The organism is Spirochaetota bacterium (genome assembly GCA_026415295.1).
In the GTDB taxonomy this organism is placed as follows: domain Bacteria; phylum Spirochaetota; class JAAYUW01; order JAAYUW01; family JAOAHJ01; genus JAOAHJ01.
The window spans coordinates 173,015-216,860 of the sequence record JAOAHJ010000023.1; the positions used below are offsets into that span (position 1 = coordinate 173,015).

38 protein-coding genes (1 of these 38 only partly in view) are annotated in these 43,846 nt (G+C 23.1%); 8 read left to right on the top strand and 30 right to left on the bottom strand.

Annotated elements, in window-relative coordinates; translation table 11 throughout:
- The 16 genes from N3A58_05640 to N3A58_05715 form a co-directional block, all read right to left on the bottom strand.
- Positions 1–1,431, bottom strand: the 5' portion of a protein-coding gene (locus N3A58_05640) for a methyl-accepting chemotaxis protein (GenBank protein ID MCX8058877.1). It extends 663 nt beyond the left edge of the window; 1,431 of the gene's 2,094 nt are visible here — the first part of the coding sequence; its start codon is at positions 1,429–1,431; its stop codon lies beyond the left edge, outside the window.
- Positions 1,432–1,562: 131 nt separating this feature from the next.
- Positions 1,563–2,297 carry a glycerophosphodiester phosphodiesterase family protein gene (locus N3A58_05645; GenBank protein ID MCX8058878.1) on the bottom strand — a complete coding sequence of 245 codons (735 nt, stop codon included), beginning with the start codon at positions 2,295–2,297 and terminating at the stop codon, positions 1,563–1,565.
- 29 nt (positions 2,298–2,326) lie between these two features.
- Positions 2,327–3,613, bottom strand: a complete 1,287-nt coding sequence (locus N3A58_05650) for an ABC transporter permease (GenBank protein ID MCX8058879.1) — start codon at positions 3,611–3,613, stop codon at positions 2,327–2,329.
- Positions 3,594–5,135 carry an ABC transporter ATP-binding protein gene (locus N3A58_05655; GenBank protein MCX8058880.1) on the bottom strand — a complete coding sequence of 514 codons (1,542 nt, stop codon included), beginning with the start codon at positions 5,133–5,135 and terminating at the stop codon, positions 3,594–3,596. The genes N3A58_05650 and N3A58_05655 overlap by 20 nt, the downstream gene beginning before the upstream one ends.
- 148 nt (positions 5,136–5,283) lie before the next feature.
- Entirely contained in the window at positions 5,284–6,342 is a 1,059-nt protein-coding gene (locus N3A58_05660) for a BMP family ABC transporter substrate-binding protein (GenBank protein ID MCX8058881.1), read from the bottom strand.
- A gap of 34 nt (positions 6,343–6,376) precedes the next feature.
- Entirely contained in the window at positions 6,377–7,333 is a 957-nt protein-coding gene (locus N3A58_05665; GenBank protein MCX8058882.1) for an ABC transporter permease, read from the bottom strand.
- A 134-nt stretch (positions 7,334–7,467) separates the two neighbouring features.
- On the bottom strand, positions 7,468–8,232 hold the full coding sequence (locus N3A58_05670) for a pyridoxine 5'-phosphate synthase (protein MCX8058883.1): 765 nt from the start codon (positions 8,230–8,232) through the stop codon (positions 7,468–7,470).
- A 17-nt stretch (positions 8,233–8,249) separates the two neighbouring features.
- The gene (locus tag N3A58_05675) at positions 8,250–9,206 is read right to left on the bottom strand and encodes a CdaR family protein (protein ID MCX8058884.1); all 957 of its coding nucleotides are present in this window, start codon (positions 9,204–9,206) and stop codon (positions 8,250–8,252) included.
- A gap of 2 nt (positions 9,207–9,208) precedes the next feature.
- On the bottom strand, positions 9,209–10,081 hold the full coding sequence (gene cdaA, locus N3A58_05680) for a diadenylate cyclase CdaA (protein MCX8058885.1): 873 nt from the start codon (positions 10,079–10,081) through the stop codon (positions 9,209–9,211).
- Positions 10,082–10,202: 121 nt separating this feature from the next.
- The gene (gene folP, locus N3A58_05685; protein MCX8058886.1) at positions 10,203–11,435 is read right to left on the bottom strand and encodes a dihydropteroate synthase; all 1,233 of its coding nucleotides are present in this window, start codon (positions 11,433–11,435) and stop codon (positions 10,203–10,205) included.
- 3 nt (positions 11,436–11,438) lie between these two features.
- On the bottom strand, positions 11,439–13,784 hold the full coding sequence (locus tag N3A58_05690; GenBank protein MCX8058887.1) for a 1-deoxy-D-xylulose-5-phosphate synthase: 2,346 nt from the start codon (positions 13,782–13,784) through the stop codon (positions 11,439–11,441).
- A 71-nt stretch (positions 13,785–13,855) separates the two neighbouring features.
- Positions 13,856–15,190 (bottom strand): tRNA (adenosine(37)-N6)-dimethylallyltransferase MiaA, encoded by a 1,335-nt coding sequence (miaA, locus tag N3A58_05695; protein ID MCX8058888.1) that lies wholly within the window; start codon positions 15,188–15,190, stop codon positions 13,856–13,858.
- A 155-nt stretch (positions 15,191–15,345) separates the two neighbouring features.
- Entirely contained in the window at positions 15,346–15,624 is a 279-nt protein-coding gene (locus N3A58_05700) for a hypothetical protein (protein ID MCX8058889.1), read from the bottom strand.
- 204 nt (positions 15,625–15,828) lie between these two features.
- Entirely contained in the window at positions 15,829–16,677 is an 849-nt protein-coding gene (locus N3A58_05705) for a polyprenyl synthetase family protein (GenBank protein MCX8058890.1), read from the bottom strand.
- Positions 16,678–16,746: 69 nt separating this feature from the next.
- Positions 16,747–17,184, bottom strand: a complete 438-nt coding sequence (locus N3A58_05710) for a hypothetical protein (protein MCX8058891.1) — start codon at positions 17,182–17,184, stop codon at positions 16,747–16,749.
- 237 nt (positions 17,185–17,421) lie between these two features.
- Positions 17,422–17,604, bottom strand: coding sequence for a ribbon-helix-helix domain-containing protein (locus N3A58_05715; protein ID MCX8058892.1), 183 nt, complete (start codon positions 17,602–17,604; stop codon positions 17,422–17,424).
- A 163-nt stretch (positions 17,605–17,767) separates the two neighbouring features.
- On the opposite strand from N3A58_05715, the gene N3A58_05720 reads away from it, so the two are divergent.
- Both N3A58_05720 and N3A58_05725 read left to right on the top strand, forming a co-directional pair.
- Complete coding sequence (locus tag N3A58_05720; GenBank protein ID MCX8058893.1) at positions 17,768–18,151, top strand: hypothetical protein; 384 nt, start codon at positions 17,768–17,770, stop codon at positions 18,149–18,151.
- A gap of 105 nt (positions 18,152–18,256) precedes the next feature.
- Positions 18,257–20,785 carry a U32 family peptidase gene (locus N3A58_05725; GenBank protein ID MCX8058894.1) on the top strand — a complete coding sequence of 843 codons (2,529 nt, stop codon included), beginning with the start codon at positions 18,257–18,259 and terminating at the stop codon, positions 20,783–20,785.
- A gap of 86 nt (positions 20,786–20,871) precedes the next feature.
- Here N3A58_05725 and N3A58_05730 read toward each other — a convergent pair whose 3' ends face one another.
- Complete coding sequence (locus N3A58_05730; protein MCX8058895.1) at positions 20,872–21,306, bottom strand: peptidylprolyl isomerase; 435 nt, start codon at positions 21,304–21,306, stop codon at positions 20,872–20,874.
- 215 nt (positions 21,307–21,521) lie between these two features.
- Between N3A58_05730 and N3A58_05735 the strand changes: the two genes are divergently transcribed.
- The 5 genes from N3A58_05735 to N3A58_05755 all read left to right on the top strand — a co-directional run bounded on the left by N3A58_05735 (position 21,522) and on the right by N3A58_05755 (position 26,399).
- Complete coding sequence (locus N3A58_05735; GenBank protein ID MCX8058896.1) at positions 21,522–22,898, top strand: CapA family protein; 1,377 nt, start codon at positions 21,522–21,524, stop codon at positions 22,896–22,898.
- Positions 22,899–22,984: 86 nt separating this feature from the next.
- Positions 22,985–23,743 carry a segregation/condensation protein A gene (locus N3A58_05740; GenBank protein MCX8058897.1) on the top strand — a complete coding sequence of 253 codons (759 nt, stop codon included), beginning with the start codon at positions 22,985–22,987 and terminating at the stop codon, positions 23,741–23,743.
- 28 nt (positions 23,744–23,771) lie between these two features.
- Positions 23,772–24,335 (top strand): SMC-Scp complex subunit ScpB, encoded by a 564-nt coding sequence (gene scpB / locus N3A58_05745; GenBank protein MCX8058898.1) that lies wholly within the window; start codon positions 23,772–23,774, stop codon positions 24,333–24,335.
- 20 nt (positions 24,336–24,355) lie between these two features.
- The gene (locus tag N3A58_05750; protein ID MCX8058899.1) at positions 24,356–24,925 is read left to right on the top strand and encodes an SIS domain-containing protein; all 570 of its coding nucleotides are present in this window, start codon (positions 24,356–24,358) and stop codon (positions 24,923–24,925) included.
- A 112-nt stretch (positions 24,926–25,037) separates the two neighbouring features.
- Positions 25,038–26,399 carry a CBS domain-containing protein gene (locus N3A58_05755; GenBank protein MCX8058900.1) on the top strand — a complete coding sequence of 454 codons (1,362 nt, stop codon included), beginning with the start codon at positions 25,038–25,040 and terminating at the stop codon, positions 26,397–26,399.
- On the opposite strand, the gene N3A58_05760 is transcribed toward N3A58_05755, so the two are convergent.
- The 5 genes from N3A58_05760 to N3A58_05780 all read right to left on the bottom strand — a co-directional run bounded on the left by N3A58_05760 (position 26,396) and on the right by N3A58_05780 (position 33,278).
- Positions 26,396–27,295 (bottom strand): sugar phosphate isomerase/epimerase, encoded by a 900-nt coding sequence (locus N3A58_05760; protein MCX8058901.1) that lies wholly within the window; start codon positions 27,293–27,295, stop codon positions 26,396–26,398. The genes N3A58_05755 and N3A58_05760 overlap by 4 nt on opposite strands.
- A 31-nt stretch (positions 27,296–27,326) precedes the next feature.
- Positions 27,327–27,893 (bottom strand): bifunctional adenosylcobinamide kinase/adenosylcobinamide-phosphate guanylyltransferase, encoded by a 567-nt coding sequence (locus N3A58_05765; GenBank protein MCX8058902.1) that lies wholly within the window; start codon positions 27,891–27,893, stop codon positions 27,327–27,329.
- 154 nt (positions 27,894–28,047) lie between these two features.
- Positions 28,048–29,709 (bottom strand): glutamate formimidoyltransferase, encoded by a 1,662-nt coding sequence (gene ftcD / locus N3A58_05770; protein ID MCX8058903.1) that lies wholly within the window; start codon positions 29,707–29,709, stop codon positions 28,048–28,050.
- A 39-nt stretch (positions 29,710–29,748) separates the two neighbouring features.
- Positions 29,749–30,801, bottom strand: coding sequence for a patatin-like phospholipase family protein (locus N3A58_05775; protein MCX8058904.1), 1,053 nt, complete (start codon positions 30,799–30,801; stop codon positions 29,749–29,751).
- Positions 30,802–30,830: 29 nt separating this feature from the next.
- Positions 30,831–33,278 carry an RNA-binding transcriptional accessory protein gene (locus tag N3A58_05780; protein MCX8058905.1) on the bottom strand — a complete coding sequence of 816 codons (2,448 nt, stop codon included), beginning with the start codon at positions 33,276–33,278 and terminating at the stop codon, positions 30,831–30,833.
- Between the two features lie 137 nt (positions 33,279–33,415).
- Between N3A58_05780 and N3A58_05785 the strand changes: the two genes are divergently transcribed.
- Positions 33,416–35,278, top strand: coding sequence for a tetratricopeptide repeat protein (locus N3A58_05785; GenBank protein ID MCX8058906.1), 1,863 nt, complete (start codon positions 33,416–33,418; stop codon positions 35,276–35,278).
- A gap of 7 nt (positions 35,279–35,285) precedes the next feature.
- Here N3A58_05785 and N3A58_05790 read toward each other — a convergent pair whose 3' ends face one another.
- The 8 genes from N3A58_05790 to hflX all read right to left on the bottom strand — a co-directional run bounded on the left by N3A58_05790 (position 35,286) and on the right by hflX (position 43,787).
- Complete coding sequence (locus N3A58_05790) at positions 35,286–37,298, bottom strand: hypothetical protein (protein ID MCX8058907.1); 2,013 nt, start codon at positions 37,296–37,298, stop codon at positions 35,286–35,288.
- 147 nt (positions 37,299–37,445) lie between these two features.
- Complete coding sequence (cmk, locus tag N3A58_05795) at positions 37,446–38,108, bottom strand: (d)CMP kinase (protein MCX8058908.1); 663 nt, start codon at positions 38,106–38,108, stop codon at positions 37,446–37,448.
- Between the two features lie 45 nt (positions 38,109–38,153).
- Entirely contained in the window at positions 38,154–38,891 is a 738-nt protein-coding gene (locus N3A58_05800; protein MCX8058909.1) for a pseudouridine synthase, read from the bottom strand.
- 174 nt (positions 38,892–39,065) lie between these two features.
- Positions 39,066–39,662 carry a manganese efflux pump MntP family protein gene (locus N3A58_05805; GenBank protein ID MCX8058910.1) on the bottom strand — a complete coding sequence of 199 codons (597 nt, stop codon included), beginning with the start codon at positions 39,660–39,662 and terminating at the stop codon, positions 39,066–39,068.
- A gap of 332 nt (positions 39,663–39,994) precedes the next feature.
- Complete coding sequence (locus N3A58_05810) at positions 39,995–41,350, bottom strand: phosphomannomutase/phosphoglucomutase (protein ID MCX8058911.1); 1,356 nt, start codon at positions 41,348–41,350, stop codon at positions 39,995–39,997.
- 47 nt (positions 41,351–41,397) lie between these two features.
- Complete coding sequence (locus N3A58_05815; protein MCX8058912.1) at positions 41,398–42,150, bottom strand: alpha/beta hydrolase; 753 nt, start codon at positions 42,148–42,150, stop codon at positions 41,398–41,400.
- A 36-nt stretch (positions 42,151–42,186) separates the two neighbouring features.
- Entirely contained in the window at positions 42,187–42,636 is a 450-nt protein-coding gene (locus N3A58_05820) for a GNAT family N-acetyltransferase (protein ID MCX8058913.1), read from the bottom strand.
- Positions 42,637–42,641: 5 nt separating this feature from the next.
- Positions 42,642–43,787, bottom strand: a complete 1,146-nt coding sequence (gene hflX, locus N3A58_05825; GenBank protein ID MCX8058914.1) for a GTPase HflX — start codon at positions 43,785–43,787, stop codon at positions 42,642–42,644.
- Positions 43,788–43,846 lie beyond the last annotated feature (59 nt).

Here is a 43,846-nt window from a genome sequence, read left to right on the forward strand (position 1 = left end):
TTTGTAATCCTTTTTAGCAATATTTGAAAGATTTTTAATATTAATAAAAAGTTCATTTCTCTTTTTAATCAAATCTCTCCTAAGATTATCAAGCTCCACTGAAAGAAGCTTTGAAGTATAAAAAGAATTTATGAGTAGAAAAATCATTTTTCTACCTAAAAGCAAAATAAATCCAATAAAACCATACACCATTAAATATTTTAAAGAAACAAATTCAGGATAAAATTTTTTAAGTACATCAGCAAATTGAAATGCTATCATATCATTTAAAAGACACAATACCAATATAGTCATAGCAAAAATGATATCTTTCAATTTAGAACTTTTATCTTTAATATATTCAAAAATATAATTAAAGTAAATATAAAGAAGAGCAGCAAATAAAATAAAGTTAAATATTTTATAAATATTTAATCTAATAAATCTATCATAGATAATTAAATCAATAAAAAACCCTATAGTGGCAAGAGTTATAAAAAATACAATTATTTTGTTATATTTTCTTTCCGTATAATCCTGGCAAAAAATTATTAGCATTATAAACAACAAATATAATGATTTATATTCAACAAGATAGTTAAAAAAAACTCTTTTTATAGGTAAAAAATCAAAAATATAAGTTATTGAAAATATTACCATTTCTAAGCTGAGTATAGAAAAGTAATAATAATATGTTAGATTTTGTTTCATTCCAAGATATAGAAAAATAAAACTAAAAATTAAAATAATAATTAATAATATAATTTTTAAGTCAATGTCAATAAAGTTATTAAGTTTAGCTACTCTTTCTATAAAATAATAATCCCCAATTAAAAATTTATCTTGAACCGACCCAGTTGGATTATAATAAACTATAATTTTAATTTCTATATTATTTATATTATTTAATCCATTTTTTAATAAATTGGGCAACTTTATATCTAAATTTTTATTCCAACAACTAAAATAGTACTTTCCTTTTTTGCCATATTCTGCAATTTTACTATTATTAATCCATATTTCAGCTGAATCAATAAGTTTACCTATAAATATACCAATAAATTGACTATCATTAAACTTTGTTAAAATATCTTTTTCTATAGTTTTTGTTATTACAGCTTTACCATTTATAACTTCTTTACCTACTTTCATTTTTGCAAAAGACTCAAAATAAACAGGAAGATTTGTATTAGACTCTACTATTAAATTAAAATCTGAATAATTATCATCTTTTGATTCAAAAATTTGTATCTTCCAATCTTGAGATATATCATAAACTTGTTTATTATAATTTTTATTTATAGAAATATACCCCTCTAACAAAAATAATATAGACAAAAATATTAATGCATAATAAATGATTAAAAATATTAAAAGCAAATTGTGAAAAAGATTTTTTGAATCAAAAAAAATATAAATTTGATTTTTAATATTATCTATAATTTTGTTCATTTATTAAAATATTTAATAAATATTATTAAAATCTTAAATTAAAATAGAACTTTTATAAAATATTTTAAATTAAAAACTTTACTATATTACAATAAATTAGTCTTTTATAATAAATTTATTATATAAAAAATTTATTTATAAAAATAGTTTTTAATATTATGTGGAATATTTGATATTATAAATATTGGATTATATTTCATCGCTAAACATAACTCATTCAAATTATCAACACACCAAAAAACAAATTTATAATTTTTATTAAATAATTTATCAAGAACAGGATCATGTAACATTCTTATATCAAAATGAATATAATCAGGTGAAGCATATTTTAGAAAATACATTTTTTTAATATAAAAAGGAGTTCCTATTTTTGAAACCAACAATCCTCTTTTTAACCAAGGAGCTTTATTTTTTAACCTATAAATAACAAAAGGATTAAATGAAGATACAACAACTCTATCTTCAATTTTATATTTTTTAATTACCTCTATTACCTTGTTTTCTGTTCTTTCATCATTTCTTCTCTCTTCTTTTATTTCAATGTTTATTAAATTACAATCTTTTAATATTTCAATTACCTCATAAATTGTTGGGATATAAGTAATTTTTTTATCAAAATCAATTAATTCAATTTTTTTTAAGTCTTCATAATCAATTTCTTCTATTTTTATACTTTTTCCTGTAAACCTTTTTAATGAAAAGTCATGATAAACAACCGGAATACCATCATGAGTCAGTAAAACATCAAATTCTGTTCCATCAATTTTATTTTCTTTTATTTTCAAAAAAGATGGAACGGTGTTTTCAAATGATAAACCCGGTATTCCTCTATGACCTAATATAAATGGAATATTTCTGTTCATATTTTTATCTTATTTTATTTCCCTAATACTTAAATATTAGATTTTCTAATCAATCTATTTGTTACATAATTGTATAAATATCTTGCAACAACTAAAAACAAAATTATCCCTTTAATTATTTCCACAATTGAATTTGGAATCTGAGTAGTTCTTGACATATATTGTCCGCCAGCATTTAAAGCTCCCCATAATAAAGCAGTAAAAATCACTCCAATAGGATTATTCGAAGCAAGTAATGCAACAGAAATCCCATTCCATCCATACCCTGCTTCAAGATTCTCAAATAATTTATAATCAAGTCCTGTAACTTGAACAACACCAGACAAACCTGCTAAAAATCCAGCAAACATTAAAGATATTATTGTGATTCTCCCTGATGAAATACCTGCAACTTTAGAAGCATTTTTATTCAATCCAACAGATCTTATTTCAAAACCTAATTTTGTATAATATAAAATGATATACACTAAAATAGCACAAATAATAGCAATTAAGATTCCTATATGAACCCTATAATTAGTATTTTCAAAAATCTTATTACCCATAATAGTTAAATCAGCAAATCTTGGTAATCTATTATTTATAAGAATATCATCAGTTTTTGGAGTATAAATATTTATATTCCTTTGACCACCAAGAAGCCTAATAAACATTGGAGAACTTAACCTTGCAATATGAGCAAGCATCATAGTTGTTATAACTTCGTGAGCTCCTGTTTTAACTTTTAAAAAAGCTGGTATAAAATTATATAGAGCTGCTGATAAACCTCCTAAAATAAATATTAATAAAATAGAAAAAAATGGTGGTAAATTTAAATATAAACCAAGAAAAGCAGCCATTATAGCTCCAATATAATATTGCCCCTCTGCTCCAATATTAAAAAGTCCAGCTTGAAAAGCAATGGATATTGATAAACCAGTGAAAATTAAAGGAACTGCATTCAAAACAGAAACATGCCAGTTTTTATAAAATCCTCCATAAAATAAAGCTCTATAAGCTAAAAAAGGATCGTAACCAGTTATAAACATTATAATTCCACCAATTATTACAGATATACCTATACCTATTAAAGGTAGTGATATAGATTTTATCCATTTTTTGACAATTTTACTTCTTTCTTCTTCTTGTTCATATTTTAATTTATAAATAAAATATAATATTACTGATAAAATTATAAATATAACTCCTGAAAAATATGAGGCCATATACATAGTTGTTCCAATAAAAACAAGAAAAATAATTATTGTATTTATTAAAACACTTATATAATTGAGATTATTTTTTTTGTTAAAATTATTAAAATTGTTCGGATTCATACATTGTCCCCTTTTTCCCACCAGTCATATAAAATCCTACTTCCTGTTCTGAGACATTTTTGTTAATAAATTCTTTTACAATTTTTCCCTCATAAATAACAAGAATTCTGTCAGATAATGCAAATATTTCTTCTAATTCAAGGGAAATAAGCAAAATAGGAACATTTTTTTCTCTTAAAGAAAGTATTTGATTATGAATATATTCAATTGCTCCAACATCAAGCCCTCTTGTCGGTTGAGAAACTAATAAAAAATCTGGATCTTTCGAAAATTCTCTACCAAGAATTACTTTTTGTTGATTTCCCCCAGAAAGAGTACTCACAGCAACTCTTGAGCCAGGACATCTAATATCGAAATTTTTAACTATATTATCAGAGTATGAATAAAGGTAATTATATCTTATAAAATAATTTTTAATAAATGGCTTTTCATCATGTCTACCAATTATTATATTTTCCCCTATAGTCATAGGCAATATGAGACCATCTTTTTGTCTATCTGCTGGTACATATGAAAAACCTTTTTTTATTCTATATTTTGTGCTTAATAAATTAATATTTTCTCCATTGAAAAGTATTTCCCCCTTGTCTGGCTTTATTAATCCCATAACTATATTGGCAAGTTCTTCTTGGCCATTGCCATCAACCCCTGCAATTCCAACTATTTCTCCTTTTCTAATTTTCAAATTTATACCATTTAATATATTTATTCCTCTATCATTTCTATAATGTAAATCTTTAACTTCAAAAACAACTCTTTCCTCTATAGGTTTTTCTTTTCTTTCAACAGTTAAAACTACATCTCTACCAACCATTAATCTTGCTAGTTCTTCTTTTGAAATTTTTTCAACTTCTCTTTCACCAACAACTTCACCTCTTCTTAAAACATAAACCCTATTTGCAATATTTTTAACCTCTTCTAACTTATGAGTAATTATTATAATAGAAACCCCACTTTCTTGTAATCTTTTAATAACTTTAAATAAATCATCTACTTCTTGAGGTGTAAGAACTGCAGTAGGTTCATCAAGTATTAAAATCTTTGCTTTTCTATATAATGCTTTTAAAATCTCTACTCTCTGTTGTATACCAACTGGTAAATTTTCTATTAATTCATCAGGTGGAACTTCAAGTCCATATTTTTTAGATAACTCTAATACTGTATCTTTTGCTTTCTTTTTATCTATAAATAATCCTTTAATAGGTTCATCACCAAGTATAATATTTTCTGTTACGGTAAGATTATCTACAAGCATAAAATGCTGATGAACCATACATAGCCCATTCTTTATAGCATCTTTTGGTGAATGAAACTTTACCTCTTTACCATTATAAATTATTTCACCAGAATTTGGTTTATACAAACCATATAAAATATTCATCAAAGTAGATTTACCAGCTCCATTTTCTCCTAAAAGTGCTAAAACTTCTCCTTCCCTCAAATATATAGAAACATTTTTATTAGCAACTACTTTAGGAAAAATTTTTGTAATATTTCTCATTTCAAGAATTATTTTTTCCATAAATTACCTAATTTTAATTTCAAAAATTAAATTTTTATAATCCAAATAATATTTTTTATAAAAACTTTATAAGGATTATAAAAATTTTCCTGCAGAAATTACATTCTGCAGGAAAAATTTTTTAACTCAAATATTTAATAGATCTTTATTACATTTTGTAACCAGCTTCAGCTCTTGTAGCTGGAGGAACAATTTTGCCTTCTTTCATATCTTTAATAACTTGATTTATAAAATCTTTAACTTCTTGAGGAATTATTGAATCAAAATCATGGAAAGGAGCTAAACCTGTTGAATCTTCTTTAATACCAAAAGTATAGTTTTGTCCTCCAACAAGGTTCTTATCTAAATAATATTTAACAATTAAATATGTAGCTTGAGTTATTCCTTTAACTGCTGAAGTAATAACTGTATCAGGAGCTAAATTATTTTGATCAACATCAACCCCTATAGCAAGAATTCCTTTTTCTTTACAAGCATTTATAACTCCTATACCAGTTGCCCCAGCAATCTGGAAAATTATGTCTGCTCCTTTATTAATTAAAGTTAAAGCAGCCTCTTTTCCTTTAGCTTGATCATTGAAAGAACCTGTTACTATAGATATTACTTCACATTCTGGATTTACATATTTAACTCCAGCATAAAACCCAGCTTGAAATCTCTCTACAGGTGGGATATCCATACCAAGAACCATTCCTACGACATTTTTATCATTTAATTTAGGAGAAATTTTATAATATTTTTTAGTTAAAAGACCAGCTAAAACACCTGCTAAATATCCAGATTCTTGTTCTTTAAATAAAATACCAATAGCATTTTTAGGTGCTTTTTCAGGATCTACAAAAATATCAACTCCAGCAAAAAAGGTATTTGGATTCTTAGAAGCAGCTTCAATTAAAGCATCAGCCATTAAGAAACCAACAGCAAAAACTACTTTGTTACCATCTTCAGCAAGACCTGTTAAATTTGGAATATAGTCTGTTTGCTCTTTTGATTCAACTACAGAAGCTGATACTCCAAATTCACTTGCTGCTTTTTGTAATCCAGCATAACTTCCATCATTAAAAGATTTATCACCAAGCCCACCAACGTCAGTAGCCATTGCTACTTTAATACCTACCTTTTTCTCAGATTTTTTACATGAAACTAAAACAAGAGAAAAAATAATAAGAACAGATAATAAGACAAAAAAAATTTTTCTTTTACTCATAATTTATCCTCCATAAAATTTTTTTAATCAAAAATTATTCCTCTTCTTTTTCTATAATAAAATCTTTTCCTACCTCTTTTGGTGGTCTAGATTTTCTAACTAATCCAGCAACTACAATAACTGTAGCAACATAAGGGAATATTAAAAAAAACTCTTTAGGTATAAATAAAATTTGTTCCGATTGAATTTTATATTGTAAAGCTTCTGCAAGTCCAAAAAAGAGTGAAGCTAATGTTGCTCCTAAAGGATTCCAACCACCAGAAATCATTGCAGCTAATGCAATAAAGCCTCTACCTCCAGTCATACCTTCACTAAACACAGTAGAATTTTCTATTGATAAATAAGCTCCAGACAACCCAGCAGTTAAACCTGAAATAAAAACAGCCAAATACTTAATTTTAATAACAGGAATTCCTAATGTTTCAAGAGCAATTGCATGTTCTCCAGCTGCTCTAATATGTAAACCAATCTTTGTTTTATATAACAAAAACCATATTATAAAAATAACTATAAAAGTTATATATATAATTGGAGTATGATCAAAAAAAACCTTACCCAAAAAAGGAATTTTATATAATATAGGAATATGTATCTTAACTTGCCCCAATGAATATCTAATAGGATCTGATTGTCCAGGATGTCCAAATGTTAAAACTAAAAAATACCTAGCAAGTCCAAAAGCTAATATATTTAATACAGCACCAGAAACTACATGATCAAGATGAAATGTTATTGTAAATAAAGCATGCAATAAAGAAAAAATACCTCCAGCAAAAATTCCGCCTAACATACCTACCCATGGATTACCAGTAATAAATGCAATATATGAAGCAAAGAAGGCCCCCATTATCATAATACCTTCTATTGCAATATTAACTATTCCTGCTCTTTCACATATAACAGCACCAACTGAAGCTAATATTATGGGTGTCGCAAGCCTTATCATAGCAGCAAATAGATCTTGATTAAAAATAGAAAATAGGTGTTCCATATAAATCTCTATATAAAAATTAATTTGATTTTTTTAATATATAGTCAAAAAAATAAATTTTAATTGATCTTAACACATGAAAATTATATTAACAACTTTTAAAATAGTCAACATATTTAATTAAATATTTTTAACTAATTATTTTTTATATTTTTTGCTATTCGCATTAGATAAAGCATTTCTTTTATTGCTTTTTCAAACCCTACAAAAATGGAATGCGATATTATTGAAAATCCAATATTTAACTCAAATATTTCTTTTATTGAGGCAATTTTTATCACATTTTGATAATTAAGTCCATGTCCTGCTGCAACTTTAAGACCAAGATTATGTGCATAAGAAGCAATTTCCTTTATCTTTAAAAACTCTTTTTCTTTTTCAACTCCAATAAGGTTTGCATATTTCCCTGTATGAATTTCAACTCCATCAACTTCAAGAGAAACAGATTTATCAATATTGTTTTTTTCTGCTTCAATAAAAAGAAATACCTCAATATTGTTTTTCTTATATTCTTTAACAAGATCTTTAAGAATAGGATAAGATTTTTCAACATCTAGCCCACCTTCAGTAGTAATTTCATCTCTCCTTTCAGGAACTATAGTTACTTTTGATGGTTTAACATCGAATGAGATCTTTATTATATCATCTCTTAAAGCCATTTCCATATTAAGGGGGCACAATATATTTCTTTTAATATTAAATAAATCTTCATCTTTAATGTGCCTTCTATCCTCTCTCAAATGACAAACTATTGAATGAGCTCCTGCTTCATAGGCACACTGTGCTGCATATAAAGGGGAAGGGAACCCTTCTCCTCTTGCATTTCTTAAAGTAGCTATATGATCAATATTTACTCCAAGCATTATATCTGACTCAAAAATTGACACATTTTCTCTCATTTTATCACTCTCCTTTATTAATTCATCCTTGATACTCTAATAATTTTTAATATCACTTTTGATGGTTCAATATTAAAAATTTCATAATTTTCATTTATCTTTAGAAAAGGAATTATTATATATTCTCCTTCTTCATTAAAATTTGAAACATCTACAATAAAAGTTGGAATTTCAAGATTTGTTTTAAGATTGGAAGGAACTAATATCTGCAAATTGAGTGAAACTGGAGACAAAATATATTCAAATTCTCTTTTTTTATTCAAAATCTGAATAGCAAGGTTTTGAAAATTATAAAACTCAAATTGTTTTTTTATTTCTATATAAACATAAACATTTTCTGGATTTATTAATTTAATATCAGGTAAAATTGGTTCTATTTTAAACATTTCTGATGATTCAAGACCTGTTATATCTATATCATTAAATTGAATAAATTCTAAGTTTTCCAGAATGGACTTAGGACCTTCAACTTTAACATATTTTGAATTTAATATTACATCCGAAACTGTATAACCCTCTGCTGGTTCATTTTTTATATTAAATACAACTTTTAATTCTCTTATAATTTTAATATCAATATTAACTTTTATATATTCTGGATCTATTTTAGTTACTTTTAAGCTTTCAGGTAAGAAAGAATAATCAAAACTTACTTTGATAATATTCTCTCCATATTTAGCTTTAGAAAGATCAATATATGGTTTTATGTTATAATTATTTAGAAAAATTAAATCTTCCTTTTTCCCTCTATAAAATATTTTTACTTTTTTGTTCTCTATATTTCTAACAATATATTTTGAATCAAGGTTTTTTAATTCAATTTCAGAAAATAATACCTGTTCTTCATAATTTAATGTATTTATAAAATATGCAATAAAAACAGACGCAAAAACACAAACAATAAATGCTTTATAATTTTCTTTAATATCAGAAAAAATATGTTTTATCAAATTAATAATAAGGCTCTTTCTCATAATTAAAGTTTATTTTTATTATTATTTTTGTCATAAAAATCATCTTTAGAAAAACTGTTTTCTGAAACAGCATCTTTTATCTCAAATATTTCTCCAAATCCATAATCTTCATTCAAATACAAAAAATCAATAAGCTTTTTTCTTAACTCATATTCATCTATATTAAAAAATATTTGGCCACCCTCACATAAACTAATAGCTCCTGTTTGTTCAGAAACTACAAGTGCAATAGCATCAGATTCCTCAGTTATTCCAACAGCAGCCCTATGTCTTGTACCTAATTTTTGTTCAGGCATAGTTTTTTCAGTTAGAGGTAAAATTGCAGCAGCACATATTATTCTATTATCTTTAACTATACAAGCTCCATCATGAAGTATAGACCTTCTATCAAAAATAAAATAAAACATATCTTCTGAAATAGAAGCATCAAGTGGGATGTAATTTGAAATAATCTGTTTTAAATCATTTTTTCTTTGAATTACTATAAGAGCTCCTATATTTTTTTCAGAAAGCTTTTTCAAAGAATTAACAATAATATTAATATTTTCCTTTTGTTCCTTTGGTAATTTTCTAAATATTTGTCTTTTGCCTAAATTTATTAATAGAGATCTAATTTCTGGCGAAAAAAGTATAATTAAGAAAATTAAAAGATTTGACAATATATTTTCAAAAAACCATGAAACAATTGGAAAATTTAACAACTTCATTAAAATAAACAACAATAGGACTATAAAAAGTCCTTTAGCTAAATTTGAAGCTTTTGTTTTTTCTATAAATAGATAAATATAGAATAAAGTAAAAGTTAATATAACTATATCAACAAATGGTATAAAATAATTAAAAAAAAAGTTTTTTAATAAATATATATAAACCATAAATTAATAATTATTTGCACTAAATTATTCATACTATTTAAAAATTAAATTTAATTACATATGTAATTTTTTATTAAATATTTATTATTAATTATTTTATAACTTATTAATTCTTTTATAGTTAAATACATTGTACATTAATATTTCTGTTTTGAGAGTTTATCATCTGTACTATTTTAATTGCATCAGACTGTTCCATAACATCGTGAACTCTTAAAAAAGAAGCCCCATTTAAAAAAGCAAGGGTATGTACTACAAGTGATGCGGGTAATCTACTCTCTGGTTCCCTTTTTAATGATAGGCCTATAAAAGATTTTCTTGAACCACCATAAAGAATAGGTAATTTTAAAGTTTTAAACGCTTTAAGATATTTTGTTAAAATAAAGTTATGTTCGATATTTTTACCAAATCCTATACCCGGATCTATTATTATATTATCTCTTTTTATACCTCTTTCAATTAAAAAATTTACTCTATTAATAAAATATTCATATATTTCATCTATAACATTATTATATTGAGGATTTTTTTGCATATCTTTTGGTCTCCCCTTTATATGCATAACACAAACAGGTTTGTTGTATTTAGAAACAACATTAATCATTTCAGGATCAAATTGACAAGCAGATATATCATTAAGCATATCTGCCCCAGCTTCAAAAGATAACTCAGCAACTTTAGCCTTTGTTGTATCAATAGATATAGGTATATCAAAATTCTTTTTTAATAACTCTATAACAGGAATAACTCTAGATAACTCTTCATCAACAGAAATAGATTCTGATCCTGGCCTTGTTGATTCACCACCAACATCAAAAATATCAACTCCATTATCAGCCATAAATTTGGCTCTTTGAAGAACATTATCAATATTAACTCTAGATCCTTCATAAAAAGAATCTGGTGTAACATTAAGTATACCAACTATATAACAGTTATCTCTCCATTTAAAATTTCTATTACCAATTTTTATTTCTGGTGTAAAATTTTTTAAATAATTAAAATTAATATATTCTTCAAGTTCTTTAGCAAGGACTCCTAAAGAAAATGGCTGTATTTTTAATTTTTCTATTAACTCAAATAAATGATATAGATTACCAGAAAGCATACCATCTGTTCTTTTTTCTTTTGGATCCATCATATAAGTTTTATAAGATATTGCAAACTCGAGCTTTCTAGATAAAGCTTCCTGTTTTAATATATTAGCTTCCCTAAATTCAAGATTTTTTATATAAAATCTAACGAATCTATTTTTGTTTTTCATTAGATTAAAAGCTTCTTTAGAAACATTAATTAAAGAAAATTCTGAATCAACATCTAAAAAATCTATAGGAGAAAAATCATAAAAAACCATTTTTCACTCCATATTAAAAATTTCTTTTCTAATATCATTTTCTATTTTTTCAAAATCAATTCCTGCTTCCTTAAGCTGTTCTTCTCTTTTTCCATGATAAATTATTTTATTTTTTATGCAATATCCAAATACTTTCGGAATATTATCTATTTTTTTAATTTTATAATTTTCATTTAATATTTTGAGAAAATTTGCATATATATAACCAGGTTCAATTACTTCTTCTACAATAAAAATCAAATTATATGAGTCAATAATATTATGAGCTTTTTCATAAGAAAATGGTTTTATTTTACTTAATGAAAAAACATCAATCTTAAAATTATTTTCATAATGCCCATTTTTATTACAATATTGATAACAATTATTAATAATATTTTTGAAAATATTATAAATTTTATCAAAAAAAGCCCCTGAAAAAACTATAGCTAATCTCATTTCATTCTTTTTTGCACTATTATTAATAGATAAATTTCCATTTTTTTCATTATAACTATTTCCATTATAATCTGAACAAATTAAAATAAAAGGATAAAATCTATTCTTTTTAATAAATATTTCTTCAAATTCAAACATAAAATTTTCATAATATTTTTCTTTTATTTCATTTAAATGATTAAATAAAAAATTTTTATCAATATTTTCTAACCTCAAATTTTCTAATTCTTTAATAAATAAGAAATTAAAATCTTTTTCTTTTCTATTTTTAGTATTAATTTTATTTGTCATCAAAATTTTATCATCGGATTTAAAACCTTCCAATGATATAATTTTATCTTTTGGATAAAAAAAGGCTTTAATTTTGCCATCATTTATACTGCTAATAAAATAATAAGCAAAATCTTCCTCTGAAAAAGGGAAATATATCTCTATATCAGGAATTGAGAGTAAAAAATTTAAAGTATAAAATCCGTGATGAGTTGGACCATCATTTCCAACAGCTCCATACCTATCAAAACAAAATATCATAGGTAATTTATTTAGAACAATATCATGATAAATTTGGTCAAGAGCTCTTTGAGCAAATGTAGAATAAATGTTACATATTGGAACAAAACTTGCTTTTGCAATAGAACCTGAAATAGTTACTTGCGTAGATTCAGCAATACCAACATCAACAAATCTTTCTGGAAATAATTTAGCAAAAGAAGATAAGCCAGTTCCAATTTCCATAGCCGAAGTTAAAGCAATAATTTTTTTCTCAATAAAACCAGCAAAAATTACTAATCTTTCAAAAAAATCTGTAAAAATATTTATTCTTTTCTTACTAAATAATTCTTGCAAATATTCTTCATTATAAATTTTTTCAATTTCAAATCTTGGTGATGAATGAAAATAATCAGGATATTTTTCTGCTGGTTGAAATCCTTTACCTTTAATAGTTTTTACATGAAGAATAACAGGACTTTCTATCTCTTTAGCTATTTTTAAATATTCAATAAGTTCTTTTAAATTATGACCATCAATAGGGCCTATATATTGAAAACCAAACTCCTCTAATATTGACTCAGGAATGAAAAATCCTTTTACAGAAATAATTAACTTTAATAATATTTTATAAAATCTTGAAGTTATTTTTTTACTTAAATAAATTCTTTTTAAAAATCCTCTTAAATTAAGTCTCGCACTTAATTTTGAAATATATTTTGAAATTGCTGACTCAGTTTTTGAAATTGACATTCCATTATCGTTTATTATTATTATTATTTTCCCATTTTTCTTATTACCAATAAAATTAAGAGTTTCAAGTATTTCACCATTTGTAAGAGAACCATCACCAATTATAGCAATTGGATCACCCTCTATTTTATCTTTAAAGCAACATGATATATCTTGATAAAAATTATTTTCAGAAATTTTTTTATAAAACTCTTTCAAAAAAGAAAAACCATATACCAAACCTATTGCTGTACCAACATGACCTTCTTTGAAAAGATCATATATACTTTCTTCAGGATCTGAAAATCCAGAAATTCCACCTTTTTTACGTAGTGTTTCAAAATTATTAGATCTTCCTGTCAAAATTTTATATGGATAAATTTGATGACTAACATCAAAAACTATCTTATCTCTTTCTGGATCAAAAATATATAATATAGCTAAAGTTAACTCAACAATTCCTAGATTAGAAGAAAGGTGTCCTCCATTTTTTGAAACGACTTCTATTATAAATTCTCTAATTTTCTTAGCTATATCTTCGATTTGTTTTAAATTTAATTTTTTTAATTTTTTATGATCTATAATGCTAAAATATTTTTTCAAATAACTTAATTTTTCTTCAAAATCTCCATCATTATAAGAATTCTTATTATCATCAAAATAATTATTTTTTATTCTTTCAAAAAACATTTTTTAACCTAAATTTAAAAATAATATCACAAATTAATATAGACAATTATTTAGAAAAATAAAGAAAAAGATTAGAACTCCTTGAGTATTAATTCTGAACTTAACCATTTTATTTCCAAATGTTTTTTAAACCATACAAGTTGTCTCTTAGCAAAATTTATAGTATCAAGCTCTATTCTTTTAATGAAACAATCAAATAGAATACTATTATCTTCAATCCATTTTTTAATTGTTTCTATCTTAAATAGAAGAAAAATATTTTTATTTTCAAAAATTTTGTTTATTTTTTCTAAAATAATATTTCCAAAATCAAAAGAAATTTCTAACAAATCTCTTATATAAGTATCAGAAAAAAGAAATTTTAAATCTTCATTTAATAATTTTTTATTAATCGTTTCTTTATAATTTTTAACTAAGATTTTGTTTAGGTCTATATATTTTAAAATGATTTTGATTATCTTACTTTTATTTATTTCTCTTTTGTTAAAATAATTTTTAATTAAATATTCCCTTAAACTTTCTTTTATAAAATCTAATATTTTATCATCAAAAAAACTACTAAAATTTTCATCTATTTTCCAAAACATTAAAATATATATAAAAAATATAAAATTATAAAGTGATATTAAATGAAAATAGCCAATTCCTTTAAATGAGGGTTTGTTTTTATCAATATATTTCAACCATAAATAGTAGACTTCATCGATAAGTCCATTTTTAATCATAATATGGATTCTTTTTCTTATATTTTCAACCAACTTTTCTTTTTCAATATCAATTCCAAAAAATATTGAATTGTTTTTGTTAAATAGAGAGTTTTTCCCTTCTTTTCTAAAATATTCTGAATCATGAAATGAAGAAAATTTTTTATCAGTAATATAGATAACCTCCAAAGCTCTCATTATTCTTTTTTTATCATTAGGACTTATTTTATTCGAATACTCTCTATCTTTAAGCTCTAGTTCTCTAAATAAAGAATTTAACCCTTCTAATTTTTCTCTTTGTTCCAATTCTCTTCTAATATTTTCATTTCTTGGTAAAGTTGGTGAAATACCTTTCACAATAGAATCAAAATACAAACCAGTTCCACCAGCAAATATAGCCCCATTATCAATTGAAAATAAATTTAATTTTTTATCCTCTTTAATACTTAACAAATTTGAAATATAATAATAATAATCACCAACAGAAAACCATTCATTAGGATAAACTATATCTATTCCAAAATATTTTACTTTTTGTTGGGATTCAATTGATGGTTTAGCTGTACCTACATTCATTTCTTTATATATTTGCATAGAATCTATTGAAACAATAGGTAAGCTTAATCTTCTGGCAAGTTCCTCAGCAATATAAGTCTTTCCTGAAGCAGTTGGACCTACTATGAAAATATATTTTTGACTCACTATTATTTATTTATAATTAATTATTAATATTTTATATTATCAGTATATTTAATAAAAAGATATATCTTAATAAACTTAATTTTTAATTTTATTTTATTAATTACTTTTTATTCATTAACTAAAGAAAAACTTGCTAAAATTATTAAAATAACAAATTATATTGTACCTTTATCCATATAATATTTTACTTTATCCTTAAGAATATCATATAAAGCAAGTTCTGTAATTTTTATCTTCTTCTGCTTAGTTAATTCTTTATATTCATCAGGAGTTGGTATATAAACGCAATCTTCATCATCCTCAATAAAATCTCTTCTTTCTCTATTTTCTATAACAATTGAATAAGCTCTTTTAAAACAAGCATGAGCTAATTCATATCTATTTCCATTAAAATCAATTATTTCTTTCAATGGAAAAAATTCCTCTTTATACATCTATCCCCCTTATAAAATAAGATTTTTATATTAAACAATTTAAATTTTAAAATTTATAAAATGAAAATTGATTTAATGTGAAAAAAATTTATACATTTTTTTTATTTTTTCAATATTTTTTACTATAAAAATTTTTTTTGATAAAAAAAATAAATTTATACAAATTCATTATATTATTAAAAAAGATTTATTTATAAATAAAAATTAAAAAAAATTTTTAACTAAATAATAAAAAAAATCATCAATCTTTATTATTTTTTTTTCAAGTCTTAAAAAAATGTCATTATATATCTCTTTAGTCTTTTCAAAACCAAAAACATTTAAATAGGATAATTCATCCTTTTTTACTTTTTCTTCATAATATTCATCCAAATCATCTTTTAATTGAAAGAGGACACCTAAATCAACTCCTATATTAAATTCTTTTATCCAACTTTTTAAATTTACTATCTTCCCAAATGCTAATGCTAAACCAAAAAATAAACCTGTTTTTTTCTTGTAAATATCTAAAATTTCCTTTTGATCTATACTAAAATTTCCTTTATTCTCAATATCTTTAATTTGCCCTTCTATTAGATATAATCCCGTATATTTAGAAAATATATTTATAAAATTCAATATCCCTTTTAAGTATTTTTTCTTAATGGTTTTGTTTTCAAAAAAACTTGTTAATAATTTAAAAGTATATATAGATAATGAATCTCCTGCTAATATAGCTGTTGATTCGTCAAATTCTATATGCAAAGACTTTTTCCCTCTTCTAAAATAATCATTATCAAGAGCAGGAAGATCATCATGTATAAGGGTAAATATCTGAAAAAATTCAAAAGCAACTGCTGATTTAATACATATTTCTTCTGGAATCATTTGAATTTTCCCACTTCTTAAAAGCAAAACACTTCTGATAAGTTTCCCTGGTGTTTCTAAGAAATATCTTATAGATCTATTAAATTTAGGATATAAACTTAAAGATTGAATATATTTTAATTCTTCATTTATACCATCAATAATTTTGTTCCTATAAGTATCAAATAATTTATTAAAATTATTCATTTTCTTAATCTCAATAAAATGTGCACCAAAATAAAATGTATATTAAGTACATAAAGTTAATTTTATTATTTAGTAATTAATTACTTCATCGATTTTACCATCAAAATTCAAATCTTTTTCGATTTTATAAATATAACCATCAGCTATATAAATCCATATATCTATCTTATTATCATTGTTTGAATCTATCTCTTCTTTAACTAATTTTCCATTTTCATAGTATAGAAAATCATCAAATATTCCATCATAATTTGTATCAAGTTCAACTTTCTGCAAAATGGGACCTTTATCTGAATTTACATATATATATATTGAATCTATCTTACCATCATAATTAACATCTATCTCTACTCTATATACAAATCCATTTTGAACATAAACAATCCTATCAATTTTACCATCTTTATTTGTATCATACTCTAATATTTCTGCATAAATTGAATAAAAAAATATAAAAATTAATAAAAAAAAGAAAATAATAGTTGTCTTTCTAATTTTATTTAACATTATACTTTCCCTATTATTAATTTTATTTATCATATAATTATTTTCGATTGATAATAAAAACTTTTAAATAACTAAAAAATACAATATTTGATTTTTCTATTAATTATTTAGAAATATGAAGAAATTTTGACCTTTTATAATTAATTAAGAAATATTATTCATAAATTAATTAAAGAATTTTAGATATTAAAAAGTAATAAATTGGTTAAAATTTAATATATCTTTTGAGAAAAATTGTTAATAATTTTGTTTTCTACTATCTTTATCTTTCAATTTTGCAAGTTTATATTCTTTAATCATTCTATCACAAGCTTCATTAACAGCTTCTTCCCGTGAGATAAAATATCCTTCTTTTATCATCTCATCAATTTCTTCTAATAATATATTTGAAATTTCAATTGATGTAGTATGACTTTTCACATTTCCTCCTTAATAAAATTAATATTTAATTTTTTTATTATTAGTTTTCTGTTAAAAAAATTTTAATATACATTAGATTATTGTCAATAATGATTTGATTTATATTTCCTATTTTGTATTGACAAAAAAGAAAACTTTGTTTATTTTACTTTTGGAGCAGAAAATGATTAAAAAGAAAAAAAATAGTAAGAAGACATTAACTTTTGAAAGAAAAAAAAATTCAGTTAAACTTGAATTTTTAAATTCTTTTGAATTACCTGATCTACTAGATTTAACTTTAAGCTTATTTGTTATTTCCCTAAATAATATTAGGGAAGAAATAATGAATCCTTCAAATAAAAATGACAAAAATAAAGAATCAATTGCATTTTTCCTTAAACAGATTATTGATATCATAGACAATGATTTTCAAAATATTAACAATATTAAGATTATGAAAAGACCTCATATTTTCGAAGGATCAAAACTTTCTGAAAAAGAAATAGAAATGGCTGAAACTTTTTCTTCGATTTTTAATGAGAAAAAAAAGAACTATTTTGGAGAATAAAATACATTAAAAATTTTTTTATTTTTATTAATTATTTATTGATAAAATTAATCACAAAATATTTAGCTTTAATTAATTCTAAATTATTCAGAAAATAATATAATTATGAAAAATAATTTTGAAATTTTACTGCCAGCTGGAAGCTTTGAGTCTGCTATTTATTCAATAGAAGGAGGGGCTGATGCTTTATATTTAGGACTTTACTCTTTTTCCGCAAGAAAATTTGCAAAAAATTTCTCCTTCATTGAACTTAGAAAATTATTAAATATAGCTATCAAAAAGAAAATTAAGATTTATTTAACTATAAATACTTTAATATTAAATAATGAAATAGAAAAACTTTTATTTATTCTTTATTATCTCTCATTTTTTAAAATAGATGCTATAATATTTCAAGATTTTGCAATTCCAGAATTATGTGAAGAATTTAATTTTAATTTTCCTTTGCATGCTTCAACCCAACTTGCTTGCAATAACTCTTTTGGGGCTTTATTTCTAGAAAAATATTATAAATATATTGAAAAGATAATTCTACCAAGAGAATTTACTTTAGATAATACAGAATCTTTTATAAAAAACTATTCTATTAACTCCAATTATAAAAGATTATTTTTTGAAATATTTATTCACGGGGCATTATGTTACTCTTTTTCAGGACTCTGCCTTGCTTCTGGAGTTTTAACAGGTAGATCAGGTAATAGAGGAGAATGCGCTCAAATATGTAGAAATTTTTTTTACGAAAAAAACAAAAAAATTTATCCATTTTCTTTAGTCGATCTTTTTTATGGAGAAAAAATAAATAAAATAGTAAATAATAATAAAATAAATAAATTTATAAAATCTTTTAAAATTGAAGGAAGAATGAAATCCCCAGAATATTGTTACTGGAGTTCTAAATTATATAAAAGTATATTAAACGATGAAGCTAATAAAAAAGTAGACGATTTAGAGTTATTAAAAAGAAATTTATCTTTAACATTTTTAAGAGAATATGGTACACCTTACATCAATGATAAGAATGGGCACAATTCAATAAATATTAATTATCCATTTCACAAAGGATATTACATTGGAAAATTAATAAAAAAAAGTTCTTCCTCATTCTCCTTTTATACAAAATATCCTATTTCCATAAATGATGGTTTTTTAATTTTTAACAAAAAAAATAACAATTACATAATCATCTCTGTTGAAAATTTACAGAAAGTAAATGGGGAAAATATTAAATTTACCAATGGAAATGAAGAAGTAATAGTTTATTCAAAAAAGCTAGTAGGATTTAATCTTGAAGACAAATTTAATGAACTTTATCATTTAAGCTCAAGATTTTTAGATTTAAAAAAGATTAAACATCAATCATTCAAAGATGAAGAAAAAATTAATACAAATATAAATTTAACTATAAATTTCTCAAATGAAAAAAATAAAATTTTATTAAATATAAAAATATGTGGTTACCTTAAATCAATTTACTACAAAAATATAGATTTTAACTTTAATTATAGAATAGAGTTTAATGAATTAAACCAAAAAGAACAAGAAATAAAAGAAAAAGAAATAGATTTAAAAGAAAAAAAGGATTTGCAACTAAAGAAAAAGATAGAAGAAATATTTAAAAAAAGCCATAAATCTATTTTTAAAATTGAAAATATCTTAATTGAGTTAAATTCAAACAACAATTTTATCTGCTTTATTCCACCAAATTTAATAAAAAAGTTAAAAAGAACTTTTTATAAAGATTTAACATTAAGTTTTATAAACCATTTCAAATTAAATTTTAAAACTAAAATTAAAAATATTTTTGAAAATAAAAAGTATTTAATAGATAGTTTAAATTCTATATTAATATTTAAAAACGAAAAATTAAATCAAATAAATGATTTAATCCAAAATAGTAATTTTTTAGAATTTATTAATAATAGAGAACATTTAAATCCTAAAAATACTTTTTTTAACAATAAAATTCCATTTTTTGACCCTTGCACCAATGATGAACTGATATCTGAATCAACTCAAAATTTTTGTAGTTCTATCAAGAAATTAGAAATAGAGTTAATAAAAAATTACAACATTTATTTTATACCACTAAAACCTACAATTTATGAAGATGAATTTTATTATTTTAATATCTTAGAAAACATAATTCACTATTTTAACATTAATCAAAATGACAAAGTAGAAAACCTTTTTTTTATAGGAATATCTAACATAGGTCAAATACTACCTCTTGAAAATCTATTAATTAAACTGCAAGAAAAAGAAAATATAAAAAATATATATTTTTTTATAGATTTCTATTTTTATTCAACCAATACTTTTAATTTAAACTTAATAGATAAAATAAATAAAACCTTAAAAGAAAAAATTTTATTTGTTTATCCATACATAGAATATAATTTTATAATTAATAAAAATAATAAAATATCAAAAAACCAATTTTATAAAAAAGATTATATTCCGCTTTTTTATTCTAAAAATTGCTTTTTAAGAAATATTATATATAAAAACATTTGTCCTAATAATTGTGCTAAAAAATATAAATATAGTTTAATCCAAAATAAAACAAAATTTGAAGTTATGGTTAATAATTGTACTACTTATCTCTTCTTAGATGAAAGTTTAAATAATAATTAAATTTCTTTTTCAGAAAAAAATTTTCTTTTTTAAAAATTAAATCCTATTTAGTTCAGATTAATAAAATAATTATAGATAACTTAGAATTAATTTATTTTAACAATTTCAACTTCAAAAACAAGGTCTTTCCCTGCCATTGGATGATTAGCATCAAGAACTACTTTATCTTCTCCTATTTCAACTACAGTAACATATAGAGTTTCTTCTTTATCATTTTCAAGTGTTAAAACAGTTCCTATTTCATATTCTATATCTTCAGATATTGAGTTTTTATCAATAGAGAATTTTAAATCCTCTCGATAGTCACCGTAAGCATCATTATGAGAAACCTCAAATCTTTTCTTCTCACCAACTTTCATCCCAACAATATTATTTTCAAATCCAGGTATTACCTGCCCTCCACCTACTATAAACTCAAAAGGTTCATTTCTTTCTCTTGAAGAATCAAATATAGTACCATCTTTAAAGGATCCCACATAATGCAGCAAAACTTTATCTCCTATTTTAACTTTATCTTCCATCTTTTTCCCTTTAATTTAATATACCAATAAAATATAATATAAATTTTATTAAAATCAAAATAAATTTTTATAATACTTTCAATAAATATATTTAAAAACTAACTTTTTGAAATAAACTTTTAAAAATGATCAAATTATAATATAATATACTAAACAAAATACTAAATTAAAATATAAAACTATTAATTATTACATTAAAAAAGATTAAAAACAAAATGAGATACAAAAAATTACCATTTATAATATGTACTTTTTTTATTAATCTTTTATTATTGTTTTTCTCTTTCAACAATGAAAATGAAATATCATTTATTTTTTGTGGTGATTTTATTCCTCATGATTTTATTAGAAACTATGCTAATAATTTTGGTTACAAATTTTTATTTAACGAATTTTTACAAGAAATAAATAGTAATTTATCTTTTATAAATAGTATTAATGATAATTTATGTATATTTTATAATCTAGAAACCCCAATTCTTTCAAAAATGAAACCTTTTAAAAGTTTTATTTTTTCTGAAGAAAAAAGATTACCATCAGAACTTGCTGATGTAAATTTTCAATTTATTTCAATTGCAAATAATCATATACTTGACTGGGGATATGAAGGTTTTTTAGAAACTTATGATATTTTAAATTTTTTAAAAAAAGAAAAAAATATAAAATATTCCGGTTATCTTATTAAAAATAAAAACCAACAATTTTTTGATATACAAGACAAAATCACAAATTTTCTTAATGATATTGTTTTTTATAACTTTGAATCCTTTGAAAATAATGGTATCAAAATATGTTTTATATCAATAACATTATTAATGAATAATTTGAAAGAATGGTTTATATATGAAAAAAAACTTTATTTAAATGAAAATATTAATTTAATACCATCTTTCATCCCAATAATTAATTTTGCAAATTTATTAAGCAACCGAAATAAATATCTCTTGTTATTAGTTAATCAAATAAAAAAGCTAAAAGAATACTATGATATTTTAATAGTTGGTATCCATTGGGGTAATGAATATGAAGAAACCCCTCAACAATACCAAATAGAACTTTCAAAAATATTAATAGAAAATGGAGTAGATATTATATGGGGACATCATTCACATATACCAGGGAAAATAATGATTTATAAGGATAAAATTGTAATATTTTCGAATGGCAATCTCCTTTCAGGTCAAGCTAGATCTCTAAATTACAACGATAAAAATAAAATTCATAAAAACTATTTTTATACTAAATCTATACCTTTTTTTGTAATTACACTAAAAGTAAATTTTAAAAATAATATTAATCAAAAAAATTATAATAGATTTTTAAAAATTAAGAGTATTAAAGTTTTTCCTTTCTACCAACTTAATAGCAGTAAAAATTTATCAATTAAATTAATTAACTCTATAAAAGAAAATTACAACTTATCTATAAATGAAAAAGAGAATTTACAAAAATCTAAAGAATTTATTAAAAAACAATTTTTTAATTATCTATTATTTCCAAATGAAAATATGAATAATGAAAATAGTTCATTCTTTGAAATAAAAAAAATAGAAGAAGAAACATATTATGAACTTTTATTTATTTATAAATAAAATAGATATAAATTTGACTATTTTTAAATATAAATTAATTTATTGAAAACTATATAAGTTTATAATTAATAAAATAATAAAAAATTATGGATATAATAGAAAATGATAAAAATGAAAAATATAATATAAACTTACCTATATTTAGTGGCCCTCTAGATCTTTTATTATTTCTAATTAAATCACAAGAAATAAATATTTATGATATACCTATTTCTAAAATTACAGAACAATTTGTGAATTATTTACAATATTTGAACAAACTTAACATAGAAATTTCATCAGAATTTATTTTAATGCTTTCAGAACTTATTTATATTAAAACAAAATCTTTATTGCCAGTTAGGGAAGATTCCCAAGATGATCAATTTCTTGAAAACTTAGAAGACCCAAGAAAAGAACTCGTGGAAAAATTACTTGAATATAAAAAGTACTCTCAAGCATTAGAAATTGTAGATCAAAAAAGTAATGAAATTCCTATATTTTATGGGAATAAAAATATTCTTTTTGATATCCATGAAGAAGGGGAATGGAAACCTCTTTCTGTTCTTGAGATAGTTAAAAGTTTTTCAGAAGTTTTAATAAAATACAATAAAGAAGAAAAAACATATCTTGTTAAAACAACATTATTTACAGTAGAAGATAAAATTAATTTAATTAAACAAAAACTCCAAAATAAAAATGAATTTTTTTTAGAAGAATTAATAGAATCTAAAGAATTTGATAAAATTGAGTTTATATGTATATTTTTAGCAATATTGGAAATGGTTAAATTAGGCTTTATTAGACTATTTCAAAACAATATTTTCGGTGAAATTAAAATAGTAAAGTTAAAGTTTGAATTATAAAAAAAATAATCAATTTTAAATTATATTTATGTTGTTTGAAAAAGAGACATTAGAAAAACTTAAAAGGTTATTTGAGGCAACATTAATTTATAAATCAACACCAGTAAATATAGAAGAATTATCAAAAACCTTTAACATTTCATTCGAAACTGCTCTTGAGGTTATGTCAGAACTAAAAAAAGATTATCTTGTTCGAGATGGTGGTATACTTATACACAATAGAGGTTTTAATTATTTTTTTGTCATTAATCCTAAAATAAAAACAGAATTTATAGATTATCATAAGATTAGGAACTATGATAAATATAAGCTTACACAATCTCAGAAAGAGGTACTTTCACTTATAGCATACAAACAACCAATCACTAAAATCGAAATTGATGACTTGAGAGGGAGCGATTCATCAAATCAGATAAAAAAACTCTTAGAACTTGAGCTAATTAAAATATCTGGTAAAAAAGATACTCCTGGAAAACCTTCTTTATACTCAACAACTGAAAACTTTCTTAAAATGCTTGGTATTTCTAGTTTAGATGAACTACCTGATATTAAAGATCTTGATTTTGAAAATAAATTTTTTGATGAAAATTAAAAAAACTTAAAGGAAATAATATGGAAAATAAACTTTTAGCTCATATAAAAAAACTAAATAACTTCTTTTTTTCAACTGATTTTCTTATTTGGGATCAACAGATTGAGTCACTTGCAAAAATGATTATTTCAAAGGATGAAGAAGGTAAAAAAGTTTTGATATGTGGGAATGGGGGATCGGCTGCTGATGCCCAGCATTTAACTGCTGAACTTTTAGTAAAGTTCGAGAAAAACAGAAAACCTTTAAGAGCAATTTCTTTAACAACTGATACTTCAGTATTGACTGCATGTTCAAATGATTTTTCTTTTGAAGAAATATTTTCAAGACAAATTGAAGCTCTTGGAACTCCTGGAGATATATTGATAACTTTTTCCACTTCTGGTAATTCAAAAAATATTATCAATGCTGTTAATAAAGGAAAAGAACTAAAATTATTTACCTTTTCTTTTTTAGGAAAAAATGGTGGGCAAGTAAAGAACATAGTTGACCAGTCTATTATTGTGCCTTTAGAAGATACTTATCTTATTCAAGAAGTTCATACTATACTATACCATACTTTATGTTCTTACATAGAAGATTTAATAAAATAAATCTTTAAAATTTTTCATTAAAATTTATTTTTAAAATAATATAAAAATAATTTAATTTGAATTTAATTAAAAATTATATTAGAATTTGTTTAAAGATAAAGTAATCATCATTATGAACATTATTATTGGTCATTCTAACATGGATATGGATTGTCTTGGATCAATGATTCTTGCAAAGTATTTATACCCAGATTATATGTTAGTCCGAAGTAATCTTATACACCCAGTAGCAAGGAATTTATATAATCTTTATCAATATAGATTTAATATGATTTCTACAAAAGATCTTAGAAATAAAGAAATAGAAAATGTTGTTATAGTTGATACAAGATCTTCCTCAAGATTAAAAGAATATTTTGAAATTATAAAAAAAATTAATGGAAAAATTGAAATATATGATCATCATCCAGCAGATACATTTGACATTGATGGGGCTATCTTGTATGAGGACAAAGTTGGATCAAATACCTCTTTAATTGGTAAGTTTTTACTTCAGAAAAATATTCCCATTGAGCCTGAGGATGCATCAATAGCTTTAGCTGGGATATATGCAGACACTGGAAACTTTACAAATGAAAATGTTACAGAATTAGATTTTCAAGTTGCTTCTTATTTAATGAAATTTAAACCATCCATCAATCTTGTAAAAATTTTTCTTAAAACTTTAAAAGAAGATTACCAGATATCTTTAATTCATGAACTATTAAATAGTTTGATATATAAAAAAGTAAAAGGACAACAGATCATTTTCAGTCTTCTTAATCTTGATAAACAAGTACCAGGATTAGCAGCTGTTGTCGAAAAAGTCTTTGAAATTGAAGCTCCTGATGCTATTTTTTGTGTCTTCTATTTTAATACAGAAAATGAATCTTTAATTATTGCAAGAAGTAATGCGTATTCAATAAATGTAAAAAGTGTAATGGAAGTTTTTGGTGGTTCTGGACATAAACATGCTGCAAGTGCTACTTTAAAAAAGGCAAAAGGAAACGAAATTCTTCAAAAACTCATGAAATTTGTATTTAAATGTAATATTCAATCTCTTTCTGCTTCAGATATAATGACCAAAGATGTAAAATATATATATTCTAATTGGACTGTTTTACAAGCATCAATTTTTCTCGAAAAAATAAATCATACAGGGGCTCCTGTTTTAGATGAAGCAAATAATCTTGTAGGTTTTTTAACTTTAAAAGATATTATGAAAGCAAGAAAAATAAATAATATGCATTCACCTGTATCTGCTTATATGTCTAAAAAGTTAATAACTATAAATAAAAATTCTAGTTTAAGGGAGATAGAAAACCTATTTTACCAATATGATATAGGACATCTTCCTGTAGTTGAAAATATAAATGGAAAAATAGAGTTAATAGGGATTATTACAAGAACTGATTATTTAAATATTATTAAAGAAGAAAAAAAGGAAGTACAAATAATTGAACAAAATATTAAATCTATAGAAAAACTAAATTAATAATCTTTATAAAAGAGTTTTTCTTTTAAAATTAAATTTAATAAACCAAAAAGGTCATTTTTATTAAAAACTTCCAAATTAAATACTATTTGATTTTTTAACTTATTATTCGGATATTCATTTTTTGTATAGATCCTTTTTAATGGTAAAGTATTATATATTTCAAAACTATTGCTTAAGTCGGAACAATTTTTTAAATCACAATTGTTTAATATTAATTTTTTAATAAACTTAATAAAATCATACTTTACCTCTTTAAATATTTCATCATCAAACATTGAGTGATCTTTTCCATTTTTTATTCCGTGGAAATGGATCTCTTTTACTCTTGATAAATCTATTTTATTCTCATTTAAATATTCCTCTATAGTCAATTTTTTTAAATAAATATGTCCTACATCTAAACATAAACCAAATTTTTCAAAATCTTTTGAATTAACAAAAGAAAAATCTCTATTTGCTAAATTTTCAATTAATAAATTCTCTATGTTTAAATTATTTTTCTCAATAAATTTTTTCAATTCTTTAAGGTAATTATAAAATATATTTAAATATTCAAAGTTTTGATCCCCTGGTGAATGAATAATTATGTTAGAAATATCTAAATTTTTTAATATATTAAGCAGTTCAATTATATTTGAAAAGTTAGAAATAATATCATCGGGTAAATGAATAGAAAAATAAAAAATACCATTATAATTTAATATTTCTTTGATCTCTTGTTGAATTAGTTTTAAAGTTTCATAATCGATAAAATAGAATAACAATTCAATATTATTAATATTAATTTGCTCTATATTTTTATATATATATTTAATATTTTCTAAGTATGTCCCAGGAATAATATATGAAGGGCATGATAATAGAATATTTTCAAAAAATCTAAAGTTTTTCAAAAATTATTTCCTTAATAAACTCATTTAAATTTTATTTAATTCTAAGAGGTATACCACTTATCATAAAATACACTTCATCTGAAAAAGAAGCCAACTTTTTATTTATAGTACCTAGTAAATGATTGTATCTTCTCGTTAAATTATCATTTGGAATATTTCCGAGGTTAACTTCATTTGTAACTATTATTAATTCATTTGATAATGAACTCTCTTTTCTCCTTTCTTTTAAATTTAGTATATTATCAATTTTTTCAAAAGCTTTTATTTCTACTTTTTCGAAATCATTTGTATTATAAAATAAATTATTTAACCAAATTGTAATACAATCTAAAATAATAATCGATTTTGATGGAATATTTACAATTATTTCATCTATATTTATGGGTTCTTCAAACAAGATAAGGTTTTTAATATTATAATTTTTTCTCTCTTCTTTATGTTTCTGAATTTTTTCTTCCATTTCATTGTCAAAAGGAATAAGAGTTGCTACAAAATAAGCAGTATATTTCTCAAATTCTTTTAACCTATCTTGCAATTTTATTAAAGCATAAGAACTTTTACCAGATTTTATTCCACCTGTAATTAATATAAACTTCATAAATAATATAATTTTTAATTTTTTCTAATAAAAATAAATTAATGAGTAAAAACAGTATTATTATATGATATATTTAATGTTTATATTATTAATATTTGTTTTTATCTGTTTTTTATTATTTTAATTTATTATAATTAATATTTTGAAAAAAAATTTATACATTTTTTAAAAGAATATCTTCTATTTCTTTCAATTTTTTTTCAAGATAAGGTAAACTATTATTGAGTATAGATTTTGTTGTATTAACAATATCTTTTTTAAAAGATTCATCTTTTAATTCTTTAAAATTGATAAGAATATTATAGTAAGCCCCTTTAATAGCAGAAATACAGTTTAATATTCCAACAGCTATGTCTGAAATAGCATTTTTATTACCTATTTCAGCCATTCTTAATAAAATTGGAACAATCTCATTACAATACTGCATAACTTTTAACGGGATGATAATAGCTCCTTTTATAGCATCTTGAATAGCATTTTCTTTATTTGTAATCTCTTCTTTTGTCTTATCTGGTAGTTTAAAAGCATTCATCAAATGATTAAATGCTTCTGTATCTTCATTTATTAAAGAAATTAAGTTATCTTTTATTTTAAATGATTCATAAGCTAATTTCTCAGCCTCTTCCCAAAAATCTTTATAATCTTTTTTCTTAAAAGTTAAATTCCCAACCATGGATGATAATGCTGCAGCTAACGAACCAGTAAGAGCTGAAACAGAACCACCCCCCGGTGCTGGTGAACTTGATCCAAGTTCATCTGTAAATTTTTCTATAGTCATTTTTGTTAATGAGTCTTTTTTATTAATTAGCCTTTCAATAATTTTTTTATCTGGATCAAATTTTGCAACTTCAGAAAGACCAAGAGAATAAATTGCAATATCGATTATTTCATCTTCACTAACTGCCCTTGATTCCCCTTGCTTCTTTAAATAATAAAGACCTGCTTCTATAATAGCATCTTTGGGAACTAATCCAACTATTTCAGAACCTGTAATCTCAACCCCTATCTTTTGAGCTTCCTCCTTTGCTGCTTCAAAAGCATGGTGAATATTAGTAACATGATAATTCGTTAAATTAATTGATATTTGAGCTCTTTTATAATCTTCTACATACCAACCTATAGCTTTACATTCCTTTAATTTTCCAGGAATATTAATTTTATTTCCATTTTCATCTTTTATAGTTTTCCCCATTTCTCTTATTTCTTTTGCTATAGTATTTGCAAGATTTTTATTTTTAGAATTAATATTTATATTATAAGCTATTAAGAAATCTCTAGCTCCAATAACTGTTGCCCCACTCCTTTTTACTTTTTCATTAAAAATAGCTGGACCAAAATCTGGAGTCCATTCCGGATCTTTTAATTTTTCCTGTAGACCTTCATATTCCCCCATTCTAATATTTGCTAAGTTTTTTCTTTCAGGTTTTGTAGCAGCGTACTCATAAAGATAAACTGGAATCCCTATCAACTCCCCTACCATTTTACCCAAAGTTTTTGCTAAATGAATACAATCTTCCATAGAAATATTTGCAACAGGCACAAATGGGCAAACATCACATGCTCCGATTCTAGGATGAGCACCTTTATGTTTACTCATATCTATAAGTTCAGTTCCTACTTTAATAGCATTAAAAGCAGCATTTAAAACATTTTCTGGTTCACCAACAAAAGTATATACTGTTCTATTTGTATCATACCCAGAATCAACATCTAACAGAGTAACTCCATTTGTATTTTTTATAGCATTAGCTATTCTATCAATTATTTCTTTATTTCTGCCTTCAGAAAAATTGGGTACACACTCAACAATTCTCATAATCCCTCCAAAAAATTAAATTATTAATTAATAAATCTATTATAACTTTGTTAATTTTTTTAATCTTAAAAATGAATAATATTTTTCAATCGGATTTTTAATATCTTTTAGTTTTTCTTCAATTTTATATATAACAGATTTATAAAAATAATATAGAGATTTTTTGAAAGATTCAAAACCAAGTTTTACAAAATCCGCATAATTTTCAAATTCATCCCAATCATAGTCTTTATGTATTGGATTAAAAACAAAATCAGCATATGTTCTATCTACAAAAGATTTATTTTGAATAGAAATATCAAGAGTTCTCAAAATTATATCAAAAAAAGAATCTATTTTCTGATAATCTTTTAATAAAAGAGGTGAAGATAAATCTGAAACAATAAAATAGTATTTTTTCTCATCCAATTGAAGTTTATTTTTCAAAGGCAATAGTGGCAAATTTCCAGAAACAAAACCATCTACATAATAAGAGTCTTCAACTTGAACTAAAGGAAATATCCCTGGAATTGCTGAAGAAGCCAAAACATTTAGAGGTAAATCTCCCTCCCCAAATAATTTAGGTTTACCTTTAATAAAATCTGTTGCACATGAGTAAAATCTTATTTTTAAGTCTTCATATTTTATATTATTAAATAAAATTTTATAAAGAGAATATACCTCATCAAAATCAATAAAATAACTTTTTAAAATAGCTTTAGTAAATAGGAAACTTCTTTTTATAAAAGAAGAAAGTTTATAAAATTTGGAACTATTTTTTGAAATAAAATACTTTTTAGAAAACAATTTATACTCTTTAGACCGAATAAAATTTAAAAGATGAATAAAAGCTGTTTCAGAATCTTGATAATAACTATAAAGAGCTCCTACAATTGCTCCTGATGAACTACCAACTACTATTTTAGGACATATGCCAAACATCTCAAGACTTTTTAATATTCCAAAATGAGAAAATCCTTTAGCAGCTCCTCCGGACAATACATAAACAAAATATGGGAAATAATTTCTCAATATTTTATCTTTTTTTATTTTGGCTATATTATCAATAAGAAGTTTTTCTTCTTGAGAAAAAATTGTTTTTGAAAGCTTCATTATAGTTTCAATAAATCTATCCTTAAAAATTACTTTTCAATTTTTATATTTTTAAACAAGTCCCCAAGAGTAACCTTTGTTGAATCACTTTTCTTATCTAAAATATTTTTTTCTTTATTGTCAATTTTTTTATTTCCAATATCCCTATTTTCCTTTTTTTTAATTACTTCAAAGTTAGAACTTTTCTCTTTGAATTCTAAATCCTTCATGCTAAGTGAAACCCTTCCTCTTTCTTTGTCAATATCAATAACTATAACATCAACAATTTGGCCAACATGTACTTTAGATAAAGGATCATCTACAAATTTGTCACATATCTGGGATATATGAACTAGTGCATCATTTTTAAGCCCTATATCAACAAAAGCTCCAAACTTTGTTACATTTCTAACTGTTCCTTTTAATTTCATCCCCACTTTAAGATCTTCTATTTTTGTTATATCCTCTTTTAAAATAGGAGGGATTATATCTTCCCTAGGATCTCTTCCAGGTTTTTTCAAATCTTCAATAATATCATTTATTGTTTCTATACCTTTTCCATATTTTTTTGCTATTTCTTCTTTTATTGGTAAAGTTAACTCAACATTTTCTTTTTGAAGCTTTAATATTTCAAGAGCTATTTGATAAGATTCTGGATGTACCCATGAATTATCAAGAAAATTATTCGATTCAGGAATTCTTAAAAAACCTGCTGCTTGTTCAAAAGTTTTTATTCCAAAACCTGGTACCTTTAATAAATCTTCTCTTGATTTAAAAGGACCATTCTTCTTTCTCCATTCAACTATAGCTTTTGCTATGTTAGAAGAAATACCAGAAACATATTTAAGAAGGGAAATTGAAGCTGTATTTAATAAAACCCCAACCTTATTTACACACATCTCTACTACTTCATCAAGTTTTTCTGATAAAATTTTTTGATTAACATCGTGCTGATATTGGCCAACACCTAAAGATTTAGGATCTATCTTTACAAATTCTGATAAGGGATCCAAAACTCTTCTTCCTATAGAAATTGCTCCCCTTATGGTTACATCTAAATCTGGAAATTCTTCTCTTGCAATATCAGAAGCAGAGTATACAGAAGCTCCTGTTTCTGCAACTATTATATATTTGCAATTAAGATTATTTTCTTTAATAGCTTTTGCAACTATTGATTCAACTTCTCTTGAAGCTGTTCCATTACCAATTGCAATTAGTTCTATATTATATTGCTCAACTAATTCAACTATTTTACTTATAGATTCATTTTCATTTTCTTGATAAATTATACTTTTATCAACAAAATCACCATAAGAATTTAAAATAGCAATTTTTGAACCAGTCCTTATTCCAGGGTCGATTGCGAGAATTTTCCTATTTTTTAATGGTGGTGTCATTAAAAGATTTTCAAGATTTTTAGAAAAAACATCTATTGCTTCTTTTTCTGCCCTTTCTGTCAATTCATTTCTAACAAGATTTTCAATAGAAGAAAATAAAGATTTTTTATATCCATCAAGACATGCTTGCCTCAAATATTTATTTTCAATACATTCCTCTTTTATTTTATAAATATTATAACACTCCTCGAAAGCTGCATCATCATTAATCACAATCTTAACAATTAATTTATCTTTTTTCTCCCCTCTATTTATTGCAAGAATTCTATGATTTTTTATCGTTTTTACTGGTTCTTTATAATCTTTATACATATCAAATTCATCAATTTCTTCAGGGGTTTTTTTCTTTATATTAAATTCACCCTGGTTAAAAATTAAGTTCTTAAGAGTATTTCTAACTTCAAAATAATTTGAAAACTCCTCCATAATTATATAAGATGCAAATTTAATTGCATCCTCTGCACTTTTTATACCTTTTTCTGGATCAATAAATTCATTAGCATAAATAAAAGGATCTGATTCCTTTTTTATCTTTATTGCTAATGGTTCAAGTCCAAGTTCTTTAGCTAACATACCTTTTGTTTTTTTCTTTGGTTTAAAAGGAAGATATAACTCTTCAACAACTGAAATTTTATCAGCATCAAGTATTTTTTTTTCAAGTTCACTATTTAATTTTCCTTGAGTTAAGATAGAAGATAAAACCTCTTTTTTTCTTTGATATAAAGACTTTAAGTATTTATATTTATGATCAATTTCCCTTATTATTACTTCATCAAGTGATCCTGTCATCTCTTTCCTATACCTAGCTATAAATGGTATTGTGTTATCATTATTTAATAAATTTATGGTATTTTTTACTTGATATTGTTTTAAATTTAATTCTTGACTTATTATTTTATCATAAGCTGGCTCCTCTAACGGATATTCTTTTTTTTCTACTTTCTGATCAAATGTTTCTAATATTAAATTCGAATTCTCATTTTTCTTGTATTCATCAATATTGTTATTATTTTCTTCTATAAATTGAGATGAATTATTTAAGGCATTTTCTTTTTTAATCCTAATTTTTAATTTTTTCTTTTCATTTTTATTTTCAACCATAATAACAACCCTTTTAAAAAATTATAAAAAGCCTGAAAAAATTGAAAAATATAAAAAATATTTGTCAAGTAATAAGTTGAAAAAGATTAAATTTAATTTAAATTAATTAAAATTATTTTTAATAAATTTTTATATTAATGAAAATTATTAAATTAAAAAAACATCCTTATTTTTATTTTGTTTTAAACCTATTTTTATCTATTTTTATTTTTACTTTACTTATACTAATGGTTAAAACAAATTTTATTTTTGCTCAAGAAGAACTCCCTTTTAATGAAGATAATAACTTTTATGATATCTCTGAAGCAGAACTTGTTGCTAAAGCTTCAGAATATGTGGATAAGGGCAATATTTCAGAAGGTTTAAAATTACTACTTGAGGGTTTTAAAAAGTTTAGAAAATCAAGAGTTATACCTAAAAAACTTGGAGAAATTTTTTATTCTCAAGAACTTTACCCTTTAGCCTTAAAATATTTCAAAATTGCAAATAAGAGAGGAGATAAAAGTCACTATTTATTATCAATGATTGCTGATACTTATGCATATATGAATGAGGATAAAAAAGCTATAGAATGGTTCGAAAAATCTTTTGCTCAATATCTGTATCAACCATACAATTTTTATTCTTATATTTGGATATTATTAAAACTTGAATTGTTCGATCTTGCAAAACAGAAAATTGATCAACATTACAATTATTTTTCAGGATTTTCTTACCTTGATTCAGCTTTAGCAGTTTTATATGCTAATCTTGGTGAATACGAAAAGAGTAAATACTACTATAAAAAGGTTTTAAACTTTCCCGGAAGCTACCAAGGAACTATTTACTATAATTGGGGAATTCTCGAATACACATTTTATAATTACAATGAAGCATACTCACTATTTATGAAAACATATACAAATTCTGATATGCCTGAAGCTTTTTTAGCTCTTGGAGAAATCTATTATGCAAATTTAAACTTTGACCTTGCTAATTCTCTATTCATTGGAGGTCTTGAAAAATTACAAGCACCCTTAATTCTATATAACCTTTTTGAACTTAATAGGCTTAGAGGTTTTCATGAAAAAGCACTAGAATATGGAAAAAAAATTATCAATTACAATAATGAAAGTTGGATATATAAATATAATCTTAATAAAAATGAACATCTTGCTAATCATTATGAATTTTTATATGAGTATGCTACTTTTAAAATAAAATATGAAAAAAAATTTTTTACATTTAATTTTTTAAGTAAATTAAAAAATACTTTAAATATTATCTTTTCTCACATTCAAAAGAAATACTTTGACATTATGAAAAAATATTATAATATCAAAGTTTTAAAAAAGTACAATTTTGATTATGCTTTTATAGAATATTACAAAAGATTAATAAAAATATATGATTGGAATAAATACTTTTACTTAAAATTTTTAGAGAAACTAGATCAATATTATAAAAAATATTATGGAAATAAAACTGGAACAATTCCCTATCTCTATTTAGAATATGCTAAAAAATTTAATGATTTTAAAATTTTTAAAAAATATGAAAAAATCTTTTTAGAAAACTATGATAAGAATTATGAGAGAAATTTATATTTAAACTATCTCTTATTCAAAGTAGATATTAGTTATAAAAACAAAGACTATGTAAATTATTTCAATTCGATTCTTGAAATTTTAAAAATTAACCCGGATTCTATAAAAAATATTAATGTACCAATAGTTGGGAAAGTTCAATTTTTTAATTTGTCAAAGAAAGAAATCAAGATATTTAAAAGTTATTTAAGAAAGAAGAACTTTTTAATATTTGAAAAATTAAATTATTCAAAATATATGAAAAATATCGATATAAACATAATTTTTATTATTAACATTGAAAAAATTGATGATAATAATTACCTAATATATTTAATTAATCCATTTGAGTCATACAAGCTAAAAATAAATTATAAAAATATTTCTAAAGATAATATAGATATAATTAAAATATTTAATCCTTATTATGAATAAAAACAAATTAAATAAAAGATTCCTCCAAATCTGGATCATTTCCAGAAAGATCTGTTTTTTCAAGCCTAAATTCAAAAGCTTTTAAAAAATAGTAAGATTGAACAAAAATATAAATAACTTTCTTATTATTATTCTTTTTATGTCCTGATAATCTTTCATCAAGCTTAATTAATTCTTCATAATTATCAATAAATCTAAATTGCCTATCTTTATAATCTATAATAACTTTAGTTATAGGAAGTAATAAATTTTGAATTGCATTCAATATATTATCTCTAATTGTTTTATTAAGGGTATTTTTTTGAGCAATTAACCTTGTTTTATATAGAGAATTTGAATCTGGAGTTTCTTTAACTCTTTTTAAAATATCAAGATAAGTTTCAAAATCTTTTATTTCAATTGTTAATTTATCAATAGCATTATTTATCATTGCTTTTATATCAATCTTTTTATGCTCAACAAAATCAAGTTTATATTGAATATCTTTTGCAAGTAAAAAAATTGAATACTCTTCAATAAACTCTTTAAGAAATATATAAGTTGGTAATAATTTATCATTTCTTGAAAGATAGGGAATTATAGGTTCAAGATGTATATAGTTATCCCAATTATTCTTTATGTACTCAACAAGTTGATCCATTATTATAAATCCTTTTTTTACATCATCTGGTATTTTTAGTTCTTCTTTCTTTTCAATATCTTCCTTTACTAACACTTTTTTGTTTTGATCAAATTCTTTTAGCCTTTCTTTAAGTTTTTGTTCTTCTTCTTTTATTTTATTATAAAAATAACCAGCTTTCTCCTCATTTGTAAGTTTAATTATATGTATAAAATCTGGATTATTAAGAGAAAAATATTTATTTATATTAATACAATAGATAATTGAGAATTTTTTTATAGCTGTCTTTGTTATAAAATAGATACCATCTATTATATCTTCTTTTACTAATGAAGTTGAAAAATTACTTTTATAAAGATCAAATGCTAACAATAAAGAATTAATGCAGAGATTTTCATTTTGATAAATAAAATAGATTTTTCTAAAATAAGCATAAAATTTTTGAGCTAAAGAATCTGGTAAAATTAAGTATTGAGTAGAAAGTAAATAATTTTGAAAATCATTCAAAAACTCTTCATTAATTAATTGATTGAAATGAAATAACATATCAATAACCAAAGGATCATAAGCATCAGAAAGAAGTTTTGCTTTAATTTTGGAAGATTGAATGCATGACCTAACAAAATAACCGATATTAGATATTAAATTAATGTAATAAGGTAAAAAATATATTAAAAATTTTGGATTAAGTAAAGTTGGATTAAACTGAGAAACATTTAATGTAAACCCATTTATTGATAAAAGAATTCTATCAATAAATGATGGGGTAAATTTTTCTGGAAGTTCAGTTATTGCTAAAGTAGTTTTTAATTGATCACTCTTATAATTAATATCATCTACTTTTTCATTTATTTTTTGAGAAGATTTAGAAGAATCAGAATTTTTATTTTTATTAGAACCAATTTTTGATTTTATTTTTTCATTATAATGCTCAAGTTTTTTTTTAATATAATCAGCTTTTTGTTTTATTTTATCAATAGAATCTATTTCTTTTTTTGTTTTTACCTTTTTATTTTCCAAATTAAAATCTTTTTTTAATCGCTTATCTTTTAACTTCTTACTTTCTAATTTTTGATCTTTGTCTTCCTTAGTTTTTTCATTATATTTCTTAGAATCTTTAACTTGAGTAACTTTTCCTTTTGTTTGACCTTCAACTATCTTTTTACCATCTATCCATAATTCTTTATCAGCTGGTTTTCCAGAAGAAGCTTTACTAGTAGTTTTTTTAAGCAGTTCTAAATATTCAAGCTTACTATCTTTGCCATATTTCTTTTCAAAAATAGAATAATCTATCTTACCACCAGCTTTCTTAAAATCATCCATTAACTTTTTTTTTGTTTTATCATCAAGGTTATCAATATTTAGCTTCTTTCTTAAAATATCATACTGATCTTCTTTCATCACTACCAATTATAATTTCTTATTTTGATATTTCAAATAAAAAATAATTATACTTATTTATCAGCTAAACACAATTTCAAAAAAAAAAATAAAATTAAATATAGTTTATGATCATTATAAAAATATTAATTTAAATATCTAATATCTTTAAATTTTTATATATGATATTATTTTATTAACTACTTCATCAAAATTTAAATTAGTTGTATCAATTTCAATAGCATCAGGGGCTTTTCTTAGAGGATTCATCTCTCTTGAAGAATCTATAGTATCTCTTTCTTTAATATTTTGTAAAACTTTTTCATATGAATCTTTTTTACCATCTTGCAACCATCTCCTTTTAGCTCTCTCTTCATCAGAAGCATATAAAAAAAATTTATATTTTGCTTCAGGAAATATAGCAGTCCCTATATCCCTGCCTTCAACGACCCATTTACCAGTTAAGCCAATTTTTCTTTGTAAATTCCCGCAAAAATCTCTAATTTCTTTTATTTTAGCAATTTTTGAAACATTATTATTAACCTCATTACTTCTTATTTCATACGAAACATTTTGAGAATTTAGGAAAGTATTTTCACCATCAAATTTTATTTCAATATTTTTTAAAATTTCATTTACTTTTGCATTTTCATTATCAGGTATATCTATATTATTTTTAAGAAAGTATAGGGTTACTGCTCTATACATAGCTCCGGTATCAAGGTATTTAAAGTTCAATCTTTTAGCTAACTCCTTTGCTGTAGTAGATTTCCCAGTACCAGAAGGGCCATCAATGGCTATTATAATATTATCTGAATCTATTTTATCCATATTTTTCTCCATAAATATTTATTCCCATAATTTAAAAAATCTATTTTAATACAAATCTTTTTTTAATTTTTTTAACTTAATTTTATTTACATCTTCTATACTAATTAATCTAGTTTTTCCATATTTTAAATCACCTAATTTTATATCATCTATAGCTGTTCTAATTAATCTTTTTATTGGCTGTGAAAAATATTTAGCTACATTTCTTATTTCTCTATTTTTACCTTCTATCAAAACAATTTTAACTGAATAATTATTTATTTTTTTAACATTTTTAGCTTTGTATAAAATATTATTTATATAAACACCATTTAAAAAACCAATTATAAATTCATTACTTATTTCTTTAAAAGAGATCAAAACATATTCTTTTTCAATTTTGTAAGAAGGATGAATTATTAAATTAATAAAATCTCCATCATTAGATAAAATTAATAGTCCTTCAGATAAAAAGTCAAGCCTTCCTGCAATTCTTAAATTTTTAATGTTTTTATAATCATAATTTAAAAAATCAAGTACAATTTTTTTATCTTTTAGAAAGTTATCATTTCCTCTTTTTAATGTAGAAACTACTTGCGGAGGTTTATTAAATGCAATGTAAAACTTATCCAAAATAGGTTTAATAATTTTGTCATTAACTTTTACTATTTCATCTAAGCCAACATTAAAATATGGAGTTAAAATTACTTTGTCATTGACTTTAACTTTACCCTCTTTTATTAAAATTTCTGCTTCTCTTCTAGAAATAGATGAAAAATTAGAAATAAATTTCTGTAATTTCATATCATAATATTATATAATATTATTTTATATTTTATTTATTATAATTATTATAATCCATTGATTTTTTATAAATTATCCATTATATCTTTTTTATTATATAATTAAATTACTTTTTATTTTATTATCTTATCTTTTTATTGTTTCTATTTATGCTCAATAAATTTCTGATAAATTTTAAATATTTTTAACAATATGCTCAACAAATATTTTCAAACCAATTAAAATCAATATAACTCCACCAGCAATCTCAAGCTTATTCTCAAAAAGATGACCAATTTTATTACCAATAAATACTCCAATAAAACATATTATAAAAGTTATTAAGCCAATTATCAAAATAGGAATAAATATCAATACTTTAAGAATTGCAAAACTTATTCCAACTGCAAAAGCATCTATACTTGTTGCAATTGACATCAAAATCAAAAAAGAAAAATCAAGACATGTTTTTTTATTATTAGATAATTTTTTTTCATCAACTGGACAAGCTTCTAATTCAAGTTTTCTTGAACTTAATATCATCTTTATTCCTAAAAAAAGAAGTATCCCAAAAGCTATAAAATGATCAAATTTTTGAAAATACTTTGCAATATTTATGCCCAAAGCCCATCCTAAAAGAGGCATAATAGCTTGAAAAAAACCAAAAAAAAAAGCAATTCTAAAGGCATGTCTTATTTTTAATGATTTTATTAAATAACCGTTTGTAATAGAAACAGCAAGAGCATCCATAGAAAGACTTATTGCTATTAAAATTGTTTCTAAATAAAACATTTAATTTCTCCTAAAAAATTTAGCTGAAATTTTTAAATTTTAAAATTAAATAAATATATAGTTTTCTTCTATTTTCTATAAATTATATAACAATAAAATTTTTACAACTCACTAATTAGTATGTATTTAATAAAGTTAATATATAAATATTTAACTTCAATTTTAATAATTTTTAAATTATAAAAAATCCTTTTAGAATCAGAAAATATAAACTTTATAAAAATGAGAATTAAAAATAAAGAAAATTAAAGTTAAAAATTTCTAAAAAAATTTGACAATTAACTTTTAATATAGAATTTAAATAATTTTGCAAAAAAATTAAATATATAATTTTAATTATAACTTTTTATTAAATCATTTATTTTATCAATTTTTTCATTTAAAATATCTTTATTTGAAGCCTCAACAATTAATCTTAAATATGGCTCAGTATTTGATGGTCTAATATTAAACCACCAATCTTTAAATTCAACTCTAAATCCATCAAAATCATAAAAATTAACTGGATCTTCTTTTGATATAAAATAATTTTTAATTTTCTCCATTATTTCTAACTTATTTTCAACTTTAAAATTTATTTCTCCTGAATTGAAGTATTTTATTATATTTTTAAATTTTTCAGATATAGTTAATCCATTTTTTCTTAAATAATTTAATTCATTTAAAACAATTATCGAGGCAAGTATCCCAGAATCACAATAAAAAAAATCTTTAAAATAGTAATGACCTGCAAGTTCACCACCAAATACAGAATTTAATTCTTTAAGTTTCTTTTTAGCATAAGCATGGCCTACTTTCCATAAATAAACATTACCACCTAGTTTTTTAATATAATCAATTGTTGATTTTGAAGTTCTTATATCGCATAAAATAGTTTTATTATCAAGTTTATTTCTATATCTTTCTGAAAAAAAGAATTCTGAAATTAATGCTATTAGATAATCTGGTTGAATAAAATTTCCTTTATCATCTATAAACATTACTCTATCTGCATCTCCGTCAAAAATAATTCCCAAATCACTTTTATTTTTAACAACCTCATTTACTATCTGTTTTCTATTTTCCTCTTCTAAAGGATTTGGCTCATGTGCAGGGAAATTGCCATCGATAAAATCATTTATAAATTTAAAATTAGTGGGGAAAAGATCTTTGACTATTATTGAAGCCATACCATTGGATAAGTCAACTGAAATGTTTAAATCTTCATAATTTTCTATAAATTTGTTTAAATATTTTTTATAATCATCTAATACATTAAAATCAAATATCTTTCCTTTGCTTTTAGAAATCTCTAATTTTTCTTCTCTTACCATTTTTTCTAAAATATTTAAGCCATTATCATATCCAATAGGTACAGAATTTTCACCAGATATTTTAAATCCATTATACTCTTTAGGATTATGGGAAGCTGTGATTTGAACTGATCCTTTAAAATTATAATAGGATGTTCCAAAATATATCATAGGTGTTGTAGAATAACCACAAGAATAAACATCTGCTCCTGAATCAGTAATTCCCTCAGATAAAAAATAGAAAATTTCATCTGAAGACAACCTACCATCATGTCCAACAAGTATTTTATCAGTTTTAAGAAGCTTTGGTATAAAATAACCTATTTTATAAACATCATCTTTATTAAAATCTTTATTATAAATTCCTCTAATATCGTATGCTTTATATATTCCCACATTTCCTCCCTAATAAAATTAAATAAAAAATAAAAATTTTAATAAAATTAAAAATTAAAAATAAAATCATATATTTGACTTATAACAATATCTATCTGTTTTTCTCTACTTATAGTTGAGTTTAAATCACCTTTCTGAAATCCATAATAACCAAATTGAGAATGGTTTCCTCCCTCTATTAAAAAAAATTTTGTAGTTAATGGCAATAATTTCTTTTTAATTTCAATTTTTTCAGGAGAAACTAACCCATCATTTGTAGCATATATAGATAATACTCTGAGGTTTAAATAAGAAATATCTTTAGATGGATAAGAAGCAAGTAAAATAAGCCCTGAAAGTTTTTTATAATTATTTTTTGAATATAAAGTTGCTGCCACTCCACCTAAAGAGTGCCCACAAATATACCACTTAAAATTTTTATATAAATTGATATATTTTTCTATCTTTTTAATTCCAAAAAATGCTAAATTAAATGGCATTTTAATAAGTATTGAATTTATACCTTTTTCAGCAAGTTTAAAGCATATAGGAGAATAGGATTTATAATTTACATGACCCCCAGGATAAAAAACTAAAAATTTATCAGTTAAACTTTTTGAAATAAAAAATATATCTTTGTTTTTTTTTATCTCAATTTTGACTTTTTCATTACTTACCAAGTATTTATTAACCTCTGATAAATTTTTGTAAGATCCTAAACTCCATATATATAATATAAAAAAAACAACAAAAAAAAATATAATAATTACAAAAAGAAATTTTAAAAAAATTCTCTTTATTATTGAGGAAAGTTTTTCCATAAATAATACCCTTAAATTATTTCTAATAAATAGATTTTATTTTCTTAAATTCTTACTCATTACTATTATATCATCTCTTTCATAATATCCTATACTCTTATAAAAATCCATAACTTTTATATTTTTTTTTGTAACAAAAAGATGAATTTTATAACAATTAAATTTATTTTTTAATAAGTTTTCAACGTATAAGATACTATATTTTCCAAGACCACTATTTCTCAAATCTCTTCTTACACAGAGATGAATAATATAGCCTCTTCTTCCATCCCATGTACCCCAACAAGTTGCACAAATTCCTTTTCTATCTTTTAATATTAGGAAAAGTTCAGGATTAAATTTTTTTGCCTTACTTATTTCTTCAATAGTATCAGTTGGACTAACCTCTATATCATTTTCTTTCCAAAACTTTATAAGTTCTTCTGGTTTTGCTTTTTTAAATGGTAAAATTTCTAACTCTAAATTATCTTTTAATATAAGTTCCATAAATGTTATTTACCTCTTTTCTCTATTTTTTTTAATGAATAAAAATACTTATAAAGAAAGTCTTTTAATTCAAATAAATTAGTTTTATTTTTAGCTGAAATAAAAAAAGAATCAGGAAACTTTATTTTAAGATTATCTAATATAATAGGATCTATTTTATCACATTTATTAAAAACTAAAATTCTTGGTATATCTTTACAATTTATATCTTCTAAAGTGTTATTAACTGTTTCAATATGATCTTCAATAAATTCAGATGATGCATCAACAACATGAAGTAAGAGTTTTGAATATTTTATTTCAAGAAGGGTTGTCTTAAATGACTCAACTAAATGATGAGGTAAATCTCTAATAAAACCAATAGTATCTACCAACAAAATACTCAATTCACTATTAAAAAAGAGTTTTTTGCTTTTTACTTCAAGAGTTGAAAATAAAAGATCCTCTTCGAGTTGATCTGCATTAGTTAAGGCATTTAATAGTGTCGATTTTCCTGCATTAGTATAACCAACAATAGAAACAGTATATATATCTCTGTGGGAACCATATATAAGATGAAAATGTTTTTCAATCTTTGATAATTTTTTCTTAAGTAAAGAGATTCTTTTATCTATATTTCTTCTATCAATTTCAAGTTTAGTTTCACCAGCACCACCTTTAATTCCAATTCCTCCTCTAATTCTGTCAAAATCTTCATAAGAACCAACTAATCTTGATTTGATATATTTTAAATTTGCAAGTTCTATCTGAATTTTAGAAACAGAAGAAGATGCTCTTCTATAAAAAATCTCATAAATTATCTCTGTTTTTGTTATTACTTTAACATTAAATAAAGAATTCAAATTTTTCTGTTGAGAAGGAGATATATCTATGTTGATTCCCAAAAATTGAATCTTATAGTTCTTTATTTTTTCTTTTATGTTATCAATATTTCCTCTCGATATAAATGTTTTTGGATTGATCTCTTTTAAAATTATAACGACAGGATCACCTTTATTAACAACATCAAGGGATGCAGTATAACACAATTCGAGCATCTCTTCCCTTATTTCTTCTTCATATTTTTGACCTCTATAAGTATTCAAATTAGGAGTATTACAAAAAATCGTTACAAGAAAAATCTTATTTTGATTATTTAAAATATTTCCCAATTTAATTTAACTAATTTATATTTTTTATATCCTTCTTTTAATTATATTATATATTAAAA

Bases quoted from the DNA above. Each gene is read 5' to 3' on its own strand.
- N3A58_05740 (MCX8058897.1), top strand. From the start codon at position 22,985: ATGGATATAATAGAAAATGATAAAAATGAAAAATATAATATAAACTTA.
- N3A58_05705 (MCX8058890.1), bottom strand. From the start codon at position 16,677: ATGAATAATTTTAATAAATTATTTGATACTTATAGGAACAAAATTATT.
- N3A58_05650 (MCX8058879.1), bottom strand. From the start codon at position 3,613: ATGAATCCGAACAATTTTAATAATTTTAACAAAAAAAATAATCTCAAT.
- N3A58_05780 (MCX8058905.1), bottom strand. From the start codon at position 33,278: ATGGTTGAAAATAAAAATGAAAAGAAAAAATTAAAAATTAGGATTAAA.
- scpB (MCX8058898.1), top strand. From the start codon at position 23,772: ATGTTGTTTGAAAAAGAGACATTAGAAAAACTTAAAAGGTTATTTGAG.
- N3A58_05665 (MCX8058882.1), bottom strand. From the start codon at position 7,333: ATGGAACACCTATTTTCTATTTTTAATCAAGATCTATTTGCTGCTATG.
- N3A58_05660 (MCX8058881.1), bottom strand. From the start codon at position 6,342: ATGAGTAAAAGAAAAATTTTTTTTGTCTTATTATCTGTTCTTATTATT.
- N3A58_05805 (MCX8058910.1), bottom strand. From the start codon at position 39,662: ATGTTTTATTTAGAAACAATTTTAATAGCAATAAGTCTTTCTATGGAT.
- N3A58_05815 (MCX8058912.1), bottom strand. From the start codon at position 42,150: ATGGAAAAACTTTCCTCAATAATAAAGAGAATTTTTTTAAAATTTCTT.
- N3A58_05670 (MCX8058883.1), bottom strand. From the start codon at position 8,232: ATGAGAGAAAATGTGTCAATTTTTGAGTCAGATATAATGCTTGGAGTA.
- N3A58_05720 (MCX8058893.1), top strand. From the start codon at position 17,768: ATGATTAAAAAGAAAAAAAATAGTAAGAAGACATTAACTTTTGAAAGA.
- N3A58_05690 (MCX8058887.1), bottom strand. From the start codon at position 13,784: ATGTTTTTTGAAAGAATAAAAAATAATTATTTTGATGATAATAAGAAT.
- N3A58_05725 (MCX8058894.1), top strand. From the start codon at position 18,257: ATGAAAAATAATTTTGAAATTTTACTGCCAGCTGGAAGCTTTGAGTCT.
- N3A58_05655 (MCX8058880.1), bottom strand. From the start codon at position 5,135: ATGGAAAAAATAATTCTTGAAATGAGAAATATTACAAAAATTTTTCCT.
- N3A58_05675 (MCX8058884.1), bottom strand. From the start codon at position 9,206: ATGAGAAAGAGCCTTATTATTAATTTGATAAAACATATTTTTTCTGAT.
- cmk (MCX8058908.1), bottom strand. From the start codon at position 38,108: ATGGATAAAATAGATTCAGATAATATTATAATAGCCATTGATGGCCCT.
- ftcD (MCX8058903.1), bottom strand. From the start codon at position 29,709: ATGAGAATTGTTGAGTGTGTACCCAATTTTTCTGAAGGCAGAAATAAA.
- N3A58_05735 (MCX8058896.1), top strand. From the start codon at position 21,522: ATGAGATACAAAAAATTACCATTTATAATATGTACTTTTTTTATTAAT.
- N3A58_05700 (MCX8058889.1), bottom strand. From the start codon at position 15,624: ATGTATAAAGAGGAATTTTTTCCATTGAAAGAAATAATTGATTTTAAT.
- N3A58_05785 (MCX8058906.1), top strand. From the start codon at position 33,416: ATGAAAATTATTAAATTAAAAAAACATCCTTATTTTTATTTTGTTTTA.
- N3A58_05710 (MCX8058891.1), bottom strand. From the start codon at position 17,184: ATGTTAAATAAAATTAGAAAGACAACTATTATTTTCTTTTTTTTATTA.
- cdaA (MCX8058885.1), bottom strand. From the start codon at position 10,081: ATGGTTTATATATATTTATTAAAAAACTTTTTTTTTAATTATTTTATA.
- N3A58_05765 (MCX8058902.1), bottom strand. From the start codon at position 27,893: ATGAAGTTTATATTAATTACAGGTGGAATAAAATCTGGTAAAAGTTCT.
- N3A58_05790 (MCX8058907.1), bottom strand. From the start codon at position 37,298: ATGAAAGAAGATCAGTATGATATTTTAAGAAAGAAGCTAAATATTGAT.
- N3A58_05750 (MCX8058899.1), top strand. From the start codon at position 24,356: ATGGAAAATAAACTTTTAGCTCATATAAAAAAACTAAATAACTTCTTT.
- N3A58_05645 (MCX8058878.1), bottom strand. From the start codon at position 2,297: ATGAACAGAAATATTCCATTTATATTAGGTCATAGAGGAATACCGGGT.
- folP (MCX8058886.1), bottom strand. From the start codon at position 11,435: ATGGTTTTTTATGATTTTTCTCCTATAGATTTTTTAGATGTTGATTCA.
- N3A58_05755 (MCX8058900.1), top strand. From the start codon at position 25,038: ATGAACATTATTATTGGTCATTCTAACATGGATATGGATTGTCTTGGA.
- N3A58_05730 (MCX8058895.1), bottom strand. From the start codon at position 21,306: ATGGAAGATAAAGTTAAAATAGGAGATAAAGTTTTGCTGCATTATGTG.
- N3A58_05820 (MCX8058913.1), bottom strand. From the start codon at position 42,636: ATGGAACTTATATTAAAAGATAATTTAGAGTTAGAAATTTTACCATTT.
- N3A58_05800 (MCX8058909.1), bottom strand. From the start codon at position 38,891: ATGAAATTACAGAAATTTATTTCTAATTTTTCATCTATTTCTAGAAGA.
- N3A58_05775 (MCX8058904.1), bottom strand. From the start codon at position 30,801: ATGAAGCTTTCAAAAACAATTTTTTCTCAAGAAGAAAAACTTCTTATT.